Origin of the sequence: Actinophytocola sp., assembly GCF_035634895.1 — a bacterium.
Classification (GTDB): Bacteria; Actinomycetota; Actinomycetes; order Mycobacteriales; family Pseudonocardiaceae; genus Actinophytocola.
In genome coordinates, this window is sequence record NZ_DASQCC010000214.1 from 57,672 (window position 1) to 100,199 (window position 42,528).

General features: G+C 72.4%; 24 protein-coding genes and 4 pseudogenes (1 of these 28 cut by a window edge). 14 read left to right on the forward strand and 14 right to left on the reverse strand.

Annotated elements, in window-relative coordinates:
- From VET29_RS32860 to VET29_RS32880, 5 genes and pseudogenes are all read left to right on the forward strand, one after another.
- A protein-coding gene (locus VET29_RS32860; protein WP_324927992.1) for a type I polyketide synthase crosses the window boundary here: on the forward strand, window positions 1-10,483 show its 3' portion. 2,300 nt of this gene lie to the left of the window's left edge; only the last 10,483 of its 12,783 coding nucleotides appear in the window; the start codon falls outside the window, past its left edge; its stop codon occupies window positions 10,481-10,483.
- Window positions 10,484-10,512: 29 nt separating this feature from the next.
- Window positions 10,513-15,570 (forward strand): annotated as a pseudogene (locus tag VET29_RS32865) (type I polyketide synthase); the annotation flags it as partial.
- Window positions 15,571-15,812: 242 nt separating this feature from the next.
- A pseudogene (locus tag VET29_RS32870) lies at window positions 15,813-18,833 on the forward strand (type I polyketide synthase); the annotation flags it as partial.
- Window positions 18,834-18,871: 38 nt separating this feature from the next.
- Window positions 18,872-19,672 carry an arylamine N-acetyltransferase family protein gene (locus tag VET29_RS32875; RefSeq protein WP_324927996.1) on the forward strand — a complete coding sequence of 267 codons (801 nt, stop codon included), beginning with the start codon at window positions 18,872-18,874 and terminating at the stop codon, window positions 19,670-19,672.
- Entirely contained in the window at window positions 19,669-21,252 is a 1,584-nt protein-coding gene (locus VET29_RS32880) for a bifunctional 3-(3-hydroxy-phenyl)propionate/3-hydroxycinnamic acid hydroxylase (RefSeq protein WP_324927998.1), read from the forward strand. Before VET29_RS32875 ends, VET29_RS32880 begins: the two co-directional genes overlap by 4 nt.
- Window positions 21,253-21,535: 283 nt before the next feature.
- Here VET29_RS32880 and VET29_RS32885 read toward each other — a convergent pair whose 3' ends face one another.
- Both VET29_RS32885 and VET29_RS32890 read right to left on the reverse strand, forming a co-directional pair.
- Window positions 21,536-23,050, reverse strand: a complete 1,515-nt coding sequence (locus VET29_RS32885) for an MFS transporter (protein ID WP_324928001.1) — start codon at window positions 23,048-23,050, stop codon at window positions 21,536-21,538.
- A gap of 81 nt (window positions 23,051-23,131) precedes the next feature.
- Window positions 23,132-24,334 carry a 3-deoxy-7-phosphoheptulonate synthase gene (locus VET29_RS32890; RefSeq protein WP_324928003.1) on the reverse strand — a complete coding sequence of 401 codons (1,203 nt, stop codon included), beginning with the start codon at window positions 24,332-24,334 and terminating at the stop codon, window positions 23,132-23,134.
- Window positions 24,335-24,464: 130 nt separating this feature from the next.
- Between VET29_RS32890 and VET29_RS32895 the strand changes: the two genes are divergently transcribed.
- The gene (locus VET29_RS32895) at window positions 24,465-25,217 is read left to right on the forward strand and encodes a hypothetical protein (protein WP_324928005.1); all 753 of its coding nucleotides are present in this window, start codon (window positions 24,465-24,467) and stop codon (window positions 25,215-25,217) included.
- The gene (locus tag VET29_RS32900; RefSeq protein WP_324928007.1) at window positions 25,214-26,230 is read left to right on the forward strand and encodes a 3-dehydroquinate synthase family protein; all 1,017 of its coding nucleotides are present in this window, start codon (window positions 25,214-25,216) and stop codon (window positions 26,228-26,230) included. The genes VET29_RS32895 and VET29_RS32900 overlap by 4 nt, the downstream gene beginning before the upstream one ends.
- 39 nt (window positions 26,231-26,269) lie before the next feature.
- Here the strand turns inward: VET29_RS32900 and VET29_RS32905 are convergent, their stop codons facing one another.
- Entirely contained in the window at window positions 26,270-26,704 is a 435-nt protein-coding gene (locus VET29_RS32905; protein WP_324928009.1) for a type II 3-dehydroquinate dehydratase, read from the reverse strand.
- 181 nt (window positions 26,705-26,885) lie between these two features.
- On the opposite strand from VET29_RS32905, the gene VET29_RS32910 reads away from it, so the two are divergent.
- From VET29_RS32910 to VET29_RS32920, 3 genes are all read left to right on the forward strand, one after another.
- A complete protein-coding gene (locus VET29_RS32910; protein ID WP_324928011.1) occupies window positions 26,886-28,046 on the forward strand; it encodes a DegT/DnrJ/EryC1/StrS family aminotransferase in 1,161 nt (386 codons plus the stop codon).
- Window positions 28,043-29,764 (forward strand): HAD-IA family hydrolase, encoded by a 1,722-nt coding sequence (locus tag VET29_RS32915; protein WP_324928013.1) that lies wholly within the window; start codon window positions 28,043-28,045, stop codon window positions 29,762-29,764. The genes VET29_RS32910 and VET29_RS32915 overlap by 4 nt, the downstream gene beginning before the upstream one ends.
- A 75-nt stretch (window positions 29,765-29,839) precedes the next feature.
- On the forward strand, window positions 29,840-30,100 hold the full coding sequence (locus tag VET29_RS32920; protein ID WP_324928015.1) for a hypothetical protein: 261 nt from the start codon (window positions 29,840-29,842) through the stop codon (window positions 30,098-30,100).
- 250 nt (window positions 30,101-30,350) lie between these two features.
- Here the strand turns inward: VET29_RS32920 and VET29_RS32925 are convergent, their stop codons facing one another.
- From VET29_RS32925 to VET29_RS44200, 3 genes are all read right to left on the reverse strand, one after another.
- Window positions 30,351-31,472: a serine hydrolase domain-containing protein gene (locus tag VET29_RS32925; RefSeq protein ID WP_324928017.1), complete on the reverse strand. Its 1,122-nt coding sequence runs from the start codon at window positions 31,470-31,472 to the stop codon at window positions 30,351-30,353.
- A gap of 861 nt (window positions 31,473-32,333) precedes the next feature.
- On the reverse strand, window positions 32,334-32,804 hold the full coding sequence (locus VET29_RS32930; RefSeq protein ID WP_324928019.1) for a YdeI/OmpD-associated family protein: 471 nt from the start codon (window positions 32,802-32,804) through the stop codon (window positions 32,334-32,336).
- Window positions 32,758-33,048 carry a DUF6959 family protein gene (locus VET29_RS44200; RefSeq protein WP_414636678.1) on the reverse strand — a complete coding sequence of 97 codons (291 nt, stop codon included), beginning with the start codon at window positions 33,046-33,048 and terminating at the stop codon, window positions 32,758-32,760. Before VET29_RS44200 ends, VET29_RS32930 begins: the two co-directional genes overlap by 47 nt.
- 443 nt (window positions 33,049-33,491) lie before the next feature.
- On the opposite strand from VET29_RS44200, the gene VET29_RS44205 reads away from it, so the two are divergent.
- Entirely contained in the window at window positions 33,492-33,569 is a 78-nt protein-coding gene (locus VET29_RS44205) for a 50S ribosomal protein bL37 (RefSeq protein ID WP_414636680.1), read from the forward strand.
- A 288-nt stretch (window positions 33,570-33,857) separates the two neighbouring features.
- On the opposite strand, the pseudogene VET29_RS32935 reads toward VET29_RS44205, so the two are convergent.
- The 4 genes and pseudogenes from VET29_RS32935 to VET29_RS32950 form a co-directional block, all read right to left on the reverse strand.
- Window positions 33,858-33,971, reverse strand: a pseudogene (locus VET29_RS32935) (hypothetical protein); the annotation flags it as partial.
- A gap of 182 nt (window positions 33,972-34,153) precedes the next feature.
- Window positions 34,154-34,843, reverse strand: coding sequence for a TetR/AcrR family transcriptional regulator (locus tag VET29_RS32940; RefSeq protein ID WP_324928021.1), 690 nt, complete (start codon window positions 34,841-34,843; stop codon window positions 34,154-34,156).
- Between the two features lie 339 nt (window positions 34,844-35,182).
- Entirely contained in the window at window positions 35,183-35,731 is a 549-nt protein-coding gene (locus VET29_RS32945) for a hypothetical protein (RefSeq protein ID WP_324928024.1), read from the reverse strand.
- Window positions 35,732-35,845: 114 nt separating this feature from the next.
- Window positions 35,846-36,262 (reverse strand): helix-turn-helix domain-containing protein, encoded by a 417-nt coding sequence (locus VET29_RS32950; RefSeq protein ID WP_324928026.1) that lies wholly within the window; start codon window positions 36,260-36,262, stop codon window positions 35,846-35,848.
- Between the two features lie 109 nt (window positions 36,263-36,371).
- Here VET29_RS32950 and VET29_RS32955 point away from each other — a divergent pair, with 109 nt between their 5' ends.
- Window positions 36,372-37,253, forward strand: coding sequence for an aldo/keto reductase family oxidoreductase (locus VET29_RS32955; RefSeq protein WP_324928028.1), 882 nt, complete (start codon window positions 36,372-36,374; stop codon window positions 37,251-37,253).
- An 8-nt stretch (window positions 37,254-37,261) separates the two neighbouring features.
- On the opposite strand, the gene VET29_RS32960 is transcribed toward VET29_RS32955, so the two are convergent.
- From VET29_RS32960 to VET29_RS44210, 4 genes are all read right to left on the reverse strand, one after another.
- Window positions 37,262-38,161, reverse strand: coding sequence for a hypothetical protein (locus VET29_RS32960; protein WP_324928030.1), 900 nt, complete (start codon window positions 38,159-38,161; stop codon window positions 37,262-37,264).
- Complete coding sequence (locus VET29_RS32965) at window positions 38,149-39,480, reverse strand: hypothetical protein (RefSeq protein ID WP_324928032.1); 1,332 nt, start codon at window positions 39,478-39,480, stop codon at window positions 38,149-38,151. The genes VET29_RS32960 and VET29_RS32965 overlap by 13 nt, the downstream gene beginning before the upstream one ends.
- Window positions 39,473-39,778: a DUF6403 family protein gene (locus tag VET29_RS32970; protein WP_324928034.1), complete on the reverse strand. Its 306-nt coding sequence runs from the start codon at window positions 39,776-39,778 to the stop codon at window positions 39,473-39,475. Before VET29_RS32970 ends, VET29_RS32965 begins: the two co-directional genes overlap by 8 nt.
- A 760-nt stretch (window positions 39,779-40,538) precedes the next feature.
- Window positions 40,539-40,814 carry a hypothetical protein gene (locus tag VET29_RS44210; protein WP_414636679.1) on the reverse strand — a complete coding sequence of 92 codons (276 nt, stop codon included), beginning with the start codon at window positions 40,812-40,814 and terminating at the stop codon, window positions 40,539-40,541.
- Here VET29_RS44210 and VET29_RS44215 point away from each other — a divergent pair.
- Window positions 40,801-41,025, forward strand: a pseudogene (locus VET29_RS44215) (hypothetical protein); the annotation flags it as partial. The gene VET29_RS44210 and the pseudogene VET29_RS44215 overlap by 14 nt on opposite strands.
- 105 nt (window positions 41,026-41,130) lie before the next feature.
- A partial coding sequence (locus VET29_RS32980; protein ID WP_422652967.1) for a DUF7507 domain-containing protein occupies window positions 41,131-42,528 on the forward strand: 1,398 nt, incomplete at its 3' end.

The window sequence follows — 42,528 nt, forward strand, 5'->3', positions numbered from 1 at the left end:
CGCCGTCGACGTGGCCGGTGCCCACCTCGTGCTGCTCTCCCCGGCGACCGCGGTCGGCGTGCCGGGTGACCCCGCGGTCGGCGCGTTGCTCGACGCGTTCGCCGTGCGCCGCCGGGCAGGCGGCCGACCCGCGCTGTCCCTGTCGGTAGGCCCGTGGGAGGACGACACCGCCGATCTCCCCGGGACCACCGGGACCGGCGTCGGCACGCTCACCCGCCGCGACCTGCTCACGGCCCTCGACGCCGCGCTCATGTCCGGCGAGCCCGCCGTGTTGGCGGTCGCGCTGGACACCACCGGCACGGCCGACGCGCCCGCGCTGCTGCGCGGTCGCCTCGACGCCGCGCCTGCCGGGAGCGCCGAGGCGTCGGCGGACACGGCCGCCCGCCTGCGTGCCGGCCTGGCGGACCTGACGCCGGCCGACCGGCTCGCCGCGCTCGTGGACCTCGTCCGTGCCGCGGTCACCGACGTCCGCGGTGACACCGGTGTCGAAGCGGACCGCGCGTTCCGCGAGATCGGCTTCACCTCCCTGCAGTCGGTGTCCCTGCGGGACCGGGTGGTCGCGCGGACCGGCCTCGCCCTGCCGGTGACGCTCGCCTTCGACCACCCGACCCCGCTGGCGGTGGCCGCGTGCGTGCTCGACGCGTTGTTCGGCGAGGCGGCGGCCGAGGACCACCCCGTAGTCACCACGCACCACGACGACGAGCCGGTCGCCATCGTGGGCATGGCGTGCCGGCTGCCCGGCGGCATCGGCTCTCCCGAGGAGCTGTGGGAGTTCCTGCTCGCCGGTGGTGACGGGATCACACCGTTCCCCACCGACCGCGGCTGGGACGTCGACGGTGGCTACGACCCGGACCCCGAGCACCCCGGCACGTCCTACGTGCGCGACGGCGGATTCCTCACCGACGCCGCCGGGTTCGACGCGGAGTTCTTCGGCATCTCGCCGCGCGAGGCGCTCGCCATGGACCCGCAGCAGCGCCAGTTCCTCGAGGTGGCGTGGGAGGCGTTCGAACGCGCCGGGATCGACATGTCTTCCTTGCGCGGCAGCAGGACCGGCGTGTTCGCGGGCGCCATGAACCAGGACTACGGCGCGGTCCTCGCCGGCGCGTCCGACGACACCGAGGGCTACCGCAGCACCGGCGCCAACGGCGCGGTGGTGTCCGGGCGGGTCGCGTACACGTTCGGGTTCGAGGGCCCGGCGGTCACCGTGGACACGGCGTGCTCGTCGTCGCTCGTCGCGCTGCACCTCGCGGGCCAGTCGCTGCGATCGGGCGAGTCCGACCTCGCCGTGGCCGGTGGCGTCGCGGTGATGGCGCTGCCGTCGTCCTACGTCGAGTTCTCCCGCCAACGTGGCCTCGCGGCCGACGGCCGCTGCAAGCCGTTCGCCGCGGCCGCCGACGGCACCGGGTGGGCGGAGGGTGTCGCCGTCCTGGTGCTGGAGCGGCTGTCCGACGCGCGCCGCAACGGGCACGGCGTGCTGGCGGTCGTCGCGGGCACGGCGGTCAACTCCGACGGCGCGTCCAATGGCCTGACCGCCCCGAACGGTGTGGCGCAGCAGCGGGTCGTGCGCCAGGCGCTCGCCGCCGCCGGCCTGCGACCGTCCGATGTGGACGTGGTGGAGGCGCACGGCACGGGCACCAGGCTCGGCGACCCGATCGAGGCCCTGGCGCTCATCGCGACCTACGGCCAGGACCGGCAAACCCCGCTGTGGCTGGGTTCGCTCAAGTCGAACATCGGGCACACGCAGGCAGCGGCCGGGGTGGCCGGGGTGATCAAGTCGGTGCTGGCGATGCGCCACGGTGTGTTGCCGAGGACGTTGCACGTGGACGCGCCGACCCCGCACGTTGACTGGTCGGCCGGCGCCGTCGAACTGCTCACCGAGAACCGGCCGTGGCCGGAGGTGGACCGCCCGCGCCGCGCGGGGGTGTCGGCGTTCGGGGTGAGCGGCACCAACGCTCACGTCATCCTCGAGCAGGCCCCCGACGACCGGGACCCCGATGTGTCCGATGTGGACGGTGTGACCGCGTGGACCCTCTCGGCCGCCACTCCCGCCGCGCTGTCGGCCGCCGCGGCCCGGCTGGCCACGCACGTCGAGGACCGGCCCGACCTGACCGCCGCCGAGGTCGCCCGCACCCTGGCCGAGCGGAGCAGGCTCACCCACCGGGCGGTCGTCCTCGGCGCCGACCGGGAAGCGCTGGTGCGCGGCACGCGGGCCCTCGCCGACGGCGCACCGGACCCGTCAGTGGTCGCCGGCGAGGGTGGGGCCGACGGCAAGACCGTGTTCGTGTTTCCCGGTCAGGGCACGCAGTGGGTCGGGATGGGTGCCGGTCTGCTCGAGTCCTCGCCGGTGTTCGCCGAGGCGGTGGCCGAGTGCGAGACGGCGTTGTCCGCCTTCGTGGACTGGTCGGTCACCGATGTCATCCGGCAGGCACCCGGCGCGCCGGGCCTGGACCGGGTCGACGTGGTGCAGCCGATGTCGTTCGTGATGATGGTGTCGCTGGCCCGGTTGTGGCGCCACCACGGTGTGCGGCCGGACGCGGTCATGGGCCACTCGCAGGGTGAGATCGCCGCCGCGCACGTCGCGGGCGCACTGTCGCTGGCGGACGCCGCGCGGATCGTGGCCCTGCGCAGCCAGGCCATCGCCCACCGCCTCGCGGGCAAGGGCGGCATGATGTCCGTCGCCCTCCCGGTCACCGAGATCGGGCCCTACCTCGACGGTCGTCCCGGCCTGTCACTCGCCACGGTCAACGGCCCCTCGTCGGTCGTGGTGGCCGGCGACCCTGCCGCGGTCGAGGAGCTGCGGGCCCGGCTGTCCGACGATGGCGTCCGCTGCCGCGTGATCGCGGTGGACTACGCGTCGCACACGAGCCATGTCGAGCGCATCGAGGACGAGCTGCGCGACCTGCTCGCGCCGGTGACACCAGCGGCCCCGGTCGTCCCCATGTGGTCCACCACCGACGGTGCGTGGGTCGAGGGCCCGGCGCTCGACGGCCGCTACTGGTACCGCAACCTGCGCCAGACCGTGCACTTCGCGGACGGGACCGCCGCGCTGGCCGGCGCCCGGCATGCGCTGTTCGTCGAGGTCAGCACCCACCCTGTGCTCACCGCCGCCATCGAGGACACCCTCGCGAGCAGGCCAGGCACGCTGGTGGTGCCGACGCTGCGCCGCGACCAGGACGAGCCGCTGACCTTCCACACCGCGCTCGCCACCGTCCACACCGGCACCGCCACCACTGTCGACTGGCGCCGCCCGGCCACCCCGCCGGCCACCGGTCTGCCCACCTACCCCTTCCAGCACAAGCGGTTCTGGCCGACGGCCGCACCCGCCGCGACGACGAGCGACCCGGCCGAGGCCCGGTTCTGGGCGGTCGTCGACGAGGAGGACGTGACCGCGCTGGCCGCCACCCTCGACGCCGACGCCGCCACCCGCGAGGCGCTGTCCTCGGTGCTGCCCGCCATCGTCGACTGGCGCCGCAGGGCCCGCCGCGGCGCGGAGACCGACGGCTGGCGCTACCGCGTCACCTGGCGCCGCATCGGCGTCGTCACCGCCGAGCGCCTGTCCGGCAGGTGGCTCGCGGTCGTGCCGGCCGGTGGCCACCCCGTCGCCGAGGCCGCCCTCGACGCGCTGCGCACCAGGGGTGCGGAGGTCGCCCGCGTCGAGGCCACCGGAGACGGGTTCGCCGACCTCGACGCCGCACTGGCGCGGGAGCCCCGGGCGGTGTTGTCGTTCCTCGCGCTCGACGAGTCGCCGCACCCCGCCTTCCCCACGGTGCCGCGCGGGCTCGCCGGGCTCACCGACCTCCTGCGGGCACTCGACGAGCGCGGTACGACCGCGCCGGTGTGGGCGTTCACCTCGGGCGCCATCGACGGGCGGCCGACCCAGGCACTCACCTGGGGCCTCGGCCTGGTCGCCGCGCTGGAGCACCCACGCCGCTGGGGCGGCGTGGTCGACCTGCCCGCGGAGCCGGACGACGCCGCGTTGCGCCACCTGCCCGCCGTCCTGCTCGGGCAGGGCGACGAGGACCAGCTCGCGTTGCGGGCCGACGGCGTGCTCGGCCGCAGGCTCGTGCGCGCCCCGCTGCACGAGGCGGGCCCACGCACCCCCTGGGTGCCCCGCGGCACCGTCGTCGTCACCGGTGGCACCGGCGGGGTCGGCGGACACGTCTGCCGCTGGCTCGCCGAACACGGCGCCGACCACGTGCTGCTGCTCAGCAGGCGCGGCGCCGACGCCGACGGCGCGGCCGCGCTGGCCGAGGAGCTCACCGCCGCGGGTGCCCGCGTCACGATCACCGCCTGCGACGTCACCTCCCGCGACGACCTGGCCGCCGCGCTGGCGGGACACGACGTCACCGCCGTTGTGCACGCCGCGGGGGTCGGCCAGCGCACGCCGCTCGCGGACACCGACCCGGCCGAGCTGTCGCGGGTGCTGTCGGCGAAGGTCGCCGGCGCGCGCAACCTCGACGAGGTGCTCGGGGACCGGCCGTTGGACGCGTTCGTGCTCATCTCCTCCAACGCCGGCGTCTGGGGCGGCGGGGGACAGGGCGCCTACGCGGCGGCCAACGCCTACCTCGACACGCTCGCCGTGCGCCGCCGCGCGCAGGGCCGCCCGGCGACCTCCATCGCGTGGGGCTCGTGGGCGGGTGCCGGCCTCGGCGCCGTCGACGGCGCCGAGGAGCGACTGCGCAGGCTCGGCCTGCCCGCCATGGACCCGGGCGCGGCGCTCGCCGCGCTGGTCGCCGCCGTCGAGCACGGCGAGACCACGGTGTCGGTGGCCGACGTGCGGTGGGACCGCTTCGCACCCGGCTTCACCGCTGCCCGTCCCAGCGCACTGCTGAGCGAGCTGCCCGAGGTGCGCGACGCCCTGCGGGAGCAGGAGGTCGAGCACACCGGCGGTTGGGCCGAGCGGCTCGCCGCGCTGCCCGAGACCGAGCGGGACCGCGCGGTGCTCGCCGCCGTCACCGCCAACGCCGCTGCCGTGCTCGGCCACACCGACGCCACCTCGGTCGCACCCGACAAGGCGTTCACCGAGCAGGGTTTCGACTCCATGACCGCCGTGCAGCTGCGCAACGCGCTCGTGCGGGAGTTCGGGCTGCGGCTGCCGACCACCCTGCTGTTCGACCGCCCGACCGCCCGCGCGCTGGCCGGGTACGTGCGCGCCGAACTGACCGGCACGACCGCCCGCGCCGACACGCCCGCGGTCACCGCCCGGCGCGACGACGAGCCGATCGCGATCGTGGGCATGGCATGCCGGCTCCCCGGCGGCATCGCCTCGCCCGCGGACCTGTGGGCGCTGCTCATGGCCGAAGGCGATGTGCAGACCGAGTTCCCCGCCGACCGTGGCTGGGACACCGACGCGATCTACGACCCGGAGCCGGGGCTGCCCGGCCGCACCTACACCCGCCAGGGCGGCTTCCTCGACACGGCGACGCAGTTCGACCCTTCGTTCTTCGGCATCTCACCGCGCGAGGCGCTGGGCATGGACCCGCAGCACCGCGTGTTCCTGGAGACGGCGTGGGAGACGTTCGAGCGGGCCGGGATCGACGTGTCCACGTTGCGTGGCAGCAAAACCGGCGTTTTCGCCGGTGCCTTCCACACCGGCTACACGATCGGCGCCGACCTCGTCGCCGCCGGCGTCGACGGGTACACCTCGCACAACAACCTGCCGAGCGTGCTGTCCGGCCGCGTGGCGTACACGTTCGGGTTCGAGGGTCCGGCGGTCACCGTGGACACGGCCTGCTCGTCGTCGCTCGTCGCCGTGCACCTGGCGGGTCAGTCACTGCGCACCGGCGAGTCCGACCTCGCGCTCGCCGGCGGCGTCGCGGTCATGGCCAGGCCCAACACGTTCATCGAGTTCTCCCGCCAGCGGGGGCTGGCCACCGACGGGCGTTGCAAGGCGTTCGCGACCGCCGCCGACGGCACCGGGTGGTCCGAGGGCGTCGCGCTGCTGGTGCTGGAGCGGCTGTCCGACGCGCGCCGCAACGGGCACAGCGTGCTGGCCGTGGTGGCCGGCAGCGCCGTCAACTCCGACGGCACGTCCAACGGCCTGACCGCCCCGAACGGTCTGGCGCAGCAGCGGGTCATCCGGGCCGCGCTGGCCTCCGCCGGCCTGCGACCGTCCGATGTGGACGTGGTGGAGGCGCACGGCACGGGCACCACGCTGGGCGACCCGATCGAGGCCCAGGCCCTGCTCGCCGCGTACGGGCAGGAACGCGAGATCCCGCTGTGGCTGGGCTCGCTCAAGTCGAACATCGGGCACACGCAGACCGCGGCCGGTGTCGCGGGCATGATCAAGACAGTGTTGGCGATGCGCCACGGTGTTCTGCCGAGGACGTTGCACGTGGACGCGCCGACGCCGCACGTGGACTGGTCGGCAGGCGCTGTCGAGTTGTTGACCGAGGCGCGGCCGTGGCCGGAGGTCGACCGCCCGCGCCGGGCGGGGGTGTCGGCGTTCGGGGTGAGCGGTACCAACGCGCATGTCATCCTCGAGCAGGCGCCGGACGAGGTCGCCGCCGACGACGTGCCGGAGACGGCTCCCGTGCCGCTCACGCTGTCGGCGCGGACTCCCGCCGCGCTCGCCGAGTCCGCCGCCCGCCTCGCCGACCACGTGTCAGGGCACGAGGAGCACACGCCGACCGCGATCGCGGCCCGGTTGACCGCCCGGGTCCGGCACGAGCATCGCGCCGTCGTGGTCGGCGCGGACCGGGAGACGTTGGTACGCGGGCTGCGTGCCCTCGCCGCCGGCACCCCCGACCCGGCCGTGGTGGCCGGGACCGGGACCGGGGTCGAGGTGGACGGTCCGACGGTGTTCGTGTTCCCGGGTCAGGGGACGCAGTGGGCGGGTATGGGGGCGGGTCTGCTCGAGTCGTCGCCGGTGTTCGCCGAGGCGGTGGCGGAGTGCGAGGTGGCGTTGTCGGCGTTCGTGGACTGGTCTGTCACCGATGTGATCCGGCAGGCTCCTGGTGCGCCGTCGATGGATCGCGTGGACGTGGTGCAGCCGGTGTCGTTCGTGATGATGGTGTCGTTGGCGCGGTTGTGGGGATATCACGGGGTGCGGCCGGATGCGGTCGTGGGGCATTCGCAGGGTGAGATCGCCGCCGCGTACGTGGCGGGGGCGTTGTCGTTGGTGGATGCGGCGCGGGTGGTGGCCCTGCGCAGTCAGGCCATCGCCCGTCACCTGGCCGGGCACGGTGCGATGATGTCGGTCGCGCTGCCGCTCGCCGACGTCGAGCCGCGTGTGGTGGACCACGACGGCCTGTCTGTCGCGACCGTCAACGGCCCGTCGTCGGTCGTGGTGGCCGGCGACCCCGACGCGGTCGAGGAGCTGCGCACCGGGCTCAGCGCCGAAGGCGTGCGCACCCGGGTCATCCGGGTGGACTACGCGTCGCACACGAGCCACGTCGAGCGCATCGAGGACGAGCTGCGTGACCTGCTCGCCCCGGTCCGTCCGCAGGCGCCCACGGTCCCGATGTGGTCCAGCACGGACAGTGCGTGGCTCGACGGTCCGGTGCTGACCGGCGAGTACTGGTACCGCAACCTGCGCGGCACGGTGCGGTTCCGCGACGCCGTCGAGGCGCTCGCCTCGGCGGGACACCGCCTGTTCGTCGAGGTGAGCACGCACCCCGTGCTCACCGCGCCGATCGAGGAGACCCTCGAGGCGCACGGCGACGTGCTGGTGGTGCCGACGCTGCGCCGCGACCAGCACGAGCCGACCACCTTCCACACCGCGCTCGCGACCGTCCACACCGCGACGGCGGTGCGCCCCGACTGGCGCCTGCCCGCCGTGCCGACCGACCCGGACACCCCGCTGCCCACCTACCCGTTCCAGCACGAGCGTTTCTGGCTGGACACCGGTGGGACCGGTGACCTCGGCGCGGTCGGCCTCGGTGACACCGGCCACCCACTGCTGGGTGCCGCCGTGCACCTGCCCGACGGCGGCGCGGTGTTCACGAACCGCGTCACCACCCGCACCCAGCCGTGGCTCACCGACCACGCCGTCGCCGGCACGGTCCTGTTCCCCGGCTCAGCGCTGCTGGAGCTGGCGGTGCGCGCCGGGGACGAGGTCGGTGTGGACACGGTCGCCGAGCTGGTGGTCGAGGCCCCGCTGGTCGTGCCGGACCGGGGCGTGCACCTGCGCGTCACGGTCGGCGCCGAGGACGACGGGAGGCGCCCCGTCGCCGTGCACACCCGCACCGACGACGACGCGACCTGGACCCGCCACGCCGTGGGTCAGCTCACGGCCGTAGCGGCACCGCGCCCCGCGCCGGCGGCGTGGCCACCCGCGGGGGCGCACCCCGTCGCGGTGGACGACTTCTACGAGGGCCAGCGCGAGGTGGGCATGGAGCTGGGCCCGCTGTTCCAGGGTTTGCGCCGGGTCTGGACCCGCGAGGACGAGGTGTTCGCCGAGGTGGAGATCCCGGCCACGACGAGCGGCGTCGACGGGTTCGTGCTGCACCCCGCGCTGCTCGACGCCGCACTGCACGCGGCCGCCTACCTGCCCGGCCGGGGCGGGGCACGTGCCGCCGCCCGGCTGCCGTTCGCGTGGACCGGGGTGACCTGCCACGCCGCGGGCGCCACCGCGCTGCGGGTGCACCTGCGTGCCGAGGGCGACGACGTGGCGGTCGAGCTGGCCGACGGCACCGGCGCACCGGTCGCCACGGTCACCGCGCTCGCCACCCGCCCCGTCGACCCGGCCACGCTGTTCGCCGGGCCCGGCCTCGCGGACATGCTCTACCGCACGCAGTGGCGGCCCCTCGCGCTGCCGGAGCGCGGCACGAACGCCTTCGCACTGCTCGACCTCACCGCCCGCGCCAGCGGGACGCCGCCGGAGCAGGCACGCGAGCTCGTCCTCACCGCGCTCAAGGCGATCCAGGCGCACCTGTCCGAAGCCGGCACCGACCCGCTCGTCGTGGTCACCCGCGACGCGCGGACCGACCCGGCCGCGGGGGCGGTCTGGGGCCTCGCCCGCACCGCCCAGTCCGAGCACCCCGGGCGGGTCGTGCTGGTGGACACCGACGCCGCCGCGACCCTCGCGGCGCTGCCCGCCGCGGTCGCGACCGGGGAACCGCAACTCGCACTGCGGGACGGCACCGCGACCGTCCCGAGGCTCGTCCGGCACACACCCGCCCAGGAGTCCACACCGCTCGTCGAGGACGGCACGGTCCTGGTCACCGGCGGCACCGGCACCCTCGGCGCGCTGGTAGCCCGCAGGCTCGTCACGCACCACGGGGTGCGGCACCTGCTGCTGACCAGCCGCCGTGGCGCCGAGGCGCCCGGCGCGGCCGACCTGCGGGCCGAGCTGACCGGCCTCGGCGCGACCGTCACGATCGCGCCCTGCGACCTCGGGGACCGGGCGCAGGTCAAGGCGCTCCTGTCGGGCGTGCCTGCCGCGCACCCGCTCACCGCGGTCCTGCACAGCGCCGCCGCGCTGGACGACGGCGTGGTGACCGCGCTGGACGCGACCAGGGTCGAGCACACCTTCGCCCCGAAGGTCGACGGCGCGTGGCACCTGCACGAGCTGACCGAGCACCTCGACCTTGCCGCGTTCGTGCTGTTCTCCTCCGCGTCCGGCACGCTCGGCAACGCGGGCCAGGGCAACTACGCGGCGGCCAACGGGTTCCTCGACGGCCTCGCCGGCTACCGGCGCGACCGGGGGCTCCCGGCCGGCTCGCTCTCGTGGGGCCTGTGGGTGCGGGCGAGCGAGCTGACCGCCGAGGTGCTCGACGGCACCCGGGGCCACCGCAAGGACGAGGTCCTCGCGCTGTCCGACGACGAGGGCCTGCGGCTGTTCGACGCGACCTTCGCGAAGGCCGGCGACCCGGCGGTGCTCGCCCCGGTCAAGCTCGGCATCGCGGCGCTGCGCATGGCCGCGAGCCCGCCCGCCGTCGTCCGCGACCTGCTGCCGCGCGCCCGCCGCGTCGCCGAGGCCGCCGCGCCGGAGGTGTCCTTCGTGGCCGAGCTGGCGGCCATCCCGCCCGCCGACCGGCACGCGCGGCTCGTCGAGTTGGTGCGCGGCCACGCCGCCGCCACACTCGGCCACGCGGATCCGGCGTCCATCGAGGACCGCCAGCCGTTCCGCGAGCTCGGGTTCGACTCGCTTGCCGCGGTCGACCTGCGCAACCGGGTCGGTGCGGCCACGTCGCTGCGGCTGCCGGCGACGCTCGTGTTCGACCACCCGAGCCCGGCCGCCCTTGCCAGCCACCTGCTCGACGAACTCGGCCTTGCCGACGGCACGCACGGCGGCACCGACGAGCGGGCGAGCGCCGGCGCCGCGCTGGCGCTCGCCGAGGTCGACCGGCTGGACGCCACGCTGTCCCGCCTGCTCGGCGACGGCACCGCGGGGCAGAGCGGGGACCACGTCGAGGTGGTGGAGCGGTTGCGTCGCCTGGCGAGCAGGTGGCGCGGCACCGGCGACGCCGTGACCGACGACATGACCGACGACATGACCGACGACGACATCCTCGCCCTCGCCGAGGCGGAGCTGTCCTGATGGGAAGCCACGACAGGGAGGCGGACCCGGTGTCCACCGACAAGATCAAGGACTACCTCAAGCGGACCCTCGTCGAACTGCGGCAGACCCGGCAGCGGCTCGACGACCTGGAAGCGGAGCGGCACGCGCCGATCGCGATCGTCGGGATGGGGTGCCGGCTGCCCGGCGGCGTCACCTCGCCGGAGGACCTGTGGCGGCTGGTGTCCGCCGGCGGCGACGGGATCGGCCCGCTGCCCACCGACCGGGGCTGGGACCTCGACGGGCTCTACCACCCCGACCCCGACCACCCCGGCACCTGCTACGTGCGGGAAGGCGGCTTTCTCGCCGACGCCGGCGGGTTCGACGCCGAGTTCTTCGGCATCTCGCCGCGCGAGGCGACCTCGCTCAACCCGCAGCAGCGGCACCTGCTCGAGGTGTCGTGGGAGGCGCTGGAGCGTGCCGGGATCGACCCGGACGCGTTACGCGGCAGCAGGACCGGTGTGTTCACCGGTGTCATGTACCACGACTACGCGCCACCGGTGGAACGCGTGCCAGCCGAGCTGGAGGGCCTGCTGAGCGTCGGCAACGCGGCCAGCGCGGCCTCCGGCCGGGTCTCCTACGCGCTGGGACTCGAGGGCCCGTCGGTGACCGTCGAGACCGCGTGCTCATCGTCGTTGGTCGCGCTGCACCTGGCGGCCCGGTCACTGCGTTGCGGCGAGTCGGACCTCGCGCTGGCCGGCGGTGCGGCGATCATGGCCACGCCGGACGCGATGGTGCAGTTCGCCCGGCAGCGGGGGCTCGCGCCCGACGGCCGGTGCAAGGCGTTCGCCGACGCGGCCGACGGCACCGGTTGGTCCGAGGGCGCCGCGGTCGTGGTGCTGGAGCGGCTCTCCGACGCCCGCCGCAACGGTCATCCGGTGCTGGCGGTCGTGCGGGGGAGTGCGGTCAACTCCGACGGTGCCTCCAACGGCTTCACCGCGCCAAACGGTCCGGCGCAGCAGCGGGTCATCCGCGCCGCACTCGCCGACGCGCGCCTCGCGGCGTCCGAGGTGGACATGGTGGAGGCGCACGGCACGGGCACGACGCTCGGTGATCCGATCGAGGCGCAGGCCGTGCTCGCCGCCTACGGCCAGGACCGCGAGACCCCGCTGTGGCTGGGGTCGCTGAAGTCGAACATCGGGCACACGCAGGCCGCCGCGGGCGCGGCCGGACTCATCAAGGCGGTCATGGCGATGCGCCACGGCACCATGCCGAGGACGTTGCACGTCGAGCGGCCGAGCCGGCACGTGGACTGGTCGGCGGGCGCGGTGGAGCTGCTGACCGAGGCGCGACCGTGGCCCGCGGTGGCCCGCCCGCGCCGCGCCGGGGTGTCCGCGTTCGGTGCGAGCGGCACCAACGCCCACGTGATCGTCGAGCAGGCACCGGAGCTGGGCGCCACGCCGGTACCCGAGGCCGGGTGGCCGGCCGTGTGGCTGCCGCTGTCGGCACGCTCGCCTGCCGCGCTCGCCGCGCTCGCGGGCCGCCTCGCGTCCACAGTGGACGGCGATGTCGCCGGTGTCGGTGTGGCGCTGCGCGGGCGCACCCGGTTCGACCACCGCGCGGTCGTCGTCGGCACCGACCCGGCCGGGGCGTTGACCGCGTTGGCCGCCGGCCGCCAGGACTCCGGTGCCGTCGCCGGCCGTGCCGCACCCGGGCGCGTCGCGTTCGTGTTCTCCGGACAGGGCAGCCAGCGCGCGGGCATGGGCGCCGAACTGCACCGGGTGGTGCCCGCGTTCGCCGCCGCGTTCGACGACGTCTGCGCCGTGCTCGACCCGCACCTTCCCGTCCCCTTGCGGTCGGTCGTGTTCGCCGTGCCAGGCACACCGGAGGCTGACCTGCTGGACCGCACCGAGTACACCCAGCCCGCGCTGTTCGCGCTCGAGGTGGCACTGGCCAGGACGCTCGCCGGCTGGGGTGTGCGGCCCGACGTCGTCGCCGGGCACTCGGTCGGGGAACTGGCCGCCGCGCACCTGGCCGGGGTGTTCACCCTGGCCGACGCGGCGACGCTCGTCGCCGCGCGGGGCCGGGTCATGCAGACCATGCCGGCGGGCGGTGCGATGGTGGCCGTCAACGCGGCCGAGGACGTCGTCCGTCCCCTGCTCGCGGGGCACGAGTCCACTGTGGACATCGCGGCGGTCAACGGGCCGGAGTCCGTGGTCCTCTCCGGCGACGCCGACACCGTGACGGCGCTCGCCGCCCGCCTCGCCGAGATGGGCGCGCGGACCAAGCGGCTCCCCGTCAGCCACGCCTTCCACTCCCCGCACACCGACGGCGTCCTCGCCGAGTTCCACCGGGTCGCGGCCGGGATCCGGTACGCGGCACCGACCATACCGGTGATCTCGGACGTCACCGGCCTCGTCGCCGACCCGGCCGAGCTGACCACGCCCGAGTACTGGGTTCACCACGTCCGCGCCGCCGTCCGCTTCCACGACACCGTGCGGACGCTCGTGGCCGACGGCGTCACGACGGCCGTCGAGATCGGCAAGGGCGGCGCTCTCGCCGCGCTCGTCGGCGAGAGCGGCGACATCGCCGCGATCCCCGCCCTGGGCACGAGGGCCGACGAGCCTGCCGCGTTCGCCGAGGCGCTCGCCCGCCTGCACACCCGGCTGCCTGCCGGTGTCACACCACCGGCAGCTCGGGCCGTGCCGAGCACCGACCTGCCCGTCTACCCCTTCCAGCACCGGCGGTTCTGGCTCACCCCGCGCGCCAGCGCGGACCTCGGCTCGGTCGGCGCCACCGCGACCGGCCACCCGCTGCTGGGCGCGGCCGTGCACCTGCCCGACGGCGGCGCCGTGTTCACCAACCTGCTCACCACCCGTACCCAGCCCTGGCTCGCCGACCACGCGATCGACGGCACCGTCGTCGTGTCCGGCACCACGCTGGTCGAACTGGCCGTGCGTGCTGGCGACGAGTTCGGTGCCGGCGTGCTGGACGAGCTGGTCGTCGAGGCGCCGCTGGCGTTGCCGGAGGCGGGAGCGGCCATCCGCGTCCAGGTCGGGCCCGACCGGGACGGCACCCGCACGGTCACCGTCCACGCAGGCGCCCACGACACGGGCTGGACCCGGCACGCGACCGGCACCCTCACCACGGTGGCCGTGCCCACCGGCGTGCCCGCGACCGGCCGGCCACCCGCCGACGCGGTTCCCGTGCCGCTGGCCGACTTCTACGACCGCCAGGCGGTCGGCGGACTCGCGCTCGGACCGGCCTTCCGCGGTCTGCGTGCCGTGTGGGCGACCGGCAAGGAGGTCCACGCCGAGGTCGAACTGCCCGGCGAGGCCGCAGGCGACGGCTTCCTCCTGCACCCCGCGCTGCTCGACGCCGCGCTGCAGACGGCGACCTTCCTCCCCGGCCAGGACGGCGCACAGGACGAGCCCGCGACCCTGCGGCTGCCCTTCGCGTGGCGGTCCGTTGTCGTGCACGCCACAGGCGCCACCGCGGTCCGGGTGCACGCCGCCCGCACCGACACCGGCGACCTGACCGTGCGGCTCACCGACCCGGCCGGCGCTCCCGTCGCGACCGTCGGCGCGCTGATCACCCGCCCGGTCGACCCGCGCCGCCACGCCCTACCGGACGCGCCGGAGAACGCGCTGTTCACCGTCGAGCCGCGACCGCTGCCGACCCCGGCAGGCCCGACCCCCACGCCGGGCGCGGTGCTCGACCTCACCGATACCGGCGTGGTCCGCGGTGACCTGCCAGCCAGGACCCGCGCGGTCACCGCGAGCGTCCTCGCCGCGCTGACCCAGCACCTGGCCGCGGGTGGCGACCCGCTCGCCGTCCTCACCCGCGGTGCCGACCGCGACCCGGCGGCGGCGGCCGCGTGGGGCCTCGTGCGCTCCGCGCAGTTGGAGCACCCTGGGGAGTTCGTCCTGGTCGACATCGACGGTGACGGTGCTCCGGGCCTCCTGGCCGCCGCGGTGGCGAGCGGCGAGCCGCAGGTGCTCGTGCGTGACGGCGAACTCCACGTGCCGCGCCTGTCCCGCGGCACGGTGGCGCGGGCGGGCCGTGCGCTCGACCCGGCCGGCACGGTGCTGGTCACCGGCGGCACCGGTGCGCTCGGCAGCCTCGTGGCCCGGCGGTTGGTCACCGAGCACGGTGTCCGCCATCTGCTGCTGACCAACCGCCGGGGCGGGGACGCGCCCGGTGCGACCGGCCTGCGCGCGGACCTCGAGGGGCTCGGCGCGACCGTCACGCTCGCCGCGTGCGACCTCGCCGACCGGAGCTCGGTCGCCGCGTTGCTCGCCGGCGTCCCGGCCGAGCACCCGCTGACCGCGGTCGTGCACACCGCCGCCGTCCTCGACGACGCGACGCTGACCGCGCTCACCCCGCAGCGGCTCGACGCGGTGCTCGCCGCGAAGGCCTACGGCGCGTGGCACCTGCACGAGCTGACCACCGCGCATGAGACGGACCTGGCCGCGTTCGTGTTGTTCTCCTCGGCCGCCGGCACGCTCGGCGGTGCCGGTCAGGGCAACTACGCCGCCGCGAACGCGTTCCTCGACGCGCTCGCCAGGCACCGACACGACCTGGGCCTGCCTGCCGTGTCGTTGGCGTGGGGCCTCTGGGACTCCGACAGCGCCCTCACCGCCTCCCTCGCCGCGGGCAAACGGGACGTGCTGCCGCTCCCGGTGGCGACCGCGCTCACCCTGTTCGACCGCACGCTCGACTCGGCGGCCCCGGTGCTCGTCCCCGCCCGGTTCGACCTGACCGCCCGCGACCAGGACACCGTGCCCGCACTGCTGCGCGGCCTGGTCCGCACGCCGCGCCGGGCCGCGGGCGCCGGGCACGCGGCGGAGGAGGCCCTGCGGGCCCGGCTGAGCCGGATGACCCCGCCCGAGCGGCTGCGGCGGCTCACCGACCTCGTCCGGACCCACGCGGCGGGCGCGCTCGGCCACACCGACCGCGACGCCGTAGGCGCCGACGCACCGTTCACCGAGCTCGGGTTCGACTCACTCGCCGCCGTCGACCTGCGCAACCGGCTCGCCGCCGCGCTGGAGCTGCGGTTGCCGGCGACGCTCGCGTTCGACCACCCGAGCCCGGCACGGCTCGCGGCGTTCCTGCGCGACGAGCTGGTCCCGGCCGAACCCGCCGAACCGACTCGGCGCGCGTCCGTCGACCTGGCGACCGGCCAGGCCACCCCCGTTGTCGGGCGGATCGCCGAGATGAGCATCGACGACCTGGTCGCCACCGCGCTCGGCGGTGCGGCGGCACCCGAGACCGGAACGACAGGAGAGAACGCGTGACCACCCAGGAGACCGCCGCCGACGAGCGTGTCGTCGCCGCGCTGCGGGCGGCCCTCACGGCGAACGAGCGGCTGAAGGCCGAAGTCGCCGCGCTCACCGCCAGGGCGACAGAGCCGATCGCGATAGTCGGCATGGGCTGCCGCCTGCCCGGCGACGTCCGTTCCCCCGACGACCTGTGGGCACTCGTCGCGCAGGGCCGCGACGGCATCGGACCTTTCCCCGACGACCGCGGCTGGGACCTCGACGCGCTGTACCACCCGGACCCCGACCACGCGGGCACCAGCTACACCCGCCACGGCGGATTCCTGCGCGACGCCGGTGACTTCGACGCACGCTTCTTCGGCATCTCGCCACGCGAGGCACTGGCCATGGACCCGCAGCAGCGGCTGTTCCTGGAAGCCGCGTGGGAGGTCTGCGAGCGGGCCGGCATCGACGCGGTGTCCCTGCGCGGCAGCCGCACCGGCGTGTACGCGGGCGTCATGTACCACGACTACGGCACCGGCTACCGCGACGAGCGCTTGGAGGGCTTCCAGGGCGCCGGGGTCGCGGGCAGCGTGGTGTCCGGCCGGGTCGCCTACCACCTCGGGTTCGAGGGCCCGGCAGTCACGGTCGACACCGCGTGCTCCTCCTCGCTCGTCGCGCTGCACCTGGCGAGCCAGGCGCTGCGGGCGGGCGAGTGTGACCTCGCGTTCGCCGGCGGTGTCGCGGTGATGGCGCAGCCCTCGACGTTCGTGGAGTTCTCCCGGCAGCGGGGGCTCGCGCCCGACGGCCGGTGCAAGGCCTTCGCGGCCGCGGCGGACGGCACCGGTTGGTCCGAGGGCATGTCGCTGGTGCTGCTGGAGCGGCTGTCCGATGCCCGTCGCAACGGTCATCCGGTGCTGGCGGTCGTGCGGGGGAGTGCGGTCAACTCCGACGGTGCCTCCAACGGTCTCACCGCGCCCAACGGTCCGGCACAGCAGCGGGTCATCCGGTCCGCACTCGCCGCAGCCGGTCTCGATCCGTCCGAGGTGGACATGGTGGAGGCGCACGGCACGGGCACGACGCTCGGTGATCCGATCGAGGCGCAGGCCGTGCTCGCCGTCTACGGCCAGGACCGCGAGACCCCGCTGTGGCTGGGGTCGCTGAAGTCGAACATCGGGCACACCCAGTCGGCGGCGGGCGTCGCCGGCGTCATCAAGGCGGTGCAGGCGATCCGGCACGCCACCATGCCGAAGACGTTGCACGTCGACGAACCCAGCCCGCACGTGGACTGGTCGGCGGGCGCGGTGGAGCTGCTGACCGAGGCACGACCATGGCCCGCGGTGGCCCGTCCGCGCCGCGCCGGGGTGTCCGCGTTCGGGGTCAGCGGCACCAACGCCCACGTGATCGTCGAGCAGGCACCCGACCTTCCCGAACAGTCGGGTGTGGCGGGCGGGGCCGACGAGGGGCCGGTGCCGTGGGTGCTGTCGGCCCGCACGGCGGCCGCGCTGTCCGCGCAGGCGTGGCGGCTGGTCGAGCACGTCGAGGCGCACCCGGAGCTGACCGCCGACGCGGTCGGCCGCGCGCTCGCCACCGGGCGCGCACACCTGGAGCACCGTGCCATGGTTCTCGGCGCCGATCGCGCCGCGCTCGTCAACGGGGTCCGCAACCTGGCCCGCGGTGAGCCGTCCCCCGGGGTCGTGTCCGGCACCGTCACCGACGGCACCCTCGCGTTCCTGTTCGCCGGCCAGGGCAGCCAACGCCTCGGCATGGGCCGCCAGCTGCTGCGCTTCCCCGCGTACGCCGACGCGTTCGACGCCGTCGCCGCCGAGTTGGACCGCGGCCTGCCGCGCCCGCTGCGCGACGTCGTGTTCGCCACCGGGGGCACCGCCACCGCCGCCGCGCTCGACCGCACCGAGTTCACCCAGCCCGCGCTGTTCGCGGTCGAGGTGGCGCTCGTGCGGCTGCTGGAGCACTGGGGCGTCCGGCCCGACGTGCTCGCCGGCCACTCGGTGGGCGAGATCGTGGCCGCGCACGTGGCCGGCGTGCTGCCGTTGTCGGACGCGGCCGACCTCGTCACCGCGCGGGGCAGGCTCATGCAGCGACTCCCGGCCGGTGGCGCGATGGTCGCGGTCAGCGCGGGTGAGGAGGAGGTCGCGCCGCTGCTCGCCGGCCACGAGCACGAGGCCGCCATCGCCGCGGTCAACGGTCCCACGTCGGTCGTGCTGTCCGGCGCCGAGGCGGTCGTGCTGGACATCGCCGCGCGCCTGCGTGCCGAAGGCCACCGCACCAAGCGGCTCCAGGTCAGCCACGCGTTCCACGCGCCGCAGATGGCGCCCATGCTCGCCGAGTTCCGCGCCGTCGCCGAGCGGCTGACCTACGCGCCGCCCACGATCTCGGTCGTGTCCAACGTGACCGGCCGGTTCGCCACCGGCGACGACCTCGTCACCGCCGACTACTGGGTGCGCCACGTCCGCGCCACCGTCCGGTTCCACGAGTCGGTGCGGACGCTGGAGGCCGACGGGGTGCGCACCTTCCTCGAGGTGAGTCCGGGTGACGCGGTCACCGCCATGACCCACGAGAGCCTCACGACGTCGGCGGAGGCACTGCCGGTGCTCCGCCGCGACCAGGGCGACTGCCGCTCGTTCCTGGCGGCGCTCGGTCGCCTGCACACCAGGGGCCGATCGCTGACCGTGCCGCCGCCGCGCGGGCACGTGCCACTGCCCACCTATCCGTTCGAGCACAAGCGTTACTGGCTGGAGACCACCGTGACCACGACCGACCACACGACCGTGACCATCCCGGCGGAGACCGTCGAGGCCGAGGAGCGGACCGGTGGCGAGCTGTCCGCCGGGATTCTGGCCGGGCTGCCCGCGGCCGACCGCAGGAAGACCCTGGTCGAGACCATCATCGGCCTGGCCGTGACCGCGCTCGGCCACGACGACCACGACGAGATCGACGAGGAGACCGGCTTCTTCGACGTCGGGTTCAGCTCGCTGACCGCCGTGGAGGTGCGCAACCAGCTCGGCGAGATGACCGAGCTGGACCTCAGCCCGATGCTGCTGTTCGACCACCCGACACCGGGCATGCTCGCCGACCACCTGACCGAGCGCCTGTCCGCAGTGGACAAGGCGTGACCCCGTTCCCCAACACAGACTTCGACAGGAGTGAGGACATGTTCGACGTCGACACCTACCTGAGGCACCTCGACCACCGGGGCTCCACCGCCCCGACGGCGGAGAACCTGCGCGCACTGCACAAGCGGCACATGATGACCGTGCCGTTCGACAACTCCCGCAACGCGGCCAAGGGCCTCGCGATCTGGGACGACGTCGACGCGGGCGCCGATGTGTTCTTCCAGGCGCTGATCACCGAGCGGCAGGGCGGCATCTGCCACGAGCTCTCCGGCCTGTTCCGCGCGTTGCTTCTCGAGCTGGGTTACGACGTCACGATCGTCTCCGCCGGCGTGCGCGGCGCGAACGACCAGTTCGGACCGGACCTGGAGCACATGCTGAACCTGGTGCGGATCGACGGCGAGCAGTGGCTCGTCGACGTCGGGTTCGCCGGACCGTCGTTCACCGAGCCGGTGCGGGTCAGCGCCGATGTCCAGACGCAGAACGGGTTCGACTACCAGGTCGTGCCCGACGGTGAGCACCTCGTGCTGCGCCGCCGGGGCGTGGGTGCCGACTGGCAGGCCGTGTACCGGTTCACGCTGCGGGAGCGGCACTACGCGGAGTGGAAGGCGATCGTCACCGGCGAGAACGACGACCCGTACTGGCACTGGGCGGGCGAGATGATCGCCGCGGGCACCGTGATCTACGGCCACGCCTACGAGACCGGCCAGCTGCTGCTCGTCGGCCGCAGGCACCTGCGTGCCGAGGACGGCGTCGACCACGTCCGCGTGCTCGCGAAGACCGCCGACTACGAGGGCGCCATCGACCACATCCTGCACCCCGAGGTGGGTGTGCGGTCGTGAGCACCGGATCCGACGTCCTGGTCGTCGGCGACGGACCGGTCGGCCAGACCCTCGCCGTGCTGCTGGCACGGCGAGGCTGGTCGGTCACCGTCGTGGACCGCTGGCCCGAGCCGTACACGATGTCGCGTGCGGTCGCGTTCGACAGCGAGGCCGCCCGCGTGCTGTCCGCGCTCGGCATCACCGGTTTCGTCGCGAACGACACCGAGCCATCCGGCCGGTACGTGTGGCGCAACGCCGAGGGCAAGGTGCTGCTGGACATCCAGGGCGCGAACACCGGCTGGTGCCACTGGCCGGACTCGACCTCGATGTACCAGCCGGGCCTCGAGGCCGCGTTGACCGCGCGCGGCGCCGAGCTGCCCACCCTGACCGTCCTGCGTGGCCGCGAGGCCGTCGAGGTCGCCGACCACGGCGACCACGTCGAGCTGACCTGTGTGGACAGGGCGGGCGAGCGGACGGTGCTGTCCGCGCGCTGGCTGGTCGGGTGCGACGGTGCCAACAGCTTCGTGCGCGGGCACATCGGCACGGACATGCACGACCTGCGCTTCTCCCGCGACTGGTTGATCTGCGACGTTGTGCCGCACGACCCGCGACCCTTCGACCCCAACAACCTGCAGGTGTGCGACCCGGCACGGCCGAGGACCGCCGCGTCCGCCGGACCGGGCCACCGCCGGTGGGAGTTCATGCGTGTCGACGGCGAGACGGTCGAGGAGCTGAACACGCCGGAGAGCGCGTGGCGGCTGCTCGCGATGTTCGACGTCACGCCGGACAACGCGACCCTGCTGCGGCACGCTGTCTACAGCTTCCAGGCGACCTGGGCCACGAGGTGGCGGTCCGGCCGTGTGTTCATCGCGGGCGACGCCGCGCACGTCATGCCCCCGTTCGCGGGGCAGGGCATGTGCTCGGGCATCCGCGACGCGGCGAACCTCGCGTGGAAGCTCGACCTCGTGCTCGGTGGCCGGGCCGGCGACACCCTGCTGGACACCTACGAGCTGGAACGCGGCCGCCACGTCCGGCACGCGGTGCGGATGTCGGTGGACCTCGCCAAGGTGATCTGCCAGCTCGACCCGGCGGCCGCGGCCGACAGGGACACGGTGATGATCGCGGCCCGCGAACGCGGCGTCGGCGCCGGGGCCCCTCAGGCGCCCGTCCACCCGCTGCACGAGGGGGCGCTGCACGACGTGCGGCCCCGCGGCCTGGCCGGCAGGCTCAGCCCGCAGGCACACGTGCGGCGCGGCGCGGCGACCGGCCTGTTCGACGACGTCGTCGGCACCGGGTTCGTGCTGCTGTCCACCGAGGACCCCCGGCCACACCTCGACGAGGCGGACGTCGCGTTCCTCGCGGAGCTGGACGTCAGGATCGTCACCGTCGTTCCGGCCGACGACCCGAGGGCCGGGAACGGAGCGACCGCGGTCGCCGACGTCGACGGCGTCTACCTGCCCTACCTGGAGCAGGCGGGCGCCAGGGCGGTGCTCATTCGGCCGGACTTCTACGTGTACGGCCAGATCGGACGGCCCGAGGACTACCGCGCGGTGGTCGCGAGCCTGCGCCACCACGTGAGCGCGGCCGTCCTGACGCACTGAGATATCCCACAGCAGAACACGACTCCGGCGCGGACCTCGACCGAGGTCCGCGCCGGAGTCGTGTGCCACACCCCTTGGTGACTCGGGTGCGCACGATGGGGAACCCCCGGCACTCCTACCGGGGGTTCCCCATGGCGCGGCAGTGTGTGCGGGCCCGGGGAGGAGGGGGCGTGTCGCCGGGCCCGCACACACGGTGCGAACGGCGACGCGGGCGGGGTTCCGGGAGCGGAACCCCGCCCGCGTCGCCGTCGGGACCGTCCGGGAGGCGGTCGTACCGGACGGGTCAGGCGGTCGCCGGCTCGGTCTTCGCCGGCGGTTCGTCAACCGGCTCCTCGGCCGCGGGCTCCGGCGTGTCCTGCCCGGACCCGCGGAGCAGCGCGACCGCCAGGACCAGTGCGGCGGCGACGAATACCGCGGCGATCACGAACGCGACGCGGTAGGCGCCCACGAGCGCCGCCGACTCGTCCTCGCCGGAGGCCAGCAGCGCGTCGGTCCGCGCCGTGACGACCGCGCTCAGCACAGTCAGGCCGATGGCGCCGCCGATCTGCTGCGTGGTGTTGAACAGTCCGGACGCGATGCCGGAGTCGGCCGGCGAGACGGACGACATGCCAAGGCCCATCATCGCGGGTGCCGCGAGGCCGAAGCCCAGCCCCATGAGGAGCGTCGCAGGCAGGAAGTCCGCCAGGAACGTGCCGCCCACCCGAACCGTGGCCAACAGCGCGAAGGCGGCGACGATCAGCACGAGTCCGGTGTAGAGGATCGTTCGCTGCCCGAACCGCATGATCAGCCGTGCGGACAGGAACAACGAGATCAGCGCGATCACCACGGCGATCGGCACGTACGCCAGACCGGCCTGCAGCGAGCTGTAGCCCAGGACCCGCTGCAGGTACAGCGTGCCGAAGAACAGCAGCCCGAACATCCCGGCGATCATCAGGAACTGCACGACGTTCGCCACCGACAGCCCCCGCGAGGAGAAGATCTTGAGCGGGACCAGTGGCCGGGCGGCCCTGGCCTGTCGGACGACGAACGCGACGAGCAGCAGCACCGCCACCGGCACGAGGACCAGCGTCTGCGTGGCGCCCCAGCCGATGTTCTCCGCGTTCACGATGGTGTAGACGAGCAGCATCAGCCCGCCGGTGACGAGCGCGGCGCCGAGGAAGTCCGCGCCCTTGCGCACGCCCATGCCCTGGTCGGTCGGCACCGCGCGCATCGCGACCAGCACGACGGCCGCGCCGATCGGGGCGTTGATGAAGAAGATCCAGTTCCAGCTGACGAGGTCGGTGAGCACGCCGCCCAGGAGCGGGCCGACGGCGCCACCACCGGCCGACGCGAAGCTGTACGCGCCGATCGCCTGCGCCTGCTTGCGCGGCTCGTCGTACATCGTGGCCACCATGCCGAGGATGCACGCCGACGCGATCGCGCCGCCGATGCCCTGCAGGAACCGGAAGATGATGAGCATCGCCTCGGTAGTCGCGAAGCCGCACAGCAGCGACGCCGCGCTGAACAACGCGATGCCGGTGATGAACACGTACTTGCGGCCGACCAGGTCGCCGAGCCTGCCGGCGAGCAGCAACAGCCCGCCGAACGGGATCACGTAGGCGTTGACCACCCACACGAGGTTCGCCGAGGAGAACCCGAGACTGCTCTGCACGGTGGGTAGCGCGACGTTCACGATGTTCTGGTCGATGACGATCATCATCTGGCCGGCGCAGAGCACGACGAGCGCCAACCACCGCAGTCCGGTCATCCGCTTGTCGGGCAGGCCCATGGTTGTCTTCCCTTTCGATGGTGCGTTCATGTGTTTCCGTCCTTCATCATCGGGGAGGCGGTTGCCGCGCGGAAGAAAGCACTTTTTTGTGACTGCGTCACATCGATGTGACTACTGGTCGCCTGCCCCGGCGCCGAGCAACTCGGCGACCTGTTCCGCGAGTGCTGTGGCCTGCGCCAGGTTGAGCCGGGGATCGCAGGTCGTCGCGTACCGAGCGGTCAGGCCGTGGTCGTCGCGGATGTCGCCGGTCGTGTCGTCAAGGCATTCGGTCACCGGGTCACCGGTGAGTTCCAGGTGGAGCCCGCCGGGATGCGTCCCCATCTCCCGGTGCACCGCGATGAAGTCCGCCACCTCCTTCCCGATGTCGGACAGGTGCCGGGTCTTGTAGCCGGCCCTGGACTCGAACGTGTTGCCGTGCATGGGGTCGCATTGCCACACGACCTCGTGGCCGGTGGCGGTCACCCGTGCCACGATCGCCGGCAGCACGTCGTGCACCCGGCCTGCGCCCAGGCGCGTGATGAGCGTGAGGCGACCGGGCTCGCACCGGGGGTCGAGGCGTTCCACGTACTCGGCGGCCTGCGCAGGCGTCGTCCCCGGACCGAGCTTCACGCCGATCGGGTTGGCGACGAGCCGGGCGAACTCGACGTGCGCGCCGTCGAGTTGCCTGGTGCGCTCGCCGATCCACAGGAAGTGCGCCGACCCCGCGTACAGCCGGTGCCGCCCGCCGAACTCGCCGACCCGCACGAGCGGTCGTTCGTAGTCCAGCAGCAGGGCCTCGTGGCTTGTGCGCACCTCGTGCCCGGCGATCGCCCTGACCTCGGTCAGCGTGGTGCGCGACGCCAGGTAGGCACGCACCATCCGCGCCGGGTCGGGCGTGCGAGCCGCGATGTCGGGCTGCGGGGCGTTGACGATGTCACCGCGGTAGACCGGCAGCCCCAGGGCGTCCCGGTCCTGGGAGCGCGGTTTGGCGTACTGGCCGGCGATGCGGCCGACCGGCACGACGTCGAGCCCGCTGCGTTCGGCGATCACTCCCGCCATCCGCAGCAGCGTGCGCACGGTGCCGTGCACGTGTTCGGGCGTGCCCTCGGCGAAGGTCTCGGCGCAGTCACCGCCCTGCAGGAGGAAGGCCTCGCCGCGGGCGACGGCGGCGAGGTCGGTGGTCAGCGCGCTCACCTCGGCGGCCGTCACCAGCGGCGGCACCTGTGTGAGGAACGCGTCGACCGACGTGAGCAGTGACGTGTCGCCCCATTCCGGTTGCTGCGCGGCCGGGCGGCGCACCGCGTCGGCGAGCGCGGTCGGCATTGCCAGGTTCATGAGTCGATTGAATGACGCGCGTATCCCCTACCCGCACCCCTAGGAACACCCACAGAATTCCGGTGACCGGGTTCCCGGCGGCCCCGTGATTAGCATCGGTCGGTATCGTCGGAAATACAAGGAGAGTGTTATGCCGGGCCGTTGGCTGTTCGTCCGAATGCATGGTCCCACCCGCGTGCCGAGCCGGGGTGAGCTTCCTCTCTCGCTCGGCGAGACCGCGCGCCTGCTTCGCGCCGCCGACCCGTGCGCGTGCCTGTTCTTCGACCGCACCGGCACCGCGGGTGACACGCTGGAGGTGTGGCTCGACGCGCGGCCCGATGTCCGCGCCGCGGCCGCGCGCCTGCTGCGCGTCCCCGGCGGTGGCTGGGTCACCACGGCGCTGCGCCCTGCCGACCGCCCGGCCGACCATCTCCCGTACGGCGGTCACGACGTGTTCGACGAGCTGGCCGCCGTGTCCAGCGAGCTGGCGCTCCACCCGCTCGGGGGCGACCAGGTGGACTTCGCGGTCGCGCACCTGCGCGGGCTTTTCGCCATCGCCGGCGACCGGGCCCAGGCCATCGCCTTCGAGTGCTGGCGGCACTGGTCGGCCACGTTGAGCCCGACGCGCCGCGTGGCGGAGTCGGTCGAGGCCGCGCTGCGTGCCGGCACACTGCCGCACACCCGGCCACCGCGGCTCGCCGCCTACCTCACCGCCACCGAGCGGGCCGTGCTCGGGCAGCGGTCCCGCGCCGCGCTGCCCGCCCCCTACCTGGTGTTCACCCAGGCGCTGGGCACCCACGCGCGCCTGGCGCTGCCGCCGTCGGTCGGCGCCGCCGCCGCGCTGACCGTCCGCAACGAGCTGGCCGACCGGACCGTCTCCGCGCTGTCGGGACGGTCGGCGTGAGCACCCAGGAGGTGCACGTCGAGCTCGGCGAACGCTCCTACGCCGTGCGCATCGGACCCGGCGTGCGCCACGAGCTGCCCGAGGTCGTCGCCAAGGTGGGCGCGCAGCGCGCCGCCGTGGTGTCCGCGCGACCGCGGGAGTGGACGCCGGACCCCGGCGTGCCACACACGCTGATCACCGCACGCGACGGCGAGGAGGACAAGACGCTCGCCGCGGTGGAGAGCCTGTGCGAGGCGTTCGCCGAGTTCGGCCTCAACCGCGGCGACGTGGTCGTCTCGTGCGGCGGCGGCACCACCACCGACACCGTCGGGCTGGCCGCCGCGCTCTACCACCGGGGCGTCGCGGTGGTCCACCTGCCGACCACCCTCCTCGCGCAGGTCGACGCGAGCACGGGCGGGAAGACCGCGGTGAACCTGTCGCGGGGCAAGAACCTCGTCGGCACCTACTGGCAGCCCGACGCTGTCCTGTGCGACACCGACTACCTCGCGACGCTCCCCGCCCGCGAGTGGGTCAACGGGTACGGCGAGATCGCGCGCTGCCACTTCATCGGCGGCGGCGACCTGCGGGACCTCCCGATCACCGAGCAGATCACGGCGAGCGTGGCGCGCAAGGCCGCCGTGGTCTCCAGTGACGAGCGCGACGCGGGCCCGCGGCACCTGCTGAACTACGGCCACACCCTGGGCCACGCGCTGGAGTGGGCGACGGACTACCGGCTGCGCCACGGTGAGTGCGTCGCGATCGGCACGGTGTTCGCCGGCATGCTCGCCGGCGCACTGGGCCGCATCGACACGACCCGCGTCGACGAGCACCTCGCGGTGGTGCGCCACTACGGCTGTCCGTGGCGGCTCCCGGCCGGCGTGGCCGCCGAGGAACTGGTACGACTCATGCGCCTGGACAAGAAGTCACTGGGCGACCTGACCTTCGTCCTCGACGGCCCCGCCGGTGCGGAACTGGTGCGGAACGTGCCGGAGCACGTCGTCGCCGACGTGCTCGCGGCCATGCCCAGGGACTAGTGCGGTGTCCACCAACGTTCATTGGTGGACACCGCACCACTAGTCGGCGACGAGGTGCATGAGGGCTCGGGCGGCGAGGCGGTAGCCGAACGTGCCTAGCCCCACGACCACGCCCGACGCCAGCGGCGCCAGGACCGACTCGTGCCGGAACCGCTCTCGCGCCCACACGTTCGAGATGTGCACCTCGACCCACGGCCTCGGGTAGGCGGCCAGCGAGTCGCGCAGGCTCCACCCCGCCATCATCAGCGCGCCGGGGTTCACGATGGCCCCCACGGTGTCGGCGCTCGCGTTCACCGTGCGGACGAGCTCGCCCTCGACATCGTCCTGGACGCTCGTCACCGTCCAGCCCCGCTCGGCGACCTCGTCGGCCACCGCCTTCTCCACGTCGGACAGCGTGTCGGTGCCGTACACCGCCGGCTCGCGCCGGCCGAGAATGCCCAGGTTCGGTCCGTTCAACAACAACAGCCGGCTCATCGCGCCACCTTCCCGAATTGTGTTCCGTCTCCCACAACTAGCAGGAACGTGCGCCCGTGCCATTTTTCTGTGGACGTTCCCGAGAATGTCAGGGGGTGGTTAGGGGATGGGTCGAAAATATATCGACGGTAATGTCGGAACCAGTTGAAACGTCTTTCCCCAGTCGGCGTTAAGGAATCTCATGGTCTCACGAATTGTCTCCGCACTTCCGGAGTGGCCGCGGTTCGACGACGCGGAGCGCACCGGTCTGCTCCGGGCGCTCGAACAGGGCCAGTGGTGGCGCATGGGTGGTGGCGAGGTCGACGCGTTCGAGCGCGAGTTCGCCGCCCACCACGGCGCCGACTACGCGCTGGCCGTCACGAACGGCACGCACGCGCTGGAGCTGGCCCTACAGGTGCTCGGCGTCGGATCGGGTGACGAGGTCATCGTGCCCGCGTTCACGTTCATCTCCTCGTCGCAGGCCGCACAACGGCTCGGCGCCGTCGCGGTGCCGGTCGACGTCGACCCGGTCACCTACTGCCTCGACCCGGCCGCCGTCGAGCGTGCGGTCACGAACCGGACCAGGGCGATCATGCCCGTCCACATGGCCGGTCACATGGCCGACATGGACGCGCTCGGCAAGCTCGCCGCCGACAGCGGGGTGCCCCTGCTGCAGGACGCCGCCCACGCACACGGCGCGACCTGGCGGGGCCGCCGAGTCGGCGAGCTGGGCTCGGTCGCCGCGTTCAGCTTCCAGAACGGCAAGCTCATGACGGCGGGCGAGGGCGGCCTCGTGACCTTCGCCGACCGGGAGCAGTACGACCAGGGCTTCCTGCGGCACAGCTGCGGCCGCCCGCCCGGCGACCGCGGCTACTTCCACCAGACCTCCGGTTCGAACTTCCGGATGAACGAGTTCTCCGCCGCGGTCCTGCGCGCCCAGCTCGGCAGGCTGGCGGAGCAGGTGTCGGTACGGGAGCAGCGTGCGTCGCTGTTGACCCGCCTGCTCGGCGACATCGACGGCGTCGTTCCGCAGGGCCGCGATCCGCGCTGCGACAGCAACCCGCACTACATGGCCATGTTCCGCGTCCCGGGCACCACCGAACAGCGCCGCAACGAGCTCGTGGACCAGCTCATCGAGCGCGGCGTCCCCGCGTTCGCCGCGTTCCGCGCCATCTACCGCTGCCCCGGCTTCTGGGAGACCGGCGCACCTGAGGAGACGGTGGACCAGATCGCCGCGCGCTGCCCGAACACCGAGGCCATCTACGCCGACACGATCTGGCTGCACCACCGCACGCTGCTCGGCACCGAGGAGCAGATGCACGAGGTCGCCGAGTCGGTCGCCGACGTGCTGGGGCGGTCGTGAGCGGGCCGCTGCGCGTCGCCGTGATCGGCCTCGGTTGGGCGGCCCGATCCATCTGGCTGCCCCGCCTCGCGGCGAACTCCCGGTTCGTCCTGGCGGCCGCGGTCGACCCGGATCCCGCCGCGCGGGCCGAGGCCGGCGCACCGGTGGAGTACGCCACGGTTGACGAACTGCCGTCCGACGCGGTGGACCTGGCGATCGTCGCCGCGCCCAACCACCTCCACGCCGCGGTCGCCGAGAAGCTGCTCAGCGCGGGCGTCCCGACGTTCGTCGAGAAACCGGTGTGCCTGACCACCGGTGAGGCGGACCGCCTGGCCGCCGCGGAGGTGGCGGGTGGCACGGTCCTGCTCGCCGGCAGTGCGTCCCGGTACCGCGCGGACGTGCGGAGGCTGATCGAGGTCACCGCCGACCTCGGCGAGCTGCGCCACGTCTCGCTGTCCTGGGTGCGAGCGAGGGGCATCCCGAACGGCGTCGGCTGGTTCACCCGCCGTGGCCTCGCGGGCGGCGGCGCACTGGTCGACCTCGGCTGGCACCTGCTCGACAACGTCCTGCCCTTGCTGGGCGGCTCGCGTGTCGAACAGGTCGCAGGCACGGTGTCCGCCGACTTCCTTGGCCACGCCGGCGCCCACGCCGGGTGGCGACAGGAAGGCGCCACGTCCGGCGGCGACGTCGAGGACACCGCCCGCGGCTTCCTCGTGACCCGCGCCGGGCTGTCGGTGTCCCTCACCGCTCGGTGGGCGTCGCACCAACCGGTGGACGTCACGACCATCGCGGTCGAGGGCAGCGACGGCGTCGCGACCCTGGAGTGCACCTTCGGCTTCAGCCCCAACCGGCGCGACGCCGCACTGACCGTGATCCGTTCCGGGCAGGTCACCCGGGTGCCCGTACCTGCCGAGGAGATCGGCGCGGAGTACGACCGCCTGCTCGACGCCCTGGCCGACCGAGTGCACGACCCGGCCGTGCGCGGCACCGCCGTCGCCGAGGCCAGGCAGGTGGTGCACGTGATCGAGCGGTTGTACGAGGCGGCGCCGCTCCTGTCGACCAGGTCGGTCCGACCGGTGCGCGCCGTGGTGTTCGACCTGGACGGCGTCGTCGTGGACAGCTTCGCGGTGATGCGCGCGGCGTTCACCGAGGCGTACCGGCAGGTCGTCGGGGACGGGGAGCCGCCGTTCGCCGAGTACAACCGCCATCTCGGCCGGTACTTCCCGGACATCATGCGGATCATGGGCCTTCCGCTGGAGATGGAAGGCCCGTTCGTCCGCGCGAGCACCCGCCTCGCGGGCGAGGTCACCCTGTTCCCCGGCGTTCACGACCTGCTGACGGACCTGCGCGACCGCGGCATCCCAACGGCCGTCGCCACCGGCAAAGCGGGCTGGCGGGCACGGTCGCTGCTGGAACGGCTCGGCGTGCTGCACCTGTTCGACCACGTACTCGGCTCGGACGAGGTGGCACACGCGAAACCCGCCCCGGACATCGTGATCCGCGCGCTGGAGCTGCTCTCGACCGCCCCACAGGACGCGGTCATGATCGGCGACGCGGTCACGGACCTGACGGCCGCGAAGGCCGCCGGCGTCCGGGCGATCGCCGCCCTGTGGGGCGAAACCGACGAGCAGGCCCTACTGGCAGAGGAACCCGACGACGTGCTCCGCACGCCGAGCGACCTCACACGGATTTGCCGTCTGACGGCGCCAGCGACCCGGCCCGCACTCGCCCACCGCTGACCGCCAGGCGCCGACGGGGTGTGCGCGGCCAGTCGTCGTCCGGTGTCGTGGACGGCCGCCACATCCCGATCGACCATGACATCGTGGTCGATCGACGCCGCGCACGCCGCGCTGGCCAGAACCGAAGGACAGTGCCGACTCACCATCCCCGCCGGTCACGACGCGTTCATGCCGCTGTTCGACCTGTTCGTGGTCGACCTGATCGCACAGAACCGCAAGGCGTGCCTGGATATCACCGGGGTTGACGGCTACGCCGTCGTGCGAGTGCCCTTCTGGGTGTGGCGGACAGGCAAGGCGCGGTCGGGACATTCTGCATCCGTACGCCGTCGAACATGACGACGTATTCAAGGTTCCCGTGGCCGCTGCGCGCAACACAGTTGGTGGTGGCGTCCACGTAGGTGGTGGTGTCGTTTGCCGTCGCCGAGGGACCACTGCGTTGCCAGTCGTGGGATCATCGCCGAGGGCTTGGAAGTAGAACGGGTTATCGTGCGGTTCTTTGGCTACCGCCGCGCTCTCGAACGTCTGATATGCGGCAGAAGAGGATGTTCGGGTCGCTGCCCTCCTGGTCAGATCGGAGGGGGTTCGGTCAGCACAGTGCCGACTCGACCGCGCCGCGTACGTTGGCGGTGTCGCCGTTGGTCAGGTGTCCGTTGGCCACGGCGAACGCTGATCGGCCGTCGTGGGTGGCGGCGGTGAAGGAGTCGTAGCCGGGCATGTTGCCGGCGTGTCCCCACGCCACACCGCCGCAGGGCAGGGGGATCTCGCGGATTCCGAGACCGTAGTCGGGCCCTTCGGCGGGCACCGTGGTTAGCATCTGTGCGAGCAGGTCGGGGCGCAGCACCTTGCCGGCCAGCAGTGCTCGCACGAAGCGCGTCAGGTCCGGGCCGGTGGAGATCAGTGCTGCGGCGGCGCCGGGAAGGCTGGGCTCGAGCTCGGTCACGTCCGCGACCGGCTGGCCGGGAAAGGCGTAGTAGCCGTGCGCGTGCGGTCCCTGGATCCGCTTGTCACCGGCCTGCGGGTAGGTGGTCTGCCACAGTCCGAGCGGCCGGATGAGCCGGTCGGTGATTTCCGCGCCGACATCGTTGCCGGTCACGGCTTCGACCAGCATCCCGAGCACGATGTACCCGGTGTTGGAGTACGCCCACCCCGTACCGGGGTCGAACAGCGGCGGGTGGCTCAACCCGAGCTCCACCAGTTCCTCGGGCCGCCACGGGTGGTTGTTCGCATCCGGGTCGGCCAGCACGTCGCTGATGTAGTCGGCCATCCCACTGGTGTGCTGCAGCAGTTGCCGCACGGTGACTCTGGCGCCGTCATATCCGTTGCCCCGCACCAGACCCGGCAGATACTGCTCGATCGGCGCGTCCAACCCCACCGTGCCCTCACCGACGAGCTGCAGTACCACCGCGGCGACGAACATCTTGGTGTTGCTGGCCACCCGCACCCGATCCCACGGTCGGATCGGCCGGTCGACGCCCAACTTGCCCGTGCCGCTGCTGACCGTCCAGCGCCGGTGCCGGTCCTGGGCGAAGACCATCGCGCCGGGCACCCCACGCGCGGTGAAGCCGTCCACAACCGCCTGGACATCAGCATGATCGCCGGTGTGACCGCCATCCGGTTGCGCGGCGACCGGCGCGGCGGTCAGGCAGCCCGCGCCGAGCGCAAGCGCTACCGAACCCGCGACCAGCCGCCGAGATTTCCTTGTTCGCATCACATAACCCCCAAGGTCGTGTCATGACCGGACCGAACGTTACGTGCAAGATCGACACCCGAACATCCGGCAGACCCCCCGAAACGTCCTGCGGACAACCCCACCATGCGATTCGATGTCCACCGTGACATTCCGCTCAGCCGGCTTCCGACGGCGTTGAGCACGGCAAGAACCTTGAGCCAACTCGAAACCAACCAACCCCGAGCGACGGCACTGTTCCGTCGGAACACGCGTGTGAACGAGGCCTTCGGCATCCCGTGGAACCGTCACATCGGGCCGAGTGAATGTACCGCCTACCGATACCGGCGTTCTTGGGCTGAAAGGAACGAGTGCAGTGCCGTCAGTTGAGGTGCCTGCCGCAGGTTGGCGAGATACTGCTGCCAGTTGTACTCGATTCCCTCACCGCGTTCGCAGGCCTCTGCCCGGGGACTGAATTTCACGAAGGGCCACGCGGCGTTCAGGTCGCGGACCAGCGTGCCACTTAGCCAGATGTGGATGGACTCGCCGACAGCTGCGAAGTACTGCCGCTGGCGAGGCGGAGACTGTGCGGCGCCCAGAACTGCATTGTGAACTCTCGTTCTTGACTACCCATGACTACGTCTACGCTTCGGTCCTCGTTGCGCACCACGGCGCCGACGTCTCGCCACCCGGGTGCCGACGGCGGAAGCACGTCAAGGTCGTAACCCGCCCGGTCGAACGCCGACTTCAGCGCGAGCCGCAGCGAGGACGCAGCGATATCCGGATAGAGACTCCAGTCCACCAGTTCCCCCGTCCCCCGCTACCGCAGCGTATCCGGTGTAAACGGCACCAGGTCCGTTCATCGGCTACGGATGACGTGGTGGTGTGGGCGACGGACTGGGGCTACGACTTGGGGCGTTGCCTTGTTCCCGCGGTCAGGAGATCGATCATCTCGGTGATACGTGCCGCCCGCAGCTCCGGGCGGCGTTTGGTGCCGTCGACCCAGCGCAGGTAGGCGCGGCGGTAGAATTGGGCGAGGGAGTCGAAGAACGCGGCAGCGGCCGGGTTGGCGTCGAGCGCGGTCGCGATGTCCTCGGCGAGGTCCGCGCGCTGCGGGCCTTCCGGGGACAGAGTCACCTTGACGTGGTCACCGGGCGACACGCCGTGGTCACGCCGCCATGCGGGGCCGAGAACGACACCACGGTCGGTGCCGAGGATCTCGATGACGCCACGGACACGCAGACCGTTGACGGTGCCGGTGATGTGATGTCGAGGTTTGACGCCCCAGACCTGGTCGGGGTCGAACGGCACGGGCACGAACACCCGGTCACGTCCGCTGGTGCTGAGCGTGGCAGTGAAACGACGTGCCGTCATAGAAGCGATCGTATTGGGAACCGGGGTCTACCGACACACATCGCGACCCCAGACCCTGAATCAGGAGGCCCGGAAACCGTTGCCGTGGAAGCCGGACAGCCGCCACGTTGTCTTGCCCGCCGTACAGTTCGACCTCAACGTGTTCCATGGATGCCATGGTGGTCAACGTCCTCGGCGCAGATCCACCGCGTTCTTCGCGACGTCCGCACATCGGCATGACCGGACGTTCGATCGCCGCGACCATGATCGATCCGCTCGGTGGACCTGGAACGTGTTCTCTCGGAGGATCACCTGTTGCTGGTGGGCCCACGACTGGCAACGTGGCGGTCCCTTCACACTGGCAGGCGACAGTGGCTCAGGGCGGCCCGGGCGTAGTCACCCAGTCTGCAGGAGGCCAGGCACCCGCAGTGGCGCCACATGGTCATGATCGGTGGAGACCAGCAGGTTCTCAGTCTTCGAGTGGGTGTCATGGTCTTACAGTCTTTCGACATTGGTCTAAAGTGGTCAGTGGTTTCCTGGTCTGGCTGCGGACCGATGGGTGCGGCACCGCAACCCCCAGAGGCCGCGGACACGGGTGACGTGCGCGTCGCTTCTGCTGGATCGGACGCCGAAGGGCTGTACGGTGGTGGTGCCGTGTAGGCGGTGGTGATGAGCTGAGCGGTACTCGTGAACTGGAGGAGCCTTCATATGTCGAAGCGCACCAGCAAGAAGAAGTCACGCAAGAAGCGCGGCGCGAACCACGGCAAGCGTCCGAACAGCAACTGAACGCACGCCGCGGCGGGCAGACCGGTCATCCACCCGGTCTGCCCGCGATGCCGGCAGCAGGTGGACGGTGATCGACCGGGTGAGTCGCCGGCCGCCGAGCAGCGTTCCCAGCTTCGGTCGCAGGCAGGACCAGCGCTCGCCGTCGTGCGCGGTTGCACGTTGACTGTGTGCGCGACCGGGAGCAGACACTGGGTCACCCTGTTCGGGCGGACTTGGGTATGGCCTGTCGCCCCCGCACGCCAGGGAGGTGCCCCCGGCTGGCGAGGCTGAGCCGACCGTCGGAAGGCTTCACGGCCTGCGAGTCAGGCCGGTAGCGCGTTGTTCGGCGCCGAACGATGCGAGAGCGTGGTCTCGATATTCGCTTGGTGGGGTGCCGTAGCTTGCGCGGAAGGCTCGCGTGAAGGTGCTGTGATCGTGGAATCCCCGGCGTGACGCGGTTCGATGGACGGGGGAGGGTCAACTGCGCGGGATCGCTGAGGTCGCGGCGCGCCCGTTCGAGGCGTTGGTGCCGAATCCGGGCCGCGACCGTGATGCCTCGGCGTCGGAACAGGCGGTGTGGATAGCTTTTGTCCCGCGATGGAATCCTACTTCTGTGGCGCTTGTTCGGTTCCGGCTTCGTCGGTGGTGTCGGCCGGCGATGACCCGCCTCGCGAGGCGGGGCGGACCTGGACGAGTGGAAGGAAGATCTCGTCGACGATCTCGACGAGAACGCTTTCGGGGATGGTGGTGACCCCGCCAAGGGTGTACTCGTTGCGGAGCAGGTCGACCGCGACCGTGGCGATCCGGGGTGTGAGCGCCTCGGGCCGGGCCTCCCCGCGCGCGACGGCTCGGGCGAGCATCCGCAGCCACGCGGTGTTTCCCGCGGGCACGACGTGTTCGCGCAGTTCGCGGAGCAGGCGAGGGTCGTCCGGGATCGCGGCGAGCAGGGCTCGCAGCACCTTGCTCACGGGAGAGGTCATGCGTGCGTTGGCGCGTTGCAGCAGTGCCAACGCGTCGGAGCGCAGAGAGCCGGTGTCGAGATCCAGTTCCGGGTCGGCGGGCAGGAGCTGTCGGTAGGCCGCGACGGCGAGTGTCGGCCGATCGGGCCAGCGGCGGTAGATCGCGTTCTTGTTCGTCTCCGCTCGCGCGGCCACCCGGTCCATCGTCAGGCCGACGTAGCCGCTGTGCACAAGCTCGTCCGCGGCTGCCCGCAGGATCGCCAGTTCCAGCGTGGCGCCACGCCTGCGTGTCTGACGAGGCGGAGCGGTGTCTCCCGCTCCCGCGTCCGAAGTCACTCGGTCATCCTGGTCATTATAGTGATCGCACCGTACCTTATCTTGCTTCTACGTGAGAACATGTGTAACTCGTTAAGGTACGATAGAGTACGCTAGGGTAACGTTGGTCGTCTCGGAGGGTTGAGATGAGTCGTGGTTCCTTGGTCGTCGGACTGCCCGTGGCGGGGTATTCGCACGAGACCTGGACGGGGCACCGAGGCCGGTCCAGGCGGCGCAACGCAATGACACGGGGCTGATCCGGGATGCGTGGGCGAGGCATCAACTACGACACGGGCGCCTTTCCGGCCCGGGTGCCGACGCGCACCGAGTTCGATCCGTCGGTCGTGGCGCGGGATGGACTCAGTCGCGCCAGTCGGCGGGGTGGAGGGTGGCGGCCACGAGGGTGGCGACGCCGCCGATGGTGAACGACAGGGTGGCCGGGGAGAACGCGCTCACCCTGCCATCGAAGTGGCCGGCGAGGGCGAACACCAGCAGCCACGCGAACCCGCACACCACCAACAGGATGATCCCGCAGACGCGCGCGAACCGCACGGCGCGGCTGCCGACCCTGGTGCCGAACAGCCGTAGCAGGGCGATCAGTGCGACCAGGATCACCAGGGCGAACACCCCGACGACGATCGCGGCCAGCTTTGCTTCGCCGCTGAACGGGCCGTCGCCGGAGTCGCCGAGGCCGAAGACCGCCGTGAGCAGGCCGATCGAGTCGTCGCCGTCGTCCGCCTTCTCGGTCGCTGTCAGGAACGGCAGGACATAGCCGAGCACCATGGCGACCGAGCCGATGGCCACCACCGTGCGGAATGCGGCGATCTCCAGGCGGTTCACGCGGTCCCGCAGCGCGTACATCTGGAGCCGCAGCTCCTTCACCTTGTCCTCAGCGGGCTTCTCGTCCATGCCGCATCCCCTCTCAACCGTCCACAAAGGAGAATAGGTGGAGCGTGAGCCGGTGGGGACGTGAACTCCCAACTTCGTGTCGGGTCCACATCGGATCCTGCGGCAAGGCCTGGTTCAGGCGGTGCGCGTGTCGTATGTCACGCGGTTGGCGAGTACGTCGTCCATGTTCGTCTCGGCCCAGGTCTTGACGGCGCGCATCATGAGACGCAGTGAGAGGCCCAGGTCGGTCAGCTCGTAGGAGACCGTGACCGGCACGGTCGGCGTCGCGGTGCGGGTGACCAGGCCGTCGCGCTCCAGGGAGCGCAGGGTCTGGGTGAGCATCTTCTGGCTGACGCCGGCCAGCATCCGCGCCAGCTCCGAGTAGCGCAGCGCACGGGACTCACCGTCGCCATCGCCCAGTGCGCACAGGATAAGCGTGACCCACTTGTCGGAGATCCGGTCGAGCAGCTTGCGGCTGGGGCATGCCGCGAGAAAAGCGTCGTACTCAGCCTTGGTCCGCGCTCGCTTCTGGGCCGCCGTCGTCGTCGCCATCGGGCACTCCTCTCACCTGCGGGTAGATTACGCACTCTGAGGTGCCTACTTCCCATTGGGATGTTACCGGCCAATACTGAAGCAGGCACCAAACACGGAAGGCAGATACTTGAACACCCTCTCCACGTCGCTTCCCGGCGGCACCCGGCCCCTGGGCGACCTGACCGTCACCCGGTTCGGCTACGGCGCCATGCAGCTCGCCGGCCCCGGAGTCATGGGTCCGCCCGCCGATCGCGACGGCGCACTCGCCGTCCTCCGCGAGGTCGTCGAGCTCGGCATCACCCACATCGACACCGCCGACGCCTACGGGCCGCGTGTCACCAACCAGCTGATCCGCGAGGCGCTGCACCCCTACCCCGAGTCGCTGCACATCGTGACCAAGGTCGGCGCGACCCGTGACCAGCAGGGCGGCTGGCCCCCGGCACGAAAGCCCGACGACCTGCGCCGCGCCGTCCACGAGAACCTGGAAACCCTCAGCCTCGAGGTGCTCGACCTGGTCAACCTCCGGCTCGGCAACGCCCAGGGACCCCAGCCCGAGCCGATCGCCGAGGCGTTCGAGGCCCTCGTGGAACTCCAGCGACAGGGCCTGATCCGGCACCTCGGGGTCAGCAACGCGACAGCGGACCAGGTCGCCGAGGCCCAGGCGATCGCGCCGATCGCGTGCGTGCAGAACATGTACAACCTCGCCTACCGCGCCGACGACGCGCTGATCGACAGGCTCGCCGAAGAGGGCGTCGCCTACGTGCCCTTCTTCCCGCTCGGCGGCTTCAGCCCACTGCAGTCCTCGGCACTGTCGGCCGTGGCCGCCCGGCTGGACGCGACACCGATGTCGGTCGCCCTGGCCTGGCTGCTGCGGCGGTCGCCGAACATCCTGCTGATTCCCGGCACCTCATCGGTGGCGCACCTGCGCGAGAACGCCGCCGGCGCGGGACTCACACTCACCGGCGAGGACCTCGCTGAGCTGGACGAGATCGGTCACCAGCGGGGCTGACCCACGGATCACCGCGCTCGCTTCGACCGGCGCCGCGATCGTGCTGGTTGCCCGGTCCGGGCGAGGTCGCGGGCACGCTTGGTCATCGCCTCGACCCGGGCCGTCAGACCGTCGGACGGCTCCTCGCCGGTCAGGTCGGTGGCCAGTTCGGCGTAGGCGGCCGCCAGCTTCCGCGACCCGTCGGTCGGGTGTCGGTCCAGCTCGATGATCAGCCCGGCCAGCACGGCGACCTTCGCGTTCAGTGACGCGCGGGCGTCCGACACGGCCTCGTCGTCGCCCCGCCGACGCGCGGCGAGCGTGCCGAGGCGGCGGCTGGCCAGGAACATGGTCGCCGCACCCCCGAGGACCGCCAGCACGGCCGCGCCGGCGAGCAGGTACCGGGGGAGGGACGCCTCGATGGTGCGGGGTCCGTCGGGCACGGAGCCGGACTTCACGAGCGCGTCGTAGTTCACGGCGAGGATCTTCACCGCCTCGAGTGGACGGTCGGCGAACTGGTCGGCGCCCTGCGCGATGACGTTCTCCGAGACGAACGCCTTGCCGAAGTTCTCGCCGTCGATGTCGGAGCCGGCGAACTGCGAGCAGCCGTAGTGGTCGAGCTCGTCGTCGCCGACGGTGAAGAACATGACCAGGGTGCCGGCGGCCGCGTCCGCGACGTCGTCGCAGGCGTCGCCGAAGTCGGCGCCCTGGTCGAGGAACACCACGACGAGCCTGCGGTTGCCGATGACCCGCTCCGCCGCGGCCACGTCGAGGTCGGTGCCGGGTGCCGCGTACACGGAGGACACCCGCACCTGTCTGGCGACCGGGCCGTCGAAGATGCCGGCCGACCACGTGGCCCACCCGGCGAGCACCAGCAGGCCGACGACGGCGACGCCGAACGGTGTGGCGAGGAACCGGGTCAGCCGCGCCATGCGACACCACCCGCTAAGTAGTTCGCCGGCCGGTACTCGGCGCGCCCGAGGCCGCGGGCCACGGTGTCCAGGTCGCGTTGGGCGTCGGTGAGGAGCGCGGCGACGTGCCGGTCGGGCAGGTCCTCGGTCAGGGCGGACCGGGCGGCCTGGAGCTTGCCCAGTGCGCGGGTGAGGGCCGGGGCGTGGGACAGCGCGGACAGTTCGATCGCGAGTGTGGTCAGCCCGGCGAGGCGTCCGGGTGGGGTGCGCGGCAGTCTGCGCGGTCCGAGGACGGAACGGACCGACAGCACGAGGAACCCCACCACGCACGCGACGAACAGCCACGGCAGCGCGGGCAGGGCGACGCGCAGCGGGTCGATCGGCTGGTACGGCAGCGGCCGGTCGAACAGCCCGGCGTAGCGGACGTTGGTGACCTGGTTGAGGTAGGTGCCGAGGACGTTGGCCTGTGGGTAGGCGTAGGTGCTGATCCGGTCGCCGAAGCGGCCGTAGAAACCCGCGCTGGCCACGTCGGAGAACTCGCTCGCGCGTGGGCCGTGGTATTCGACCCAGTTGCCGTACATGACGAGGATCGGCTTGCCGGGGAACAGCTTCGCGAGCGCCGGGCCGTACTCGGGCGCGGGTTGCCCGAACGGTTGCCGCGGGAACGCGGCCACGAGCGGTTGTTGGCCGCCGAACGCCTCGGTGTCGGGCACCTTCCGGAGGGTGGCCCCGTCGGCGAGGTGGGGACGGCCGGCACGCAGGTCGTTCGCGACCGGGTCGAGCTCCGCGGCGGTGGGTGCGCGCCAGGAGAACGTGGTGACGTTCCGCGGGTCGGGCTGGTCGCGTTCGGTCGCGACGAGGGTGAGCAGGAGGCTGGTGACGTCGCCGGTGACGAACGTGGTGCGCCACTCGGCGAGCCTGTCGGGCGTGACCTGGTAGGTGGTGCCGGAGGTCTCGGTGCCGACGATGCGGATCGTGGCGTTCTCCACCTTGCGGAGCTGGTCGCGCTGCTTGTCGCTCAGGCCGGGTGGGGCGACGAGGATGCGGATGTCGGCGTCGCCGATGGCCTTGGTGACGCGCTGCTCGTCCCAGTCGGCGGTCGCGCCGGGGAGGCGGACGACCGGGTCCTGGTCAAGCATGTCGGTCAGCTCGGCGACCGACGGAAGGGTGGCGTCGGTCAGCTCGCCCGCGGAGCCCTCGGTGACGGTGTCCCGTGCGGACGGTGCCTGGGCGTAGCTGACGTCGACGTCGCCCTGGCTCTGGGAGACGAGGAACACGGCGACGAACGCGACCGCGGCGGACAGGAAGGCCCAGCGGAGCCAGGGCAAGCGCTCATTCACCGGTCACCTCCCGGTAGAGGCGGTCGGCCCGGGTGGCGCAGTCGGTGGCCTCCTCGGCGGCGGTGGCGCCGCGGCCGCTCGCGGCGAGCAGCTCGGCACGGTCGAGCAGCTCGTCGGCGAGCGGGAGGGCCCGCGGCGCGGCGTCGCGGCTGACGGTCGCACTGTCGATGGCGGCGTGTGCCGCCGACCAGGCGGTGCGGCCGCTGGTGGCCCTGGCGCGGGCGCGTGGCAGGTACGTGGCCGCGAACCCCGTCGCGACCAGCACCAACGCACCGACAACCCACACCAACCAGCTCACGGTGCCCGATTGTGCCTGACGGCACGCGGACATAGTCGCTGGTTGGCGCGTCGGGGGAGTGACCTCGCACACGAACGGGCCGTCGTCCACTTGCGACCACAGTCAGGTCCATGGCTGTCTGAGCGACCCGCGCCGGCGCGCGGAAGTGCACCGGGTCGGACTTCCGCACTCGCCGACAATGGTGTGGACATTCAGGACAGATGTCACCCGGAAAGGGTGATTCGCATGCCTTCGCCGAGATTCCCGGCCACGAGAACCATAAGGTCGACCGGGGTCAGGCCGGCGATTCGTGGCGACGTCACCCGAATGGTGCCTCGCCGCGTCAACGGTGGGCGCCCGCCGGTAAGGTCCGTCGCGGCCCGGCGGCAGCGCCGACCACGGCAAGCGTTTTTCGGGCAATGCATTCGACCGGCGCGACCCGAATGTTGGAAACTAAAGGAGCTGTACACTTCCGAGGGAATTTCTTTCCGGAAGTCAGCGCTGTGCACATCTCGTCCCTATCGTCAGTCTTTGCTCTCATCAGATAGTCGGGGACAACGCATTGGGGACCCATGAACACTCGAAGGATTCAGCCGTGGTCCGGCGCGTTTGAACGACCACGTGGCCGAACGCTCGCAGGCCTCGCACTGGCCGCCGGTCTCGTCCTCGCGACCGCTGCTCCGGCGCTCGCCGGCGAGGTGCCGTCCGCCGCGACCCCGACCCAGGTCAGCTCCGCCGCACCGGCGACGACGAGTACCCCGACGAGTACCCCGACGAGTACTCAGACGACGACCACCTCCGCCAAGCCTTCGACGCCAGGGCAGTCCCCGACCTCGACCGTCGATCCGACGTCCGAGGCGCCCAGTTCCACGTCGGCCGGCGCATCCGCTGCCGAGGCCCCCGCGGCCACACCGGACACGAAGACCGAGCCGGCGGCACCTCCGCGAGCCGCACGGGCCGAGGCGGCCGTCGCGGCCTCGGTGGACCTCGGGGTCACGCAGTTCGCACCCGAGGCCGCGGCGGCGGGCTCGCCGATCGCCTGGATGGTCACCGTCACCAACGGCGGCCCCGGTGACGCCAGCTCGTACACGCTGACCGACATTGTCCCGGCCGGGGTGACCGGTGTCTCGAGCGCCGCGGTCGGCTGCTCGACCGTCGGCAACACCGTGACCTGCACCGGCGGTCCGCTCGCCGCCGGTGCCAGCTCCAGCGTGACCATCACCGGCACGACCCCGTCGCCGTTCACGTTCCCCCTGGCCAACTCCGCCACGGTGGCGGCAGGCGCCGGTGACGTGGACGCGAACGCCGGCAACAACACGAGCACCGTCGTGACCACCACGGCCGTCCCAGCCCCGTCGCTGGGGGTGGTCACGGTGGCCACGCTCCAGGACACCAACGCCAACGGCGTCGGTGACCTCGGCGAGTCGATCAGGTTCACGGCCACCGTGAGCAACACGGGCAACGTGACGCTGTTCGGCCTGCAGGTACGCCACGACGGCACCCTGGTCACCTGCGCGGACACGGTGCTCTCACTCGACGAGAGCACGACGTGCACGGTGCCCGACCATGTCATCACGTCGGCGGAGGTCACGGCGGGCGAGGTCGTGACGATCACGACGGCGACCGCGATCGCGCCCTCCGGCGCCACGGTGACGGCACCGGTGTCGCGCACCAACACGCCCATATACCAGCCGAACCCCCGGATCGTCCTGGTGAAGGAGGCCGACCTCAACGACAGCAACGCCAACAACGTCGCGGACCTCGGTGAGACCATCGACTACACGTTCACCGTCACCAACGTCGGCAACGTGCCGCTGTCCACCCTCGTCGTCGTCGACCCGTCCCTCGGCGGGGTCACCTGCCCGCAGACCTCGCTGGCAGTGCAGGAGATCGTGGTCTGCACCTCGGACGCACCGCACGTGACGTCGGAGCAGGACGTCGCCGACCGGCAGGTGGTCAACTCGGCGTTCGCGCGGGCGAAGTCACCGTGTTGTGCCGCCGTCATGTCAGAGGTGTCCGTGGTCAACACCCCCACCGTCATCGACGTGCCCGGGATCGCGCTCGACAAGCGGGTGGAGCTCGTCGACGCCAACGCCAACGGCGTCGCGGATCTCGGCGAGCAGATCAAGTGGACGTTCCTGGTGGTCAACAACGGCAGCGTCCCACTGACCGGCGTGGCGGTCGACGACCCGACAGCCGGCCCGGTGACGTGCCCCACGACCACGCTGGCCGTGCAGGAGGCCACCGTGTGTGTGGCGGACACGCCATACGTCGTGACCGAGGCGGACATCCTCGCCGGCGAGGTCACCAACACCGCGGTCGCGACGGGCGACACCTCCCCGGGAGGTCAGCCCGTCGTCTCGAACCCCGACTCCACGGTCACGCCGACCGCGGCACCCGCCCCGGCACTGACCCTGACGAAGGTGGCCGTCCTCAACGACGAGGACGGGGACGACCTGGCCGATCCGGACGAGACGATCGACTACACGTTCGTGCTCACCAACACGGGCAACCTGACGTTGACCGACGTCGCGGTGGACGATCCGAAGGTCGGACCGGTCACCTGCCCGGTGACGACACTGGCGCCGGGTGAGTCCGTGACGTGCACCGCGGCGCCGTACACGGTGACCGAGGACGACATCGACGCCGGCATCGTCCGCAACGTCGCCGTCGGCTCCGGGCAACCGGGTGGCGGGGGTGAGTCCGTGGTCACCCCGCCGGCGACCGCGGAGGTCCCGGTCGACGAGGGCGGCAGCGGTGGTGGCGGCGCG

What these genes read in the sequence shown, in the direction of transcription:
- VET29_RS32875 (WP_324927996.1), top strand. Translation starts at nt 18,872, where the DNA reads ATGTTCGACGTCGACACCTACCTGAGGCACCTCGACCACCGGGGCTCC.
- VET29_RS32885 (WP_324928001.1), bottom strand. Translation starts at nt 23,050, where the DNA reads ATGAACGCACCATCGAAAGGGAAGACAACCATGGGCCTGCCCGACAAG.
- VET29_RS32890 (WP_324928003.1), bottom strand. Translation starts at nt 24,334, where the DNA reads ATGAACCTGGCAATGCCGACCGCGCTCGCCGACGCGGTGCGCCGCCCG.
- VET29_RS32895 (WP_324928005.1), top strand. Translation starts at nt 24,465, where the DNA reads ATGCCGGGCCGTTGGCTGTTCGTCCGAATGCATGGTCCCACCCGCGTG.
- VET29_RS32905 (WP_324928009.1), bottom strand. Translation starts at nt 26,704, where the DNA reads ATGAGCCGGCTGTTGTTGTTGAACGGACCGAACCTGGGCATTCTCGGC.
- VET29_RS32910 (WP_324928011.1), top strand. Translation starts at nt 26,886, where the DNA reads ATGGTCTCACGAATTGTCTCCGCACTTCCGGAGTGGCCGCGGTTCGAC.
- VET29_RS32920 (WP_324928015.1), top strand. Translation starts at nt 29,840, where the DNA reads ATGACATCGTGGTCGATCGACGCCGCGCACGCCGCGCTGGCCAGAACC.
- VET29_RS32925 (WP_324928017.1), bottom strand. Translation starts at nt 31,472, where the DNA reads ATGCGAACAAGGAAATCTCGGCGGCTGGTCGCGGGTTCGGTAGCGCTT.
- VET29_RS32930 (WP_324928019.1), bottom strand. Translation starts at nt 32,804, where the DNA reads ATGACGGCACGTCGTTTCACTGCCACGCTCAGCACCAGCGGACGTGAC.
- VET29_RS44200 (WP_414636678.1), bottom strand. Translation starts at nt 33,048, where the DNA reads ATGGTCGCGGCGATCGAACGTCCGGTCATGCCGATGTGCGGACGTCGC.
- VET29_RS44205 (WP_414636680.1), top strand. Translation starts at nt 33,492, where the DNA reads ATGTCGAAGCGCACCAGCAAGAAGAAGTCACGCAAGAAGCGCGGCGCG.
- VET29_RS32945 (WP_324928024.1), bottom strand. Translation starts at nt 35,731, where the DNA reads ATGGACGAGAAGCCCGCTGAGGACAAGGTGAAGGAGCTGCGGCTCCAG.
- VET29_RS32950 (WP_324928026.1), bottom strand. Translation starts at nt 36,262, where the DNA reads ATGGCGACGACGACGGCGGCCCAGAAGCGAGCGCGGACCAAGGCTGAG.
- VET29_RS32960 (WP_324928030.1), bottom strand. Translation starts at nt 38,161, where the DNA reads ATGGCGCGGCTGACCCGGTTCCTCGCCACACCGTTCGGCGTCGCCGTC.